Consider the following 50642-nt stretch of genomic DNA (forward strand, 5'->3'; position numbering starts at 1 on the left):
TGCAAGACGACCCAATCTTTGAAGTCGTCGTCGTAGCGTTTGCCTAGATTGGACATTGTTATGCACCTTCGCCCTCTTGAATGAATGAGTCAATCAACAAGGGTGACAGGTAGCCTGACACGGAGGGAACGCCCCAAAAGGAACCAAAAGGTCTTGCCCCACCATTCGGCCCCTCGCTGAGGCTCGGGGTGCCCTCACTCCGGCATTGCTCCGTGGGCCCGCCGCGATCGGCCATCCATGGCCGTGCGCGGCTATCCCGGCATCCATGCCGGGATGCCCACTGCGCAACGCCTGCGTTCGGCCTCTGGAAACGGGGCGGGTGGATCAAGATCAAAAGCCAAGCAAGATCAAAAGATCGCAGCCTTCGGCAGCTCCTACAGGGAAATGTGCACGAGCTGCCGACCAGGCCGGCCGGTCGGCCGCCTCGAGTGCTTTTGATTCTTTTGCCCCCTCGAGAGGCTGAGTGGAGGTTCTGCGCAGTGGGCAACCCGGCATGGATGCCGGGTTAGCCGCCCCCGGCCATGGATGGCCGATGGCGGCGGCCCACGGAGCAGGACCGGAGCGAGGGCATGCCGAGCATTAGCGAGGCACCGAACGAAAGGGGCAAGAGCCCTTGGTTACTTGGGGCTCTTCCAAGTGACCCGCTGTAAGAGCGGAACCATAGGTGGTCGTTACCGCAGCAATGGATATGTACACCATAAAAGACACAATGCCATCGCGAGCAGGTTTTTGATGGTGTTCAGGTCATGCGTTCACCCGCGGTTCGCGCGGCATGCCCAGGGCCCGCTCGGCAATCACATTGCGCTGAATCTCGTTACTGCCACCGTAAATGGTGTCGGAGCGGGTGAACAGGAACAGCGACTGCAAGCGGCTGAGCTGGTAGGGCGCGGCGTCGAGGATTTCCCCGGCGTCGCCCAGCACGTCCATGGCAAGTTTGCCCAGATCGCTGTGCCAGGTGGACCAGGCCAGTTTGTAGATCATCGATTCGCGTCCGAGGTTGCCGTCTTGCGCACCTGAAAGCATACGCAGTGAGTTGTAGCGCAGCACCTTGAGACCGGCCCAGGCCTGGGCGATGCGCTGGCGTAGCAGCGGGTCGCGGGCGGCACCGTTGGCGCGGGCGATGCGGATGATCTCGTCGAGTTCGTTGTGGAACTGCATCTGCTGGCCCAGCGTCGATACGCCACGCTCGAAGCCCAGCAATGCCATGGCGATCTTCCAGCCATCGCCCGGTTGGCCGATCAGGTTGTCGGCACTGGTGGCGGTGTGGTCGAAAAATACTTCATTGAACTCACTGGTGCCGGTCAGTTGCTGGATCGGTTGCACGCGGATGCTGTCCTGGGCCATCGGCACCAGCAGGAACGACAAACCGTGATGCCCCTGGCTACCAGGCTCGGTGCGCGCCAGCACGAAACACCAGTCGGCCTCGTGCGCCAGGGAGGTCCAGACCTTCTGCCCACTGATCAGCCAGTGCTCGCCCGTGGCATCGAGTTTCGCCCGGGTCTGCACGTTGGCCAGGTCCGAGCCGGCACCCGGTTCCGAATAGCCCTGGCACCAGAACTGGCTGCCGTCGAGGATGCCGGGCAACAGGCGCTGCTGCTGGGCCGGGGTACCGAAGGCGGCGAGTGTCGGGCCGACCAGGCCTTCGCCGATATGACCCATGCGCCCGGGGCCACCGGCACGGGCGTACTCCTCATGGAAGATCACCTGCTGGCTGATGCTCAGTCCGCGTCCGCCGTGATCTTTCGACCAGCCCACGCCGATCCAGCCACCGGCAGCCAGTTCGCGTTCCCAGGCTTTGCGTTCTTCGGGAAAGCTGTGCTCATCCCCCGGTCCACCGCGAAAGCGCAAGGGCGAAAACTCGCCGCTCAGGTGTTCGGCCAGCCACTGGGCGACTTCTTCGCGGAACACTTCGTCTGCACGACTGAAACCGATTTTCATGCTTGTTCTCCCAAGAGATGAGCCGCCAGGCGCTCGCGGTGCAACGCCGGACTGCCCAATAGGTGTTCGCCGGCGCGGGCACGTTTGAAGTACAGGTGCGGATCGTATTCCCAGGTAAAACCGACGCCGCCATGCAGTTGGATCGACTCGGCAGCGCAATGGAAAAACGCCTCGCTGGCGTGGATTTTCGCAGTGGCGGCGGCTTGCTCAAGCTCTTTGGCCACAGTGGCATCGCCTTTCGGGTCCAGGCGTTCCTGGGCCACGCAGGCAGCGTAATAGGCCGCCGACCGGGCGCATTCGACTTGCAGCATCATGTCGGCGCAGCGGTGCTTGATTGCCTGGAAACTGGCAATGGTGCGTTTGAATTGCTGGCGTTCGGCGATGTACGCCAGGGTCAGGTCCAGGGCCTGTTGCGCACCGCCGGTCTGCTCGGCGGCAAGCCCGATGGCGGCGATCAACAAGGTGTCGCGCAGCACTGTCCAGCCTTGTTCGGGGCCGCAAAGTAGCTGCGCCTCGCTGACCTTCACCTGATGCAATTCAATGCATGCCAGGCGGCGGGTCTGGTCCAGAGTGGCCAGGGGAGTGCGGACCACGCCCGGCGTATCGCCCGGCAAGACAAACAGGCTAATGCCCTGTTCGCCCTGAGTGTCGGGGGCACGAGCGGCGACAATCAGCAGGTCGGCCGAGGCGCCATCGATAACTTGTGCGTACTGGCCGTCAAGGGTCCAGCCGCCGAGGCGCGGTGCGGCCACGACTTGCACGCTGCGAGCCTCCAGCCCCGGAACACTGGCGAAGGCCAGGGTGGCGCGGGTTTCGCCGGCGGCAATCGCCCCCAGCCAGTACTCCTGAAGGGCTTCATTGTGCCCCAGCAACAGGGCGGGGGTGGCCAGGCATGCCGTCGCGAATAGCGGTGAGCCGAGCAGATAGCGACCGCTTTGTTCCAGCAGGATCGCGAGTTCGACAAAACCCAGGCCCATGCCGCCAAAGCGCTCGGGCACCATCAACGCTGGCCAGTAAAGCTCCTGACCAATCCGCCGCCAGACCTCGGGATCATGCGCATCCGGGCGGTTCATCGCGGCACGCACGGCATGCGAGTCGCTGGCCTGGGCGAGAAAACGCTCGGCGCTGTCGCGAATCATCAGGTGCTCTTCGGTAAAAGCGAACTCCATGGGGGCGGTCTCTGCAAGGCGGATGGATGCGCAAAGTCTGAGCGGGTGGGAGCGGTGTTCGAATCACTAAAACGGACTAGGGACACTGCGTCATCGTGCTTCGCCCTGTAGGAGCCCGGCTTGCCGGCGAAGGCGTCCGTGAAATCGCCTTCGCCGGTAAGCCGCTCTCCCACAGATGCTTAGTCTCAACGGACGATGAAGTGCAAGGCGGCGCTTCGCACAATGCCAGCCACGTAAGCCATTCAGCCAACGAGGACCCAGGCATGATCGACATTCGCGGTTTGAGCTATTTCGTCTCGCAGATCGAAAACCTCAGCCATTGGCAGCGTTACGCCGAAGACGTGCTGGGCATGCAGGTACAGCCAGCGCCGGGCGGTGGCTTGTACGTGAAAATGGACGAGCGTCCGTTTCGCATGCTGATCGTCGAAGGCAGCGAGGCGCGTTATCTGGCTTCCGGTTGGGAGCTGGCCAATGAGCCGGCATTCCAGGCCGCACTTGAGCACCTGAGCGCGGCCTGCATCGAATGGCAGCCGGGCTCTGCCGCCGAGATCGATCAGCGCGGTGTACAGGCGCTGGTCAAAGTCACCGACCCCTCCGGCAACTGCCATGAACTGAGCTGGGGCCATCGCTCCGATTGCCTGCCGTTCGTGTCGCCCCAAGGTGTGCCGCGCTTCATCACTGGCGACATGGGCCTGGGCCACACGGTGCTGCCGGCGCCGAACTTCGACGCCACCCTGGCGTTCGCCAAGGATGTGCTCGGTTTCGAGCTGTCGGACATTTTCAACTTTCGTCCTGGCCCGTCGGCACCGCCGATCCGTATTCACTTCCTGCATTGCCAGAACGCCCGTCACCACAGTCTGGCACTGGCCGAGTACCCGGTGCCGTCTGGCTGCGTGCACGTGATGGTCGAGGTCGATTCGATGACCGAAGTCGGCCGTGCCCATGACCGCCTGCATGCCCACGACGTGAGCCTCTCGGCCACCCTCGGCCAGCACCTGAACGACCGCATGACCAGTTTCTACATGAAGACGCCGTCCGGGTTCGATCTGGAGTACGGGTTTGGCGGGTTGCAGGTCGACTGGGCCGAGCATTCGGCATTCGAATTCACTCGCGTGAGCATTTGGGGGCACGACTTTTCGGTCGGCCAACAGTAAGGAATGATCAACATGAACAAACAACTGACAGCGGCCGATGCGGTCGCTCAATTGCGCGATGGCATGACCATCGGTTTCGGCGGCTGGGGCCCGCGGCGCAAGCCGATGGCCATCGTGCGCGAGATCCTGCGTTCGCCGGTCAAGGACCTGACCGTGGTCGCCTACGGTGGCCCCGAAGTGGGCATGCTGTGCGCTGCCGGCAAGGTCAAGAAGCTGGTGTTCGGCTTCGCCACCCTTGATGCCATTCCGCTGGAACCCTACTACCGCAAGGCCCGCGAAGCCGGCGAGCTGGAGCTGATGGAGCTGGACGAAGGCATGTTCCAGTGGGGCCTGCGCGCCGCCGGCATGCGCTTGCCGTTCCTGCCGACCCGTTGTGGCCTGGCAACCGATGTGACGCGCCTGAATCCGGAGCTCAAGACCATCCAGTCGCCTTATGCCGATGGCGAGGTGCTGCTGGCCATGCCGGCACTCAACCTCGACGTGGCGTTCTTGCATGCCAACGTCGCCGATCGCTTGGGCAACTGCCTGGTGACCGGTCCCGACCCATATTTTGACCACCTGTTCGCCCGCGCTGCCAAGCAATGCTTTGTCTCCTGCGAACGCCTGGAAGAACGCCTGGAGCTGAGCGCCGATCAGGCCCGCTTCAACACCTTCGAGCGTTACTTGGTGACCGGCGTGGTGCATGCGCCCCTCGGTGCGCACCCGACGCTCTGCGCCCCCGACTACGGCTGGGACCTCAAACACCTGAAAAACTATGTCGCCAGCAGCCAGGCGGACAACGGCTGGCAGGACTATGTGCAGACCTACATCGCCGGTGGCGAGCAGGCCTATCAGGCACAGAACGGTGGTGCCGACTCCATGGGCGCCTTGCCCCTTCCCGTGTTCTGAGGATTAGCGACTATGTCTGCAACCTGTGATTTCACCCTCGCTGAACTGATGATCGTCGCCGCCTCCGAGGCCTGGCGTGGCAATGGCGAGGTGATTGCCTCGGGCCTGGGCGTGATCCCGCGTCTGGGCGCTAGCCTGGCCAAGCTGACCCACAGCCCGGAACTGCTGATGACCGACAGCGAGGCGTTCCTGGTCGAAGAACCGATCCCGCTCGGCCCGCGTGGTGACTATGTGCCGCGTTACTCGGGGTACATGTCGTTCGAGCGGGTCTTCGAATGCGTCTGGGGTGGTCGCCGTCACGCGATGATCGGCCCGACCCAGATCGACCGTTGGGGCCAGACCAATCTGTCCTGCGTCGGCGACTATCAAAAGCCCAAGACCGCGATCCTGGGTGTGCGGGGCTTGCCCGGCAACAGCATCAACCACCTCAACTCGTTCTTCGTGCCCAGCCATAACACGCGGGTGTTTGTCAGCGGCGAAGTGGACATGGTCTCCGGTGTCGGCTTCAAGGCCGAGCGCTGGCCCGAAGGTGCGCGCCGCGACTTGATGGACATCCATTGCGTGGTCAGCGATCTGTGCGTCCTGGATTTCAATGGCCCGGAGCGTGCGGTGCAGGTGCGTTCGTTGCACCCCGGCGTGAGTTTCGAGCAGGTTCAGGAGAACACCGGTTTCCCGTTGCTCAAGTCCGCGCAGTTGCACGAAACCGTGCACCCCACCCCTGAGCAGTTGGCCCTGATCCGCCGCCTCGACCCCCACGATTACCGCGCCACCACGATCAAGGGCAACCCGCCCGGCATCCGTACGGCCTGAGACAAGGAGGCGAGCATGCACAGCAGCGACAGTGAATTTATCGTCCGCGAGGACAAAGCCATCTACGAGACGGACACCCCGGTGCTGTACAGCGTGGCCGAGGGTATCGCCACGCTGACGCTGAACCGGCCAACCTTCAACAACGCGCAAAACTCGCAGATGACCTACGCCCTGGATGCGTGCTTTCGCCAGGCGGTGAACGACGACAGCGTCAAGGTCATCGTCCTGCGGGGCAACGGCAAGCACTTCTCGGCGGGCCACGATATAGGCACTCCGGGGCGCGATATCGACAAGCCGTTTGAGCGCGCGCACCTGTGGTGGGATCACACCAACAAGCCTGGTGGCGAGCAGCTGTATGCCCGCGAGCAGGAGGTGTACCTGGGCATGTGCCGACGCTGGCGTGAACTGCCCAAGCCGACCATCGCGATGGTCCATGGCGCGTGTATCGCGGGTGGGCTGATGCTGGCCTGGGTCTGCGATCTGATCGTCGCCAGCGACGACGCGTTCTTCCAGGATCCGGTGGTGCGCATGGGCATTCCGGGGGTGGAGTACTTTGCCCATCCCTACGAAATGAACCCGCGTATTGCCAAGGAATTTCTCTTCACCGGTGACCGCATGAGCGCCAACCGCGCCTGGCAAGTGGGCATGGTCAACCGCCTGGTGTCACGTGAAGAACTGGAGTCGGCCACCTATGCCCTGGCCGCCGGCATCGCCCGCCAGCCGCGCATGGGCCTGGCGCTGACCAAGCAGGCGATCAACCACGTTGAAGACCTGCAAGGCAAGCGCACGGCAATGGATGCCGTGTTCGCCTGGCACCACTTTGCCCATGCCCATAACGAGCTGTTGTCCGGTGACAAACTCGGCGGTTTCGATGCCAAAGGCATGGCTCGGGCCAACAAGCAGGACGAGGACAAAAGCCAATGAACAGCTGGCTCGATACGCCGCTGACCGAGGCCCTCGGTTGCCGTTATCCGATTGTGCAAACCGCGATGGGCTGGGTCGCCGACGCCAATCTGGTGATCGCCACGACCCAAGCGGGAGGTTTTGGTTTTCTGGCAGGGGCGACCATCGCGGCGGATGAACTGGAAGGCGAAATTCTCAAGGTGATCGACGCCACTGGCGGCAGCAACTTCGGACTCAATTTCCATATGTTCCAGGACAACGCCACGCAGTGCGTCGACCTGGCGATCAAGTACCGCTTGCGCGCCGTGAGTTACGGACGCGGCCCGGACAAACAGACCATCGCGCGTTTCAAGGCAGCCAAGGTGTTGTGCATTCCCACTGTTGGCGCATTGAAGCATGCGCTGAAGGCGGTGGAACTGGGCGCCGACCTCATTACCATTCAGGGCGGTGAGGGCGGTGGCCACACCGGTGGCGTACCCAGTTCGATCCTGCTGCCCCAGGTGCTGGCGGCGGTCAAGGTGCCGGTGATCGCGGCCGGTGGGTTTTCCACCGGACGTGGCCTGGCCTCGGTGTTGGCCGCTGGCGGCGCAGGCATCGCCATGGGCACGCGTTTTCTCATGACCCGTGAATCGCCGACCCCGGCCGCAACGCTCGAACACTATCTGAAGGTCAACGATCCGCAGCAAGTGCGCGTGACCACGGCGGTCGATGGCATGCGCCACCGCATGATCGAAAACCGCTTCATCAATCACTTGGAACAGGCGGGTTCCTTCGGTCGCCTGCGCATTGCTCTGGGCAGCGCCTGGCAGTGGAAGCAGCAGACTGGCATGAGCCTGGGACACATGGCCGCAGTGTTTGTTCGCGCGCTGCGTGAAGACCCTTCCGCGTTGTCGCAAGTGGTGATGGCCGCCAACCAGCCGGTGCTGTTGCAGCGCTCGATGGTCGATGGCGCACCGGACGAAGGCATCCTGCCCAGTGGCCAGGTTGCCGCCGCCATCGGCGAGTTGCTCAGTTGTCGTGAAGTCATCGAAGGCATCGCCAGCGAGGCCCAGCAATGCCTGGATGCGCTCCTGGCACGTAGCCAGGCACGCCCCTCTCACCATCCTGCCAGCATTGGAGAACCCCTATGAACCCGGCATTTACCACACAACTCAATCAGGGGATCGCTGAGCTGGTGATCGCCAAACCACCGGTCAACGCCCTGGACAGCCAGGAGTGGCAAGCCTTGGCGCAACAGATCGAAACCCTTGGTGCCAACCCCGAGGTGCGGGTGATCGTTATCCGCGCCGAAGGCCGCGGATTTTGCGCGGGTGTCGACATCAAGGAACTGGACAAGTACCCGGAGCGCATCGTCGAGGTCAATGCCGGTAATTACGCGACCTTCAAGGCCGTGCACCGCAACCCGGTGCCGGTGATTGTCGCGGTGCATGGTTTTGTCCTCGGTGGCGGCATTGGTATCACCGGGGCGGCGGACATCGTTGTCGCTTCTGAATGCGCGACCTTCGCCTTGCCGGAAGTCGACCGTGGGGCCATGGGGGGCGGTGCACATCTGCAACGTCTGTTCCCGGTGCAGAAAGTTCGCTACCTGTTCTTTACCGGCGACAGCATCGGCGCACCCGAAGCCCTTCAGTACGGCTTTATCGAACGGATCGTCAGCAAGGACCAGTTGCGTGAAACCGCCTTGGGCATCGCCGCAAAAATTGCCGAAAAAAGCCCGGGGATGATTCGCATCGCCAAGGAAGCCTTGAACGGCATCGAAGACGGCAATCTGGAAGATAAATACCGCTGGGAACAGGGCTTCACCATGCAGGCCTACAGCAGCCCGGACTCCGCGGAAACGCGCCGGGCCTTCGTCGAAAAACGCGACGCCAAGTTCTGAGATAACGCCATGGACCTGACTTATACCCCCAAGCAAAACGCCTTCCGCGCCGAAGTCCGTGCCTGGCTGGCCGCCAACCTGCCACGCGAGCCCCTGGCGAGCTATGACACCCGCGAAGGCTTTGAACAGCACCGCGCCTGGGAGGCCAAGCTGTTCGAGAGCCGCTGGTCGATGGTGATGTGGCCGGCCGAACTCGGCGGTCGCGGTAGCGACTTGATCGAGTGGCTGATCTTCGAGGAGGAGTATTACGGTGCCGGCGCACCGATGCGCGTCAACCAGAACGGTCAGTTGCTGCTGGGACCAACGCTGATGGAATTTGGCACCCCAGAGCAGAAAAAGCGTTTCCTGCCACGCATGGCCGCCAGCCTGGACATGTGGGCGCAAGGTTGGTCGGAGCCCAACGCCGGTTCCGACATGGCGGCGATCACCAGCAAGGCGCTGCTCGACGGCGATCATTACGTGATCAATGGGCAGAAAACCTGGTCGACCCGGGCGATCTACGCCGACTGGCTGTTCGGCCTGTTCCGCAGCGAGCCAGGATCGGCTCGTCACCACGGTCTGTCGTTCATCATGGTGCCGCTGGACACGCCGGGGGTGAGCATTCGCTCGATCAAGGCGCTCAATGGCAAAGATGCTTTTGCCGAAGTGTTTTTCGACGATGTGCGAGTGCCGGTGGCCAACCGCATCGGTGAGCAAGGACAGGGCTGGCACGTGGCAATGGCCACCGCCGGTTTCGAGCGCGGGCTGCTGTTGCGTTCCCCGGCGCGTTTCCAGGCCACGGCCCGCAAGCTGGTCGAACTGTATAAGGCGAACCGCGCCAGTGCCGACCGCGACCCGGGTCTGCGCGAGGCGGTGTTGGAGACCTGGATGGGCGCCGAGGCCTACGCGCTGTCGGCCTATTACACCGTCGGGCGTTTGAGCCGAGGCGAGCAGGTCGGCGCCGAGTCGAGCATCAACAAAATCATCTGGTCAGAGCTGGACCTGAAGATGCACGAGACCGCCATGCGCATTCTCGGCACGCGTGGAGAATTGCTGGACAAGGGCGCGCAGGCAGGTGATGCGGCGGGTTGGCTGGAGGGCTTCCTGTTCGCCCAATCCGGCCCGATCTACGCCGGCACCAACGAAATCCAGCGCAACATCATTGCCGAGCGGATGCTCGGCTTGCCGAAATAAGGAGCCGCCCATGGACTTCACTTTTAACGATGACCAGTTGGCGTTCCGCGAAGCCATCAGTCGTTTCCTGATGACCGAAGCTGCACCGGAAATGCTCAGGGAAATCTGGGAGACCGATGCCGGGCGTTCTCGGGACTTGCGCAACAAGATCGCTGATCAGGGCCTGACCGCTTTGTCGGTGCCCGAGGCTGAAGGTGGCCTAGGTATGGACGATGTGACCTGGGCGCTGATGACCCAGGATCTGGGTTACTACGCCATTCCTGATTCATTGGCCGACACCGCCTATGTCGCCAGTGGCTTGCTCGCCGCTCTGCCCGCGGGGCATCCCGCCCGCGCCGATCTGTTGCCACGGATCGCCGATGGCAGTTTGCGCATGGCAATCAGTCATCCAGTCAATGCCCTGGTCAGCGACGCGCAACTGGCCGAAGTGCTGATACTCACCGACGGCGACGACATTCACGTGGTGTCGCGATCCGAAGTGAACGTGGAAAACCACCCTAGCATCGATGCTTCGCGACGTCTGGGCCGGGTGAGCTGGACTCCGTCCGCGGCGACCTGCGTGGCCAGCGGCGAGCAGGGTCGGGCTTTGCAGGAACGCCTGTTGGACCGTGGCGCGCTGTCGGTGGCCGGGCAACTGTTAGGGCTGGCGCAGCGCATGCTGGACCTGTCGGTGGACTACGTGGCCCAACGCAAACAGTTCGGCAAACCGATCGGCAGTTTCCAGGCGGTCAAACATCACCTGGCCGACGTTGCCCGTTACATCGAACAGGCCAAACCGGTGCTGTACCGCGCCGCCCATGCCTTGGCTCGAGGCGACGACAACGCTGGCGTCTGGGTTTCCCAAGCGCGTCTGGCGGCGAATGAGGCGAGCTGGATTGCCGCGCGCAAAGGCATCCAGGTGCACGGTGCGATGGGGTACACCTGGGAAGTGGATCTGCAAATGTTCATGAAGCGAGCCTGGGCCCTCGATGCGTCCTGGGGGGACCGCGGCTTTCACAAAACCCGTGTCAGCGACTACCTGTTCGCCGACGCCACCGGCCTGGGGCCGGGGCATACTTTCGAGGAATGAGTCATGGCACAGGCCTACATTGTTGATGCACTGCGCAGCCCTACCGGCAAACGCAAGGGAGGGCTGAGCGAGATCCACGCGATTGACCTGGGCGCCCATGTGCTCAAGGCGCTGGTGGAGCGCAATGCGATCCCTGCGGAAGATTATGACGACGTGATATTCGGTTGCGTCGACACCATCGGTTCCCAGGCCGGCGATATCGCGCGCACCAGTTGGCTAGCCGCCGGTTTACCCCTGACGGTGCCCGGCACCACAGTCGATCGCCAGTGCGGGTCGTCGCAACAGGCGCTGCACTTCGCCGCGCAGGCGGTGATGAGCGGCACCCAGGATGTGGTTGCGGTGGGCGGGGTACAGACCATGACCCAGATCCCGATTTCCTCGGCGATGCTCGCCGGCCAGCCGCTGGGTTTTGCTGATCCGTTCTCGGGCAGCGTCGGCTGGCGCGCGCGGTTTGGCCAGCAGCCAGTGAACCAGTTCTACGCGGCACAACGGATTGCCGATCACTGGCAGATCAGCCGCGAGCAAATGGAAGCGTTTGCTTTGCAAAGCCACGAACGCGCTTTGGCGGCCATCGCCAGTGGCCGCTTTGCCCGGGAAATCGTCAGCTGCCAGGGCCTGGCGGTGGATGAAACCCCGCGCCACAGCAGCCTGGCGAAGATGGCCGAATTGCAACCGGTGGACCCGCAATTTCCCTCGATCACCGCGGCCGTTTCCAGCCAGACCTGCGACGCCTCGGCGGCGTTGCTGGTGGTGTCCGAGGCGGCGCTCAAGCGCTACGACCTGACGCCACGGGCACGGATTCATCAGTTGACGGTGCTCGGTGACGATCCGATCTGGCACCTCACCGCCCCGATTGCGGCTACCCGCCGGGCCTTGGCCAAAAGCGGCCTGAGCATGGCCGACATCGACCGCGTGGAGATCAACGAAGCCTTTGCCTCGGTCGTCATGGCTTGGGCCAAGGAGCTGGATTACGACCCTGCGCGCACTAACGTCAATGGCGGTGCGATTGCCCTCGGCCATCCGCTGGGCGCAACCGGCGCACGACTGATGACCACGCTGCTCAACGAACTGGAGTGCAGCGGTGGTCGCTATGGCTTGCAAACCATGTGTGAAGGCGGCGGCCAGGCCAACGTGACCATTATCGAACGCTTGTGATTTTTTGCCGGCCGCCGCTTCGGGTGCGCGGCCACCCAACATTTGAGGAGTCAAACATGGCTATGTGTGCAGACCGCACCGTGATCATCACCGGGGCCGGCGGAGGACTCGGTCGCGCCTACGCCCTGGCGTTCGCTGCGCAAGGGGCCAACGTGGTGGTCAACGATATTCGCGCCGAGGCTGCAGAAGATGTGGCAGGTGAGATTCGCGCCAACGGTGGTCAGGCGATTGCCAACAGCGACGACATTACGACCCTGGCCACCGCGCAGCGCATCGTCGATGCAGCATTTGCGGCGTTCGGTGAAGTGCATGTGTTGATCAACAATGCCGGGGTGTTGCGCGACCGCATGTTCATCAGCCTCAGTGAAGAAGACTGGGACATGGTTATGCGCGTCCATCTCAAGGGTCATTACTGCCTGGCCAACATCCTGGGCCGCCGCTGGCGCGACCTGGCCAAGGCCGGCACACCGGTTGATGCGCGGATCATCAACACCAGCTCCGGCGCCGGCCTGCAAGGCTCGGTGGGACAGTCCAATTATTCGGCGGCCAAGGGCGGCATTGCTTCACTGACCCTGGTGCAAGCGGCGGAACTGGCTCGCTACGGCGTCACCGCCAACGCGCTGGCACCGGCCGCACGCACCTCGATGACCGAGGGCGCCATGCCCGACGTGGTGAAAAAACCCGAGGACGGTAGCTTTGATGCTTGGGCCGCGGAAAACGTTGCGCCGCTGGTGGTGTGGCTGGGAAGCCCTGCGTCGGCTCACGTCAGCGGTCAGATCTTCGAAAGTCAGGGCGGGCGAATTTCCCTCGGTGACGGCTGGCGCACCGGCGTCACTCGCGACAAAGGCGCGTTGTGGCAGGCAGAAGAAATCGGCGCGGCAGTGGATGCGATCCTCGCCGAAGCGCCGAAGGCGCAGAAAGTCTGGGGCACTTGAAGCCCCGCCTCACTCGCGGACTCACTCGATCAACTGTAGGAGCTGGCTTGCCAGCGATGGCGACCTCACAACCGACCCATCTCTGGCAGCTGTACCCGATCTACTGTAGGAGCTGGCTTGCCAGCGATAGCGGCCTGACAGCCGACCTGGATTTTGACCGAGTAAATATCCATTCCTGCGGTAACGGCCACTTACGGTTCCGCTCTTACAGCGGGTTACTTGGAAAAGCCCCAAGTAACCAAGGGCTCTTGCCCCTTTCGTTCGGTGCCTCGCTGTGGCTCGGCATACCCTCGCTCCGGTCCTGCTCCGTGGGCCCGCCGCGATCGGCCATCCATGGCCGTGCGCGGCTAACCCGGCATCCATGCCGGGTTACCCACTGCGCCGAACCTGCGCTCGGCCTCTCGATGGGGCAAGTAGATCAAAAGCAAAAGCGAGGCAGCCTACGGGCCGACCTGATCTCTGGTGAACGCATCCCCCTGTAGGAGCTGGCTTGCCAGCGATAGCGGCCTGACAGCCGACCTGGATTTTGACCGAGTAAATATCCATTCCTGCGGTAACGGCCACTTACGGTTCCGCTCTTACAGCGGGTTACTTGGAAAAGCCCCAAGTAACCAAGGGCTCTTGCCCCTTTCGTTCGGTGCCTCGCTGTGGCTCGGCATGCCCTCGCTCCGGTCCTGCTCCGTGGGCCCGCCGCGATCGGCCATCCATGGCCGTGCGCGGCTAACCCGGCATCCATGCCGGGTTGCCCACTGCGCAGAACCTGCGCTCGGCCTCTCGATGGGGCAAGAAGATCAAAAGCCAAAGCCAAAGCCAAAGCGAGGCGGCCTAAGGGCCGACCTGATCTCTGGTGAACGCGTCCCCCTGTAGGAGCTGGCTTGCCAGCGATGGCGGCCTGACAGCCGACCCATCTCTGGCAGCTGTACCCGATCTACTGTAGGAGCTGGCTTGCCAGCGATAGCGGCCTGACAGCCGACCTGGATTTTGACCGAGTAAATATCCATTCCTGCGGTAACGGCCACTTACGGTTCCGCTCTTACAGCGGGTTACTTGGAAAAGCCCCAAGTAACCAAGGGCTCTTGCCCCTTTCGTTCGGTGCCTCGCTGTGGCTCGGCATACCCTCGCTCCGGTCCTGCTCCGTGGGCCCGCCGCGATCGGCCATCCATGGCCGTGCGCGGCTAACCCGGCATCCATGCCGGGTTACCCACTGCGCAGAACCTGCGCTCGGCCTCTCGATGGGGCAAGAAGATCAAAAGCCAAAACCAAAGCGAGGCGGCCTACGGGCCGACCTGATCTCTGGTGAACGCGTCCCCCTGTAGGAGCTGCCGAAGGCTGCGATCTTTTGATCTTGCTAGCACCGCAGTGTATCCGTTGCACCACGTCATCCTTCTCCACCTTCATACCCCATTTTGACGATGCGCCCGCATCGCTCCCTCCGTACAACTGCAGCGTATTGATTTCTTCGGAGGTAGACGCTGTGAAACAAGCCCCCCCTTATGTGCCAGGTCATCAACTGCTGGCTGGAAAATCGGTGTTGATTACCGCTGCTGCCGGCGCTGGCATCGGTTATTCGGCGGCCCGCCGCAGTGCTGAGGAAGGCTGTCGAGCGCTGATGATTTCCGATGTGCATTCGCGGCGCCTGGAAGACGCAGTGGAGCGCCTCAAGGCCGAGACTGGTCTGCAGGCGATTTATGGCCAGCTGTGCAATGTCACTGTCGAAGACGAAGTCCAGGCCCTGGTGGCTGCCGCCGAAGAGGCGTTGGGCGGGGTCGATGTGCTGATCAACAACGCGGGCTTGGGTGGTCAAAAGCGCGTGGTCGAGATGAGTGACGAAGAATGGTTGCGGGTGCTGGATGTGACCTTGACCGGTACCTTCCGCATGACGCGGGCGATGTTGCCGCACATGCAGCGCCGTGGTTCGGGCGCCATCGTCAACAACGCCTCGGTGCTCGGTTGGCGGGCACAGAAGGAACAAGCCCATTACGCCGCCGCCAAGGCCGGGGTGATGGCGCTGACCCGCTGCAGTGCGCTTGAAGCCGCCGAGTTTGGTGTGCGCATCAATGCGGTATCGCCATCGATTGCCCTGCACGACTTCCTCAAGAAAGCCTCCAGTGAAGAGTTGCTAGCCAGTCTCGCCGGGCGTGAGGCGTTCGGTCGCGCCGCCGAAGTCTGGGAAGTGGCCAACGTGATGATGTTCCTGGCCAGCGACTATGCCTCCTACATGGTCGGCGAAGTGCTGTCCGTCAGTTCGCAACAGGCTTGAGGATTCAATCATGAGTCACGTTTTCAGCAGTGCCCAGGCGTTGCTTGCGGCCGAAGGCCTGGACCTGGGCCACACCGAATGGCTGACCATCGACCAGCAACGCATCGACCTGTTCGCCGAAGCGACCAGTGATCACCAGTGGATTCATGTCGACCCGGTGCGTGCCGCCAGCGGTCCTTTTGGTGCCTGCATTGCCCACGGCTACCTGACTCAGTCCCTGTCCAATCTGTTCATGCCGCAGCTGATGACCATCGAAAACATGGCCATGGGCGTCAACTACGGCAGCGACCGGGTGCGCTTCCCTGCACCGGTCAAGGTCGACTCGCGAGTGCGCGGCAGCGGCCAGATCATCCGCGCCGAAACCCTGGGCGACGCCGTGCAACTGGTGGTGCGCATGACCATGGAAGTCGAGGGCCAGACGCGCCCGGGCTGCGTGATCGACACCATAAGCCGCTACACCTTCAACCCAATTTCCGAGTGAGTTGCCCATGGACCTGAATGAAGTTGTCATCGTCGCCACCGCCCGTACCGCGCTGGCCAAGTCGTTTCGCGGATCCTTCAACGATACCGAGGCCCCGGTGCTGGGCGGCCATGTCGTGCGCGCGGTGGTCGAGCGCGCCGGCATCGAGCCGGCTGATGTCGAGGATGTGATCATGGGCGCGGCGGTCCAGCAGGGCACCCAGGCCTACAACATCGGTCGGCTCTGTGCCTACACCGGTGGATTGCCGGACAGCGTGCCGGGTATGGCTCTGGACCGGATGTGCGCTTCCGGCCTGATGAGTATCGGTGTGGCAGCGAAGGGCATCATGACCGGCGAGATGAACATCGCCATCGGCGGCGGCGTGGAATCCCTGTCGCTGACCCAGACCAAACACAAGAACAGCTTTCGCGCGCAGTCTGAAGCCGTGCTGCAGGTGATGCCCAGCGCCTACATTCCGATGATCGAAACCGCCGAGATTGTCTCGCGCCGCTATGGCATTAGCCGCGCCGCCCAGGATGAATACTCGCTGCAAAGCCAGCTACGCACCGCTGCCGCCCAGCGTGATGGCCTGTTCGACGAGGAAATTGTCGGCCTGAGCGTCGACAAGCTGCTGTTCGCCGCCGATGGCCAGCCCAATGGCCATGAACGCGTGGAGGTCCTGCGCGACGAGTGCAACCGGCCCAATACGCGCCTGGAAGATCTGGCCGGATTGAAGCCGGTGTGGAAGGACGGCAAATGGATCGAGCAGGGCGAGTTCGTCACCGCTGGCAACGCCTCGCAATTCTCCGACGGTGCCGCGGCCAGCCTGCTGATGAGTCGTGCCGAGGCCAAGCGTCGCGGATTGACGCCACTGGGCATCTACCGCGGTATTGCCGTGGGCGGCTGCGCGCCAGAAGAAATGGGCATCGGCCCGGTGATCGCCATTCCCAAGCTGCTCAAGCGCTTTGGCTTGGGGGTCGCGGATATCGGCCTGTGGGAAATCAACGAGGCCTTTGCCAGCCAAGTGTTGCATTGTCGCGATGCGCTGCAGATCCCGGCTGATCGCCTGAACGTGAATGGTGGGGCGATTGCCATCGGGCATCCTTTCGGTATGTCCGGCGCGCGGATGGTCGGCCACGCCTTGCTCGAAGGACGGCGGCGCGGTGTGCGCTATGTGGTCATTGCCATGTGCATCGGTGGCGGCATGGGCGCCGCAGGCCTGTTCGAACTGCCGTGAGGCGAGCGGAGCGCCGCGCCGTCGCGATTCAATCCATGGGGGCCCGCTGGTCGGGCCCGCTGCTGGGGAATGGTTATGCAAAGTCACATGCCCAATGCACAGGTCCTGGCGCAAATGGGCCTGGAGCTGGCCGAGTACGAACGGATTATCGGCAACATCTACGAAGCAGCGATGAATACTCGCTGCCTGAGCGACTCGTTGCGCGAGATCCGCGCATTGTTCAAGGCCAATTTCGTCACCCTGATCCTGCGGGTCCAGGATGAGCCGCTGTTGTCACCGATGGTGGTTGCCGGTGATGTCGAACTGGGGCAGGGCGGGATCAACCATTATGCCTACTACGCCAAATCCACCCTGTTCGAAGGCTTGCCCACCGACACCGTGTTCACCATCGATGAACTGATGAGCGATGCCGAGTGGGCCAGTTCGGCGTTTTACCTGCTGTACTGCCAACCCTACGATTGCTACCACATGCTCGGTGCCGATATCCGCATGCCGGATGGCGGCACGGTGCGCTTTCGGATCAATCGACCACAGGGTCAGCCAGCTTTCAGTGACACCGAGCGGGCCATGTGCGCCATGTTGTTGCCGCACCTGCGCCGGACCTTACACCTGTATTCGCAGCTCGACCGCAGTGAGTCCCTCGGCAGTCTGTATTCGCAGACGATCAGCCGCCTTGCGGTGGCGACCATCGTGCTCGATGAAAACGGCAGCGTGGTGCAACTCAATCCCGTGGCCCGGGACATTCTCGACAGTCAGGACGGCCTCAAGGTGGTGGGCGGTCGGCTGGAGGCCACGTATCCCAGTGACAATCGTGAATTGACTCGCCTGGTGCGAAATGCTTTTCAGCGAGCCAGGCAGGGTGTCGGCAAGGGTGTGCAGGTGGCTGAGGCGACGTCGATTTCCCGTCCTTCCGGACAGGTCAGCCTGGGGGTTGTGGTGGAGTTGATTCCCTCCCGGGATCTGCTCGAAGGCAACGGCAAGCCGACGGTGGTGGTGTATGTGCGCGATGCGGTGAGCAAGTCGCTGGTGAGTACGGTGTTGACGTCGCAACTGTACAACCTGACCCCGGCGGAAACTGCACTGGCCCTGGAACTGGCCAACGGTCTGTCGTTGGAGGAAGCCTCGGAACTGCTCAATATTCGCCGTAACACCGCGCGTGCGCACTTGCGTTCGATTTTCTCCAAGACCGGTGTGCGGCGCCAGACCGAGCTGGTGCGGATCATGCTCAACAGCGTGGTGGCCCTGGGCGCGCCACAGCCGACCGGGGCCCGGTTGTGAGGCGCGGCTGCGCAAAAATGCGTTAGTCCGTGCGGACGATGCTGCCAGGTTCCTGGGCTGTCGATACTGGGCAACCGTTGTCGAACCTAAGGAGAATAAAAATGACCGGCAGTAATCAGTCCCCTGGCTGGGCCTTGGTGTTGTTATTGGGGTGCAGTGCCATCGGCACGGTGCATGCCGCACCGGAAGACATCCCGCGATTGGGCAACGACTTGACGTGCCTGGGCGCGGAAAAGGCCGGCAATGCCGACGGTAGCATTCCAGCGTTCAGCGGCAAGTGGCTGGGTGCACCGCCCCACGTCGATTTCAAGGGCACGGGCAACCATCCGGTGGATCCGTACCCGGACGAAAAGCCGCTGTTCGTGATCACCGCGCAGAACATCGCGCAATACAGCGACTACCTGTCCGACGGCCAGAAAGCGCTGTTCAAGCTGTACCCGGGTACTTACAAAATGCCGGTCTATCCCTCGCATCGGGATTTTCGTTACAACGACGCGGTCTGCCAGGCCACGCGTGAAAACGCCAGTGTCGCGCGTTTGGTGGATGACGGCGAAGGCGTGGTCGGCAAGACCGGCGGCACACCGTTCCCAGTACCGCGCAGCGGCCTGGAACTATTGAAAAACGCCTCGACGTTTACCTTGCGCGCCTGGACCGAGGAATACGTCTCGGATAACGCCTACGTGCTTAAGGACGGCAACATCAACTGGGGTCGCGTGCATTCGCGCAACCTGGCACCGGCGCTGGAGCCAGGCAAGATTGGCGAAACCAGCGGCAACTCGTCGTTCTATCTCAACGAGACCTTGCTGCCGCAACGGGACAAGGGCGAGATCAATACCGGCACCGAGTTCTGGAACGATAAGACCGAACCGCGCCAGGCCTGGCGTTACGATCCCGGCACCCGTCGTGTGCGTCAGTCGCCGGGTTATGGTTTCGACATGTCGTTCCCTGGCAGTGGTGGCTCAATCACGGTGGACGAAGTGCGCCTGTTCAACGGTTCGGGCCAGCGCTACGACTGGAAGATCGTCGGCAAGCGCGAGATGTACATTCCCTACAACACCTATCGCCTGCACGCGGGCAATCTTAAGTACACCGATCTGCTGACCCCCGGCCACATCAATCCCGACGTCATGCGCTATGAGCGCCATCGAGTTTGGGAGCTGGAAGGCACTCTCAAACCCGGGTATCGCCACTTGTATGGCAAACGCAAGTTGTATGTCGACGAAGACACCTGGTTCCCGATGCTCGCCGACAATTACGACAACCGTGGCGAGCTGTGGCGTACCTCAATGGTCAACTACTTCTACGCCTACGAAAGCCAGCGCCAGCAAGCAGGCGTCGGCCTGTATTACGACCTCAATGCCGGCAGCTACCTGGCGTTCAACCTGATCAACGAGCAGCGCAACGGTTACCTGTTGAACAAACCCGGTTTCAGTCCCCGCGACTTTGGTCCGGAAGCCGCTCGGCGCTTCGGCCAATAACCCTCAAGCACGGCGCCCGTCGGGCCATGGGCGCCGATTGAGAGTGGCTCGCATTTGATCTAGTCCAACTGAAGGATGATCTGCTTGCGCGACTCCTCAATGATGTTCGCCATGGGATCACCCTGTATTTCTTGGGGGCATTGCCTGCCCCGAAGTCTGCACTCGAGGAACAATAACAATGACGAAACTCGCTGAAATCAACATCGAGAACGCCCAGCGTACCCACCGTTACGCGCGCGGCTGGCACTGTCTGGGCAATGCCAGCGATTACCGCGATGGCAAACCCCATACCCTGGAAGTCTTCGGCACCCGCCTGGTGGCCTTTGCCGACAGCCAGGGCACGATCAGTATTCTGGATGCCTATTGCCCGCACATGGGCGCGGACCTGTCCCAGGGCACCATCGAAAACGACAAGCTGGTCTGCCCGTTCCACCATTGGAAGTACGACACTGGCGGTAAGTGCGTAGAGATTCCTTACTGCAAACGCATTCCACCCAAGGCCAAGACCCGCAGCTGGTTGACCTGCGAGGAAAACAACCTGCTGTTCGTCTGGAACAACCCCGAAGGCCGCCCGCCAAAAGAGGGCGTGATCATTCCGCATATGCCTGAGATGGATGATCCGGATTGGGTTCATGACTGGAACATCGACACCATGCACATCGAAACCAACCCACGGGAGTTGGTTGATAACCTGGTAGATGCCCAGCACTTCGGGCCGGTGCACGGGACGCCGACGAAGTATTTCGCCAATGTGTTCGAAGGGCATATCGGCCATCAGATTTTCCATGGCGATTCCGAACGCCTGGGCGGTGACCTGATCGCGCCATCGGCTTACTACGGCCCGGCCACGCACTTCACGCACATCAGCTCGATGTTCGGCGACGTGCGCATCCACGCCATTTTGCTCAACAGCCACGTACCGGTGACGCCGAACAGCTTCGACCTGCGCTTTGGTTGCATGGTCAAGCGCGTACCAGGCTGGACTGAAGAACAAAACCAGGAAGTGGCCAAGGCCTATGTCCAGGGCAACCGCGACTCGTTCTATCAGGACGTGGTGATCTGGAAACACAAAATCCGTATCGACAAGCCGGTGCTGGCAGAAACCGATGGCCCGGTCTACCAGCTGCGCGAGTGGTACGAGCAGTTCTTCACCAATGAGGACGACGTGCCGGCATTCATGGCCGAGCGTCGCGAGTTCATTACGGTCGACGAGCGCTGACAGAGCAACAAGGCGCCTTCCAGCGATAAGCATTTGTCCTCGAAGGCGCCGCACGCAGCGGCCCTGCCACCTTGCAAGTCATGGCAGTGGAGCAGGTCGGATTCAAAGGTCATGAGAGCACTGACAATGAAAATAAAAAGTCTTCTTGCCTATGTCGTCCCCTTGTTTGTCTTGTTTTCCCTGGTGGTGACCGTGCAGGTTTCGGTACCGCCGGAATCCCCCAGCGTCCTGGCCTGCAAGCGTTATGCGAGCTGTGTCGCGATGAGTTCGAGTGTCCCGAACTGGCTTAATCTCCGTTAGGTAACGGTTATTGATCCTTGTCTACATCCACTTCCTTCCAACTGGCATCCGGATCGAAGCGCTTCATCGCTTGCCCGATTTTTTCTCCATCGGGCCCCAGGTCCTTCTCGAACACCTGACCTTCATGACTGATCATGAAGCTCATCACTCCGGTGTCGTTGTATTTCGCTGGCCAGGCGATCAGCGCAAAACCTCGGCTCATCTTGTCGCCGATGAGATAGTTATAGGCGCCACCGGGCGCCGAAGGGCCCTGGCCTTTAAGGATGCGAAAGCGGTAGCCGCGCCATTCTTCGTCGGCAATGGCTCGGCCGAACGAAGGCCCGAGCGGGCTGATCTGGCCGCTGCCGTCGTCAGCCCAGTAGAGTCCGTCGTGCTTGCCTTCGGTGCTGAAGATTTTCTGTGCGTATTCGAGGGCGCCGTCACCGTCACGGTCCACTGCCGCGTAGTCCATCTGGGCATCGTGATAGGCCAGCACCGATTGCACCGCGTTAAGCTCGTTGCGGCCGATTCTACGCGCACGGATTTCGGCACTGCCGGCCTTCGTGTCGAAGCGCCAGCCATTGGCGTCCTCGACCAACGGAATAGGCATTGTCCAGTGGTCTGCACCGACGTCCAGAACAGCCTTTCGATCACCGGTTTTTTCAATCCGGTGTTGCTCGCGGTAATGCTGCAAAAATGCATCCACGTCTTTGCGCTGTACGCCTTCGCGCGGGATGAAGCTGTGCCATTCGCTGCCCAGTAACTCTGTCAGGCGTGCCTGGTCGGCGTGCTCCGTGCCCAATGCTTCGACGAACGCTTCGACAGCCTTTTCTGGCGTTGGAAATACCTGCTGTGCCGATGCGATACACGACCACAGCAAGCCGGCCGTCATCGCAAGCACCTGAGGAAGCGAGCCCATGAGTCGTTTCACTTGAGGATGATTTTTCAACGGCGGCCCCCCCTTTGACGCGATGGTGGATTGGACGGCCGACTGACCTGCTGACCGGCCGATCGCGAGGCTTGGGGACGTTGGGCAGAGGCCTGGCTGGCCCGGCCACGGTTGGCCTGAGCTTGAGTCCTCGACGGTGAGCGGGCGCCGGCGAACGCATTGTTGCGGGCACTACCGGTACTGGCTTTGGGCCGCTTTTGGCTGGCTTGCCGCGTTTGCGCTTGACCGTCTCTACGCTGATTCAACTGAGAGGACTGATTTCTCTGTTGCTGATTATCCCGAGTATTTCTGGCCGTGCCCTGGCTTCTGTCAGCCGTTCTAGGCCGGTCTGCTCCTGCTTGTGCCCGATTTCTGTCCGAGGTTCCGGCTTGGGCTCTGCGTGCTTGGTCACGGGCTTCGAGGTTGCTGGTGGGCGGTCTTTCGATACCGGCCCGGTCCATGGAACTGCGGGCGTTTTCACGAGCCTGGGCACGTTGGGCGTTGTCGCCTCGGTAGGCTTCACGCTGATTCGCACCGTTGAGTTGTCGACCGTACTGTTCCCGGCTCTTGCCGTCGCGATAAGGCACGCCGTTGCGGTGAACCGGGTTGTGCTCCCAGTTACCGTTGTTGATTCGATTGTTGGCATTGATGTTGTTGTAACGGTCGACGTCGATGTCGACGTCGTTATCGTCCCAGTCACATTCGCCCCACAACGCCCCAACGATAGCCACGCCGGTCCCGAATGCCAGCCCGGCCATCAAAGCCTGACCTGGGTAATACGCAGGTGGCGGTGGATAGTACGCGGGAGGTGACGCCGGGTAAGCCCAGGTGCCATACGTGGTTGTCGGGTTATAGGTGGGCACGTACACCACCTGCGGATCGGCGGGCTGAATGATGATGGTGGAACTGCTGGCGGGGGCTGGAGCAGGGGCTTCCTGTGCGGGGGCCGGCGCCGGTGCGGGACTATTCTGGATGGTCACGTTCTGATATTGATTGCTCTGCAGGTTGCCTGCCGCCTGCGCCTGATGACGCAAGCGTTGCACGCCCTGCATGACATCGTCGGGCTGTGCCAGGAAGGCATCCCCCAGGCGTTGTACCCAGACGGGATCTTGCCCCAGCGTTGCCAGAACCTGAGGGAAGGCGACCAGGGCCTGCACGCTCGGATCCCAGGGCTGGCTCGCCACTTGTTTGACCGCATCGTCGCCCTTGGCGTCCGGATGAGCCTTCGACCAGGCTACCGCCTCCGTGATCTCGCCGGGGTAGGTGGTTGCCATCAGTACCTGGGCCAGCAGCGGGTCCGGGTAAAGCGCAATGGGTGCCAGCATCTGATCCAACTGTTCCTGGGTAAACACCGGGGTTTTGGCCAACGCCGCGGCGGGTGCCGGGCTGACGACGTTGGCGGGTGCGGTCGTTGACTGCGCCAGGCAGGTGGATCCGCTCAAAAACAGTACGGCTGACAACGTGTAAAGGACTGGAATGCGCATTGCACCCCCTATGTGGTCAGGCAGGCTTGAAGTGAGTGGATCAATGTCAGGCAGGCAAAAACCAACCCTGCGAGCCCTTGAGCTTAGCTTCAATGCAGTTTTTTGAAGGGCGCAAACAAACAATTTTTACCAATGATTCATTGCCGCACTGATTTGAGCGGTTGGCGCAAAGATTCACGGGTGTTTACGGGAGGCAACGGGAGGGCGAAATGTGCGCAGAAGAGGTCGATTCCTGCCAATACCCTCTGACAGGAATCGATCTCAAAGAAGTCAGCGCTTGATAAGGGAAATCTTCGTACCCTCGATACTGATCCCGGCCATCAACCCTTGTTGGTCGAAGATGAAGGCATAAGCGTCGTCTTTGATCGTCGAGCTGGACAGGTTTTTCGCAACCCCTTCATCCACCACGACAACGGTGGGGCCTACACCGATTTCCCAGCCTTTGGTTTCGGTGATGTATTTCAATGCCTTGTCGGTCATCAGAAACACCGCATAGCCATACGACTGGGCGCCGGCCTGCAGCCCCCACGACCCGCTGACCGAGTTGTAATAGTTCTCTACTTTAGTGCCCTTCATCAGCACGCCTTCGCCATAGCTGCCACCGAACACGAGTCCTGCTTTGATGATTTTCGGGAAGACCAGTATGGCTTTGGCCTGGCGCGAGAGGGTTTCGGCAGTTGGATTGCTCTTGTAGAGCAGTTGCAACGCTTGGCGAGCGTCGGCATTCAGGTCCTCGGCAGTGGCCGCTGCTGCAGTGTTCAGCAGACTTGCCGATGCCAGTGTTGCAACCGCGAGGAAGAACGACAGAAAGTACCGCATTGATTGAGTCATTTCCGTACTCCGAAGAGGGAGCATTGGATGCAAGGCAGCGATCAGCACCTGCCTCAGACAGGGACCGAGTTCGCTGAACGTTATCCGGCGCACCCTACAGTGTGTGAAATGCAGCTTCGCGCTTGAATGAGGCCCAGGGCCGCTGATCCATCGCGATGCCATCACCTGTTATGACCACCGGGCAATGTGCGGGTTCGTGTTCAAATGGTTTTTCATCAGGATTGGGTGCCTGGCGCCAGATTACATGGTGCTCAGCGCGTGCCGCGATCATCCGGCGTTGCTTGTTTTACGCGTTTGATCGCCGTTCAACGTTGAAGGATCGTTCCCACGGCGTGGGAACGATCTCTGAGGCGGGTTTAGTCCTCGCGCTTCACCACCAGCGTCAGGATGTCATAGCTGGCCACCAGCTCTCCCAACTGGTTGGTGACTTCCACGTCCCACGCCACCACCCCTTGCGGGATGCCTTGCGGGCTAGTCTTGCCCTGGTCGATCTTGCGCTTGCAGGTCAGGCGCGCCTGGATGGTGTCGCCGATGCCCACCGGGTTGATGAAGCGCAAAGTGTCCAGGCCGTAGTTGGCCAGTACCGGGCCGACGCCAGGGGAGACGAACAGACCGGCTGCCGCCGAGAGCACGAAGTAACCGTGGGCGATGCGCTTGCCGAATTGCGATTCCTTGGCCGCGATATCGTCGAAGTGCATATAGAAGTGGTCGCCCGACAGGCAGCCGAAGTTCACCAGGTCCGCTTCGGTGACGGTGCGACGGTGGGTCAGCAGCGACTCGCCGATCTGCAGGTCCTGGAAGTGGCGGCGGAACGGATGGACTTCAGTCTCGATGACTTTCGCGCCACGGACGAATTCGCCGGTGACTGCTGCCAGCATGGTTGGCGAGCCTTGCACCGCTGCACGTTGCAGGTAATGCTTCACTGCTCGCAGGCCGCCGAGTTCTTCACCACCGCCAGCACGTCCCGGGCCGCCATGCTTGAGTTGTGGCAGCGGCGAGCCGTGGCCGGTGGATTCGCCAGCGGACTCGCGATCCAGCACCAACAGACGACCATGCAATGCGGCCGCTACCGGGATGGCTTTGGCGGCGATTTTCGGGTCTTTGGTGATCAAACTCGCCACCAGGCTGCCTTTGCCGCGTGCGGCCAGGGCCAGAGCTTCGTCCAGATCGTCGTAGGCCATCAGGGTGCTGACCGGGCCGAACGCTTCGATATCGTGGGCGCCGCCTTCAGCGTGCGGGTCGCGGGCCTGCAACAGGGTTGGGGCGAAGAACGCGCCTTTGTCGACATTTTCACCGCGCGGTTCGAAACCGTCGCGGGCACCGAACAGCATGTCGCTGCTCTGCAACAGGGCTTCCAGGCGTTCGCTCACGTCTTTCTGCTGATCGTGGGAAGCCAGTGCGCCCATGCGCACGCCTTCCACCGACGGGTCGCCGACCACGACTTTGGCCAGGCGATCACGCAGGCGAGTAGCCACGGCGTCGATGTGCTTGGCCGGGACGATGGCGCGGCGGATGGCGGTGCATTTCTGCCCGGCCTTGGTGGTCATTTCCCGGGCGACTTCCTTGATGAACAGCTCGAACTCTTCGTCATCCGGGGTCACGTCCGGGGCGAGGATTGCGCAGTTCAGCGAGTCGGCTTCGGCGTTGAACGGTACCGAATTGCGGATCAGGTTCGGGTTGACCCGCAGCTTGGCCGCGGTGTCGGCGGAACCGGTGAAAGTCACCACGTCCTGGCCTTGCAGACGGTCGAGCAGGTCGCCGGTGCCGCCGATGATCAATTGCAGGCTGCCTGCCGGCAACAGGCCGGATTCGTCCATCAGGCGGACCACGGCTTCAGTCAGGTAACTGGTGGCGCTGGCCGGTTTGACGATGCACGGCATGCCGGCAAGGAAGCTCGGGGCGAATTTTTCCAGCATGCCCCAGATCGGGAAGTTGAACGCGTTGATGTGCACGGCCAGGCCGCCGCGTGGCACCAGAATGTGCGTGCCGGCGAAGGTGCCCAGTTTGCTCAGCTGCATCGCCGGGCCTTCGTGGACGACGTTGCCTGACGGCAGTTCACGGGAACCGAGGCTGGCGTAGGTGAACAACGTGCTGTTGCCGCCTTCGATGTCGATCCAGCTGTCGGCCCGGGTTGCGCCGCTGTGGTGGGAAATCGCGTAGAGCTGTTCCTTGCGCTCGCTCAGGTACAGGGCCAGGGCCTTGAGACGCTGGGCGCGCTGCTGGAAGTCCAGCGCCATCAAGCCGCTGATGCCTTGGCGGCGGCCATGCTCGATGGCTTCGGCGAAATCCGGGCGCTCTTCGTGGGTACGGGCGATTTCATGGCCGTCGATGGCACTGCGCAGCACTTGTGCGCCCTGTTGGCCGATCCAGCGACCGGCGATAAAACTCTGCAGGGTAGGGGCATGCAGGGTAGGGGCGTGAGACATCACGATTGCTCCTGATTGTGAAAAGTGTAAGTGCGGCCGCAGCCGCACTGTTTCGGAATTACCAAAGCGCCAGGGTGTAACCGACGATCAAGCGGTTCTCATCGATGTCGGTCGTCAAGCCATTACCGGAACGGAAGGTCACGTTGCGCCAGCGCAAGCTGACGTCCTTGAACGGGCCGCTCTGGATGACATAACTGATGTCGGTGTCGCGCTCCCATTCGCTGCCGTTGTCGACCCTGCCCGCCTTGACATGGCTGCCGTCGGTGTAGCGGGTCATGAAGGTCAGGCCGGGAATGCCTTGCGCCGCGAAGTCATAGTCGTAACGCAGTTGCCAGGAGTCCTCTTCGGCGCGGGTGTAGGTGTTGTAGGTCACCAGGTTGACCACGTACGGATCGCCACCGTTGAGAAACGGGAAGGCGCTGTCGCCGGACAATTGCTGGTAGGTCGCGCTGACCTTGTGGGCGCCGTGGGACACGGTGAACATGCTGTTGAAGTTGCGGTTGTCGATGCGTCCGGCCTTTTCGGCGCCATCGCCGCGACTGTCGAAGTAGCGTATGTCGCTGCGCAGGTTGAAGCCGCTGCCCAAAGGTTGCATATGCACCAGCCCGACGAATTGCTGGCGATAGATCTGTTCAAGCTTGCCGTAGTAGTAGCTCACGTTCAGTTGCGGGCTGAATGCGTAGCTGCCTCCGCCGAAATCGAAGTGATCACTGCTGGCGGCGCCGTAGCCGATGTCATCGTTGCTGGAAGAATCCCGCAGGTTGGCCTTGGTCAGACGTCCGGCGTTCAGGGTCAGGCCATTGATGTCCTGACTCGTCAACAAGCCGCCCTCGAAGGTCGAGCTCAAAAGGCGTGTGTCGTTATAGGTTGCGACCGGCAGCAAGGGTTGCAGGGTGCCGAGTTTCAATACGCTTTTGGATACGCGCAGTTTGCCGGTCAGCCCCAGTTCGCTGTACTCGTCGTCGGGCTCATGGCTCTGCGGGCCGAACGGCAGCAGCCCGGTGCCACGGCGATCAGGACTGGAGTCGAGCTTGAGCCCCAGTTCGCCCAGTGCGTCGAGACCGACACCGAAAGTACCGTCGGTGAACCCGGACTCGATGCGCGCAGTGAATCCCTGGGCCCATTCTTCGGCCTTGGATTGCGGCGCGTTGTCCTGACGGAAATCGCGATTGATGTAGTGATTGCGCATATCAATGCGGGCCTTGCTGTCGCCGATGAAGTCGGCCATGGCGCAGGGCGCGATCATGGGCAGGCTCAATGCGGCGGCCAGCGAAAACAGTGATTCAAAAGGTGCAGTACGTGCGGGTTTCATTATTTTTATTCCCTACCAACTCATCGGTCGTTATTCAGTGTTTGCTGGCGCCAGAGGCACCAATGCCAGTCATCGAACGGATGAACTGCGCCAGATAACGACCGCGCTCAAGGGCTGCACGGGGCGAGGTGTCGGTGACGGAAAACAGCCATGCACTGAAGAACGCCAGGCTCATGGAAAACAGCGCCGGGTTGGAGTAAGGGAACAGCGCCTTGTCGTGATGCAGCACGTTGACCCACACCGCCGGGCTCAGCACCAGCAAGACAATCGCCGACACCAGGCCCGCCAGGCTGCCGGTGACGGCACCCCGGGTAGTCAGGCCTTTCCAGTACATCGAAAGGAACAGCACCGGGAAATTCACCGACGCGGCGATGGCCAGCACCAGGCCCGAGAGGAAGGCAATGTTCTGCGATTCGAACAGCAGGCCAAGGATGATCGCCAGCACACCGATGCACAGGGTGGCGATGCGCGAAACGCGGATTTCCTGTTGCTCGGTGGCCTTTCCTTTACGCATCACGCAGGCATACAGGTCGTGGGACACCGCCGAGGCGCCGGACAGTGCCAGCCCGGCCACCACCGCCAGAATGGTGGCGAAAGCGACCGCCGAGATGAAACCGAGGAACAGATTGCCGCCTACCGCCTGGGCCAGGTGCACGGCGATCATGTTGCCGCCGCCGATGATCGCGCCGTTGGCGTCACGGAACGCCGGATCGGTGCCGACCATGACGATGGCGCCGAAGCCGACGATGATCAGCAGCAAGTAGAAGTAGCCGATAAAACCGGTGGCGTAGAACACGCTTTTACGCGCTTCCTTGGCATCGCTGACGGTGAAGAAACGCATCAGGATGTGCGGCAGGCCGGCGGTGCCGAACATCATGCCCAAGCCCAAAGAAATCGCATCGATCGGATTGGACAGCAAGCCGCCGGGGGCCATGATCGCGTTGCCCTTGGCATGCACGGCGGTGGCACCGGCAAACATCGCTTCAGTGCTGAAGCCGAAGTGCTTGAGCACCATGAATGCCATGAAGGTGGTGCCGAACAGTAGCATCACCGCCTTGATGATCTGCACCCAGGTGGTGGCGAGCATGCCGCCGAAGGTCACGTAGAACACCATCAATACGCCGACCAGCATCACTGCGTAGAGGTAGTCGATGCCGAACAGCAATTCGATCAGCTTGCCGGCGCCGACCATCTGCGCCACCAGGTACATCAGGGCCACGGTCAGGGTGCCGAAGGCAGAGGTCAGGCGCACCGGGGTCTGTTCCAGTCGATAGGAAACCACGTCGGCAAAGGTGTACTTGCCCAGGTTGCGCAGGCGCTCGGCAATCAGGAACAGGATGATCGGCCAGCCGGCCAAAACGCCCAGTGCGTAGAGCAAGCCGTCGTAGCCATTGAGGAACATCATCGCGGAGATGCCGAGGAACGACGCCGCCGAGATCATGTCGCCGGCAATCGCCAGACCGTTCTGGAAACCGGTCATGCCGCCGCCAGCGGTATAAAAATCGCTGGTGGAGCGGGTGCGAAGTGCCGCCCAGCGTGTCACGCCAAGGGTGAACAGCACGAACACCAGGAACATGCCGATGGCGTTCCAGTTCAGTGGGCGGGCGACGCCGTCGGCGGCCAGCGCAACATCCGTGACAGCCGCCAGCGGCAGCAGGAACAGCGCGAGAAGGCGGCTCATCGGGCGCACTCCTGCTTGAGTTTTTCATTCAGCGGATCGATCACGTTGTTGGCGCGATAGACATAGAACCCGGTCAGCGCAAAGGCCAGCCCGACGATGACGACACCCACCAGCATGCCCACGGTGGTCACGCCGCCGTTCAGGGATTGGCCGAGGGTAGAAGGGGAGAAAGCCACCAGCAGCACGAAGCCGTAGTAAATCACCAGCATGGCCAGGCTCAGCGACCAGTACAGCTTCTGTTTACGGCGAACCAGCTGGATGAAATCCGGGTGCTGGCGGATGAGTTCTACTTCTTGCGGGCTCATGGGTAGCGTCCTTTTTTTGTTTTTTTTGGGGTGACCACGGTTTTCCCCCTGTAGGAGCCGGCTTGCTGGCGATAAGGCCGGTGAAATCACCGGTGAAATCATTGGCCTTATCGCCAGCAAGCCGGCTCCTACAGGGAGGTGTTGCTTTTCAGAGCTGATCGAAATCCAGTACCACTTTGTCGCTGATCGGGAAGGCCTGGCACGACAGCACATAGCCGGCGGCCACTTCGTAGTCTTCCAGGGCGTGGTTGCTGTCCATTTCCACTTCGCCTTCGATGACCTTGCACTTGCAGGTCGAGCACACGCCGGCCTTGCACGAGTAGGGCAGTTCCGCACCTTGCTCGTTACCCGCGTCGAGGATGCTCATGCTGTTGCGCGGCAGGTCGAAGGCCAGGGCGCGGCCGTCGCTGATCACGGTGATCTGGCTGACCGCTGAATCCACTTGGCGCGCCGCCTCACGGGCTTCGCGTTTTTGCTCGCTGCCGGCGGCGGCGAACAGTTCGAAATGGATGCGCTCGGGTTGCATGCCCTTGGCCTTGAGGCTGTCGCGCACGGTCTCGGTTATTTCCTGCGGGCCGCAGATGAACGCGGCGTCGAGGGTCTTGACGTCGAGCCAGCGGCTGAACAGTTGCTCGCACTTGTCGGCGTTGATCCGGCCGTTGTACAGGTCGACGTCCTGCTGCTCGCGGCTGAACACGAAGATCAGGTTCAGGCGTTGCAGGTAACGGTTTTTCAGGTCTTCCAGCTGCTCGCGAAACAACGCGCCGGAGCTGGAACGGTTGCCGTATAGCAGCGTGACGCGGCTGTGGGGCTCGGTTTCCAGGGTGGTCTTGATGATCGACAGGATCGGCGTGATCCCGCTACCTGCAGCCACGGCCAGGTAATTGCCATGGCGCGCCGGGTCGAGTTCAACGCAGAAGTGCCCGGCCGGTGGCATCACTTCCAGGGTGTGTCCGGCTTTCAGTTGTTCGTTGGCAAACGCCGAGAAGCGCCCACCCGCCACACGCTTGATGGCGACACGCAACTCACCGTCGTTGACCCCGGTGCAGATCGAATAGGAACGACGAACTTCTTCGCCGTCCAGTTGGGTGCGCATCACCAGGTGCTGGCCTTGGGTGTAGTGAAAGCTGTCTTGCAATTCCTGCGGAATCTCGAAGGCGATGGACACCGCGTCACGGGTCTCGGCGCGCACGTCCTTGATGGTCAGGATGTGAAATTTGCTCATTGTTATTCTCCAGCTGGGACGGCCGATTCGCCGCTCAGATGCACTTGAAATAGTCGAACGGTTCCCGGCAATCGACGCAGCGATACAACGCCTTGCACGCGGTGGAGCCAAACTCGCTGAGCACCTCGGTGTGGGCGCTGCCGCACTGCGGGCACACAACCTGCGGGCTTTCACCGAGCAGGCTGCGCTTGCTGGTGCTGCCCTCGGGCGGTGCGATGCCGTAGGCGCGCAGACGTTCGCGACCGCTGTCGCTGATCCAGTCGGTGGTCCAGGCCGGGGTCAACTTGCGCTCCAGTTGCGGCGCCTTGAATCCGGCGAGTTCCAGCGCTTCGCGGATGTCGCTCTCGATCACTTCGGTGGCCGGGCAACCGGAGTAGGTCGGCGTGACCACCACGTGAAGGTGACCGGCCTGCCAGTCGAGGTAGCGGACGATGCCCAGGTCAACCACGCTGACCACCGGCACTTCCGGGTCCATGACCTCAGACAGAATCGCCCACGCAGCCGCCAGGTCGGTCGGTTGAGCCGGCCGGGCGCCGAGGTCGCTGGCGATCAACTCACCAGGTTGCATCGGGATACGCTCGTGGCAGGAACTGCATTTCAGCCAGCAGAATGCCCAGGTGTTCGGTGTGCAGGCCGGTACGAGCATTCAGGTAGAAATAGCTCGGCGCGGCAGGCACGGGCAGGGTGGCGCTGGTGAAAATCTGCTCGACCTTGGCTTGCCATTGGGCAGCCACGCTGGCGATGTCCGGGGTGATGCCGGCTGCGTTCAAGCGTTGTTCACTGTCATCGGCGGCGATGAGTTCGATGGTGAAGCGCCAGACTTCGGGGATTGCCGCGAGCATGCGCTGGTGGCTTTCCTCGGTGCCGTCACCCATGCGCTCGATCCATTCGCCGGAGCGGCGCAGGTGGTAGGTCACTTCCTTGACGGCTTTGGCGGCGATCCCGGCGATGCGTTCATCGCTGGACTGGCTCAGGCCCTGCAGTACCGGCAAATGCCAGGCGTCATAGAGGAACTGCTTGAGCATGGTCACCGCGAAGTCGCCGTTGGGTTGTTCCACCAGCAGCAGGTTGCGATAAGCGCGTTCGTCGCGGCGGAATGCGAGGTCATCAGCATTACGGCCGTCGTCCAGCAGTTCGGCGGCGTATTCCAGCCAGTTGCGCGCCTGGCCCACCAGGTCGAGGCCGACGTTCATCAGCGCCAGCTCTTCTTCCAGTGCCGGGGCCTTGCCGCACCATTGGCACAGGCGCTGGCCCTGGATCAGGGCGCTGTCGCCGAGGCGCAACAGGTATTCGATCAGATCAGTCTTGTTGTCCATGGTCGACCTCACATGTGCCCGACTTCGGCCGGCAGCTCGTAGAAGCTGGCGTGGCGGTAAACCTTGTCGTCCGACGGATCGAACAGCGGGTCTTTTTCATCCGGCGACGAGGCGGTGATCAGCGCCGAAGGCACCACCCACAGGCTCACGCCTTCGCTGCGACGGGTGTACAGCTCGCGCGCGTTCTCGATGGCCATGGTGGTGTCGGCGGCATGCACGCTACCGACGTGCTTGTGGTTGAGGCCGTGCTTGCTGCGCACGAAAACTTCGAAGAGGGTCCACTCGGACATTTCAGTTACTCCACATCGTTTGCTTCTGTAGGAGCTGCCGCAGGCTGCGATCTTTTGATCTTCAGCGGCTTCAAAAGCGCCAAAAGATCGCAGCCTTCGGCAGCTCCTACAGGGGGTCGGATTGCCTTATGCGGCGTTCTTGTTTTGTTTTTTGCGGGCGTGGGCGACGGCGGCTTCGCGAACCCAGGCACCGTCTTCAATCGCCTTGCGGCGGGTGGCGACGCGTTCCTGGTTGCACGGGCCGTTGCCCTTGAGCACTTCGTAGAACTCGCTCCACTGGATGTCGCCGAAGTCGTAGTGGCCGGTTTCGGCGTTCCACTTCAGGTCCGGGTCAGGGCAGGTGCAGCCCAGCAACTCCAGCTGCGGAATGGTCTGGTCGATGAAGCGCTGGCGCAGTTCGTCGTTGCTCTGGCGCTTGATCTTCCAGGCCATGGATTGCGCGCTGTTCGGCGAGTGTTCGTCGCTTGGGCCGAACATCATCAGAGACGGCCACCACAGGCGGTTGATCGCGTCCTGGACCATGTCTTTTTGCGCCTGGGTACCGTGGCGCATCATGGTCAGGAGGATTTCGTAGCCTTGGCGCTGGTGGAAGCTCTCTTCCTTGCAGATGCGCACCATGGCCCGGGAGTAGGGGCCGTAGGAAGTGCGCTGGAGCACTACCTGGTTGACGATCGCCGCGCCATCCACCAGCCAGCCCACCGCGCCCATGTCGGCCCAGTTCAGCGTCGGGTAATTGAAGATGCTCGAGTATTTGGCCTTGCCGCTGTGCAGCTTGGCGATTTCTTCATCGCGGTCGGCGCCCAGGGTTTCCATGGCGCTGTACAGGTACAGGCCGTGGCCGGCTTCGTCCTGGATCTTGGCCATCAGTTGCAGTTTGCGTTTGAGGCTTGGCGCGCGGGTGACCCAGTTGCCTTCGGGCAGCATGCCGACGATTTCGGAGTGGGCGTGCTGGGAAATCTGCCGGATCAAAGTCTGGCGGTAAGCATCTGGCATCCAGTTCTTGGCTTCGATCTTGATTTCTGAATCGATTTTTTCCTGGAAGGCGCGTTCCTCTTCGGACATCTCCGAGAGGTCCTTGATGCGCTTGACGCCTGTTTCTACGAGCTGTGCGTACATTTTTGTTCTCCCGCCTTGAATCTGTTCTGAGGCATGGAGAACTTTATAAGCGATACGGAAATTAATATCAAACACAAAATGACGTGTCGTATTTGTTTTTTGTATCGCTTTGGATGGGGGGTCGCTTTTTTTGGGGGGGGGGTGTACATATCCGTTGCTGCGGTAATGGCGACTTATGGTTCCGCTCTTACAGCGGGTCACTTTTGGCAACGAACGCCCCAAAAGTAACCAAAAGGTCTCGCCCCTTACGTACGGCCCCTCGCTGAGGCTCGGCGTTCCTTCGCTCCGGCATTCATCCGGGGGCATTGCCCTCCGGTCTGCTTCGCTACGACCTACATGCAATGAGTTCGACTGCGTCGAACGGCGCTGCGCGCCAATCCCCGGATGAACACCTCCACTCAGCCTCCCGAGGGGGCGGGTGGATCAAAAGCGAAAGGCGAGCTAACGCTCGGCCTGATGAGTGGTGAGAAGCGTGGTGTACGCCAATCAACTGTAGGAGCTGGCTTGCCAGCGATGGCGGCCCAACAGCCGACCTGAATTCGCGGATGTATCACTTTCCCGAGATCAAAAGCGGAAGGCGAGCTAACGCTCGGCCTGGTGAGTGGTGAAGAGCGTGGGTGTACGCCAATCAACTGTAGGAGCTGGCTTGCCAGCGATGGCGGCCGACAGCCGACCTGAATTCGCGGATGTATCACTCTCCCGAGGGGGCGGGTGGATCAAAAGCTGCAGGCGAGCTGACGCTCGGCCTGATGAGTGGTGAGAAGCGTGGAGGTACGCCGATCAACTGTAGGAGCTGGCTTGCCAGCGATGGCGGCCCAACAGCCGACCTGAATTCGCGGATGTATCACTCCGTAGGAGCTGCCGAAGGCTGCGATCTTTTGATCCTGCCTGTAAAAAAACAGAGTCAAAAGATCGCAGCCTCGTTGCACTCGACAGCTCCTACAGGGGAGCGCGTACGCATCAGAAACAGGCCGGCCGGTAGGTCGCCTCGGACGCTGTTGCGGTACACGCCCACTCGTGAGGCCGAGCCACAGCGAGGCACCGAATGTCAGGGGCAAGAGCCCTTGGTTACTTGGGGTTGGGCGGCACTCCGTTTTTCCAAGTGACCCGCTGTAAGAGCGGAACCATTGGCGGCCGTTACCGAAGAAACGGATATACACACGAAACTCAAAACCAAAACCCAAAAAAAAGCCCCGCAATAAGCGGGGCCATAAAGGGTGCAGCAGTCATGCTTTAGGACGTTTATCCAACACGTGGCAAGCCTTGCCCTCCGACCGTTTGATCGAATGAAACGGCTGCAAAACAATCCGCGAACTGATCCCGATGTACGTCTTGATGTGCTTGCTCAGCTCCCCGCAAACAGCCTTCTGCTGTTCCTCGGTCAGATGCTGGTGCTCAGCCTTGAGCTCGACATGCACATCCACGCTGTCCAGGTTGCCATTGCGATACAGATGAATCTCATAACACTCGGCAAGTTGTTTAACTTTGAGAACCTGTTCCTCGATCTGCGTCGGAAACACGTTAACGCCACGAATGATCAGCATGTCATCGCTGCGCCCGGTGATCTTGTCGATACGCCGCATCGGCCGTGCGGTGCCCGGCAGCAGGCGCGTCAGGTCGCGGGTGCGGTAGCGGATCATCGGCAGGGCTTCTTTGCTCAATGAGGTGAACACCAGTTCGCCCATCTGTCCGTCCGGCAGCACTTCGCCGGTGACCGGGTCAATGATTTCCGGGTAGAAGTGGTCTTCCCAGATGGTCGGGCCGTCCTTGGTTTCGGCGCATTCCATGGCGACACCCGGCCCCATGATTTCCGAGAGGCCGTAAATATCCAGCGCCGTAATGCCCAGGCGGTTCTCGATGGCGCTGCGCAGTTCGGCGGTCCACGGCTCGGCGCCGAAGATACCCAGGCGCAGGGCCAGTTTGTGCGGGTCGATGCCCTGGCGCTCGATTTCATCGGCGATGTTGAGCATGTAGGACGGCGTGACCATGATGATGTCCGGCTGGAAATCCTTGATCAGCTGTACTTGTTTTTCGGTCTGGCCGCCGGACATCGGTATCACCGTGCAACCCAGGCGTTCAGCGCCGTAGTGCGCGCCGAGGCCGCCGGTGAACAGGCCGTAGCCGTAGGAAATATGCACCTTGTCGCCACGGTGGCCACCGGCGGCGCGGATCGAACGCGCCACCACGTTGGCCCAGGTGTCGATGTCGTTCTGGGTGTAGCCGACCACGGTCGGTTTGCCGGTGGTGCCACTGGAGGCGTGCAGGCGCACGATGTCGTTCATTGGCACGGCAAACATGCCGTAGGGATAGTTGTCGCGCAGGTCGGCCTTGGTGGTGAAGGGGAACTTCGCCAGGTCGTCGAGGGACTTGATGTCATCAGGGTGCACGCCCAGCGCATCGAAACGCTGACGGTACAGCGGCACGTTGTTGTAGGCGTGGTTCAGGCTCCAGCGCAGGCGCTCCAGCTGATGCTGGCGCAGCTCGTCGATGCTGGCGGTTTCCAGCGGGTCCAGCACAGGATTCAGCACGGCTTGGGCTATTGGCATGTTCATGTGTTCACTCGAATTGTTTTTGTGTTCCAGCCCTTTTGCGCAAGGGCTTTGAGTGCATGCCCCAAGGATACCTCTCGGCTCCTTGGGAATCGCGATTCTTTAGTGGGATAAACGCTCAATGATCAGCGCGATCCCCTGGCCGACACCGATGCACATGGTGCACAGGGCGTAACGGCCATTGCGTTCTTCCAGTTCGTGCAGGGCGGTGGTGACCAAGCGTGCGCCGCTCATGCCCAGTGGATGACCCAGCGCGATGGCGCCGCCGTTGGGGTTGACCCGTGGATCGGTGTCGCTCAGGCCCAGTTCACGCAGCACCGCCAGACCTTGTGCGGCGAAGGCTTCGTTGAGCTCGATCACGTCCATGTCGGCCAGGCTCAGGTTGGCCACTTCCAGCACTTTGCGCGTGGCCGGGACAGGACCGATGCCCATGATCCGTGGTTCAACGCCGGCGGTGGCCATCGCGACAACGCGGCCCCGTGCGGTCAGGCCGTGGCGCTTGGCGACTTCCGGACTGGCCAGCAGCAATGCGCAAGCGCCGTCGTTAACCCCGGAGGAATTGCCAGCGGTAATGCTGCCGCCTTCGCGGAACGGCGTCCCCAGTTTGGCCAGTTGCTCAAGCGTGGTGTCGCCACGCGGGTGTTCGTCGTGCTCGACCACTTTCGCCGGGCCTTTACGCTGCGGAATTTCCACCGCGACGATTTCCTTGGCCAGACGCCCGTTGGCCTGTGCCGCAGCGGCGCGTTGCTGGCTGCGCAGGGCGAAGGCGTCCTGGTCGGCGCGGGAGATGTTGAACTGCTCGGCGACGTTCTCTGCCGTTTCCGGCATGGAGTCGATGCCGTAGGCCTTTTTCATCAGCGGATTGACGAAGCGCCAGCCGATGGTGGTGTCGAAGATCTCGGCTGACCGGGAAAACGCCTGCTCGGCCTTGCCCATCACCAGCGGTGCGCGGGACATGGATTCCACGCCGCCCACCAGCATCAAGCCGGTTTCGCCGCTGCGAATGGCGCGGGCGGCGGTGCCGATGGCATCCAGCCCGGAACCGCACAGGCGATTGAGGGTGGTGCCCGGCACGCTGACCGGCAACCCGGCCAGCAGCGCCGACATGCGTGCGACGTTGCGGTTGTCTTCGCCAGCCTGGTTGGCGCAGCCGTAGATCACGTCGTCGACCGAGGTCCAGTCGACTTGCGGGTGACGGCGCAGCAGTTCGCGCAAGGGTACGGCGCCGAGGTCGTCGGCGCGCACACCGCTGAGGACGCCGGCGTAACGGCCAATCGGGGTGCGGACTGCGTCGATGATCAGGGCGTCATTCATTGGGAGTCTCCTGCGCCAGCACCGGGCCGCGCACTTTGTAGGATTTGCCGTGGAACAGGGCGATCAACTGACCCTGCTGGTTTTCGATGCGCACGTCATAGTTGCCGGTGCGACCGGAACGGCTCTGCTCGATGCAGTCGGCGTTCAGCGTGTCGCCCAGGCGGGCCGGGGCGATGTAGTCGATGCTGCAACCGATGGCGACGGTGGCTTCGTTGTAGCTGTTGCAGGCAAAAGCGAACGCCGAGTCGGCGAGCGCGAACAGATAGCCGCCGTGGCACGTGCCGTGGCCCTGGACCATATCGGCCCGCACGGTCATGCCGACCCGGGAGCAACCGGGGCCGGCCGAGAGCAGGCGCATGCCCATTCCCAGGCTGGCGGCGTCACGCTGGAGCAAGGCCTGGGCGCATTCGCTGGCCAACGTCATGGCTTCATGATTAGTCATGGAGGTTTCTCCCTTCGGCGACGCGACGGCGCAGCAGCAGCGACGGCCGGTAGCGTTCTTCGCCATAACTGGCTTGCAGGTTTTCCAGCGTTTGAAGAATGTGCGACAGGCCAATGGCATCGGCCCAGGCCAGCGGCCCTTGCGGATAATTGACCCCGGCGCGCATGGCCAGATCGATGTCGGCGGCCGAGGCCACGCCTTGCAGCAGCGCGTCGGCCGCTTCGTTGGCGAGCATCGCTACGGTGCGCAAGACGGCGAGTGCCGGGCTGTCGCTGAGCAGGCTGACCTTGAGGCCGGCCCGTTGCAGCAGGGCAACGCCTTGTTCGAGCGCGGCCGGATCGATCCCGGCCGAGTAGCTGATAGCGATGCGTTTGGCTTGTCCATAATCTGACGCCAGATCCAGCAGAATCAGATTGCGCAATCCATCTTCCTGGGCGCGCTGACAGGCCATGCGCCCGTCGCTCAGGGCCAGTACGGCATCGCCGACGCGCAGCAATCCTTGGCCGTCGCGCTGGATGATTTCGATGCCGTGTTCCTGCATGCGTGGAATCAGGCCCCGGGCGATGCCCAGATCACCTTCGATCACGCAGGTCTGGATTGCCGCGTCACTGCTTATTTCGGCAGGCTGTGGGCGCACCGCACCCTCGGCATAACTGTAGAAACCCTGACCGCTCTTGCGTCCCAGGCGTCCGCCGTCCACCAGTTCTTTCTGGATCAGCGACGGCAGGAAGCGCGTGTCCTGGTAATAGGCGTCGAACACCGAACAGGTCACGGCGTAGTTGACGTCGTGGCCGATCAGATCGGTCAGCTCGAACGCGCCCATGGCAAAGCCGCCGGCTTCGCGCATCAGGGCATCCAGTGTCGGGCAATCGGCGGCGCCTTCCTGCAACAGGCGCAGGCTTTCGGCATAGAACGGCCGGGCCACGCGATTGACGATAAACCCCGGCGTCGAGCGGGTGTGCACCGGTTTTTTGCCCCAGGCCTTGGCGGTGTCGTACAGGCATTCGGCGAGTTTCGGATCGCTGGCCAGGCCGGAGACGATTTCCACCAGCGCCATGACCGGTGCCGGGTTGAAAAAGTGCAGGCCGAGCAGGCGATTTGGATGTTCGAGTTGCGCGGCGATGCTGGTGATCGACAGCGACGAAGTGTTGCTCGCGAGGATGCAGTGCTCGCCGCAAATACCTTCGAGTTGACGGAACAGGGCGCGTTTGACCTCAAGGTTCTCGACGATGGCTTCGATGATCAGATCGCAGTCAGCCAGGGTTTCGATGGTTTCTGCCGCTTGCAGGCGGGCAATCGTCGCGCTACGCGACTCGGCGGACAGCTTGCCGTTCTTGACTCGCTTGCCCAATTGCCGATCGATACCTTCAATCGCTTGCGCGGCAGCGCCGGGACGATTGTCCAGCAGTAATACCGGATGGCCGGCCTGGGCCGCGACCTGGGCGATACCGGCACCCATGGCCCCGGCGCCGATCACGGCGATGCGTGCGTTGGTGTTCAGTGCGGTCATGACTCAGCGTCCCTTGAAGCTTGGGGTGCGTTTTTCCATGAATGCGCCGACGCCTTCGCGGTAGTCCTCGCTGCGCCCGGCCAGGCGTTGCAGGTCTTTTTCCAGTTCCAGCTGTTCGTCGAAACTGTTGCTCATGCTGGCGTTGAGGCTGCGTTTGATCAGTGCCAGGCCGTAGGTCGGTTGGGTCGCCAGATGGCGGGCCAGTTTCAGCGCTTCGTCGCGTAAATCGGCGTCGTCCACGCACTGGTAGATCAAGCCCCATTGCTCGGCTTGTTCGGCGCTCAGGCGATTACCCAGCAGGGTCAAAGCCTTGGCGCGGGCCATGCCGACAAGGCGCGGCAGGGTCCAGGTGCCACCGGAGTCAGGGATCAGGCCGATCTTGCAAAATGCCTGAATGAAACTTGCCGAACGCGCCGCCAGCACCAGGTCACAAGCCAGCGGAATGTTGGCACCGGCGCCAGCGGCGACGCCGTTGACCGCGCAAATCACCGGCATAGGCAGGTCGCGCAACTGGCGGATCAGCGGGTTGTAGAACTTCTCGATGGACTCGCCCAGGTCCGGCGCAGTGCTGCCCGGCGCGACATTGCGGTCGCTCAGGTCCTGCCCGGCGCAGAAACCGCGGCCTTCGCCTGTCAGCAGCAGCACGCGCACGTCCGGGTTTTGCCGAACTTGCTTGAGTGCTTCCTTCACTTCGCCATGCATCTGGGTATTGAAGCTGTTGAGCTGGTCCGGCCGATTGAGGCTGAGCAGCGCGACGCCGGCGTCGATGGAAAACAGGATGTGTTCGAAGTTCATGGTCTTGGCGCTCTCTTGGCGGTCGTTCGAGTTCTGGGATTACTGGCCGGTGAAGGTCGGCGTGCGCTTTTCCTGAAAGGCAGCGATGCCTTCGTCGCGGTCACGGGTGCCCGCCAGCACGGTGAAGGCATGGCGTTCGAAACGCAGGCCGCTGGCCAGGTCGGTGTCCATGGCTTTGAGCAGCGCTTCCTTGGCCAGGCGCACCGCCAGCGGTGCCTTGGTCGCAATATTGCGGGCGATGTGCAGGGCGCGCTCGACGGTGAATTCCGGCTGGGTGACTTCGCTGACCAGGCCGGCGCGCTGGGCCTGGCGGGCGTCGATCGCCTCGCCGGTCAGCACCATTTGCATGGCCATGGATTTGCCGACGGCGCGCAACAGGCGTTGCGTGCCACCGGCGCCGGGCATGATCCCGAGGTTGATTTCCGGTTGGCCGAAGCGGGCGTCTTCACCGGCAATGATGATGTCGGCGTGCATCGCCAGTTCGCAGCCACCGCCGAGGGCGAAGCCGTTGACGGCGGCGATCAGCGGTTTGCTGAAGCGGGTAATGGTTTGCCACGAAACCTGGCGCGGGTCGTCGAGGATGCCGACCAGGTTGCGTTCGGCCATTTCCTTGATGTCGGCGCCAGCGGCGAAGGCCTTGCGACTGCCGGTGAGGACCACAGCGCGGGTGTCGGGGTCGGCTTGCGCGATATTCAGTTCAGCGGCCAGTTCGCCCAGCAACTCGGTGGTCAAGGCGTTCAGGGCTTGCGGGCGCTGCAGGGTAATCAGGCGGACGCCAGGCTCGATCAATTCGACGGCAAGGGTCAGAGGCATGGCGGATGCTCTCGCGGTGCACGCTCGGCGTGGTGCCGGCTTGTTATTGGATCGGCTGCGGGGGCCGGTTTTGCCCAAGTATAGCTATAACGTGATACGTAAATGCAATACGAAAATAGATTTAATGTGTCCCAATGGTGTGGATTTTGGTTTTTCATCTTCCTTGTAAAGGGATGCTGATAGCAGGGATATCCCAGAAAACATTGGGTTTTGTGGCGATTTTAGAGACGTCATGGCATTCGTCGGAAAGGTGTATTTCAAGTGATACGGTTTTTGGTCTTTGTGTTGTTAAAAGTGATGTGATACAAAATGAGTCATTAATCGCATCGCTTTGTGAAGGAAGTCTCCATGACCTGCTACAGCCTTGATGGCCTGACTCCAGTGGTTGATCCGAGCGCTTATGTGCACCCGTCCGCCGTATTGATCGGTGACGTGATCATCGGCCCGCATTGCTATGTCGGTCCGCTGGCCAGCCTGCGCGGGGACTTCGGGCGAATCGTGCTGGAGGAGGGCGCCAACTTGCAGGACACCTGCGTGATGCACGGTTTTCCCGACAGCGACACGGTGGTCGAACGCAACGGCCACATCGGCCACGGCGCGGTGTTGCACGGTTGTCGGATCGGTGCCGACGCGCTGGTGGGCATGAATGCGGTGGTGATGGACAACGCCCGCATCGGGCCGCGTTCATTCGTTTCGGCGGCAGCGTTCGTCAAGGCTGGATTCGAATGCCCGGAGCAGTCGCTGGTCATGGGCGCCCCGGCCAGCGTCAAACGCAGCCTTAGCGATCAGGAAGTGGCCTGGAAGATGGCCGGCACCCGGGAGTATCAGCAACTGGCCCAGCGTTGCCTGACGCAGATGCAGGTCTGCGAACCGCTGAGCGAACCGGAGCCGGATCGCCCGCGTATCAGTGACAGCGGGTTACGCCCCAAAGGCAGCAACGCATGAACACCGACCCCCTGTAGGAGCCGGCTTGCTGGCGAAGCTGTGTCAGCTACCTTGGTGTCGACTGACACACCATCGCCAGCAAGCCGGCTCCTACAAGGGATTGGGCTTAACCCCATAGCTTTCGGTATATTCCTTTTCTTTTTTTGCACGGAACGCCCATGTCGTCCCTGACGCCCTTGAACCATCTGATTACCCGCTTCCAGGAGCAGACGCCGATCCGCGCCAGCTCCTTGATCATCACGTTGTACGGGGATGCCATCGAACCCCATGGCGGCACTGTCTGGCTGGGCAGTCTGATTCAGTTGCTCGAACCGATCGGCATCAACGAACGGCTGATCCGCACTTCGATTTTCCGCCTGACCAAGGAAGGCTGGCTGACCGCCGAAAAAGTCGGTCGTCGTAGCTACTACAGCCTGACCGGTGCCGGACGCCGCCGTTTCGACAAGGCCTTCAAGCGGGTCTACAGCACCACGATGCCGGCATGGGATGGCTCGTGGTGTCTGGTGATGTTGTCGCAACTGACCCAGGACAAGCGCAAGCAAGTGCGCGAAGAATTGGAATGGCAAGGCTTCGGCGCGATTTCGCCGATGGTGCTGGCCTGTCCGCGTAGCGACCGTTCCGACGTCAACGCGACGCTGCTCGACCTCGGCGCCCAGGAAGACACCATCGTTTTCGAAACCACCGCCCAGGACGTGTTGGCCTCCAAGGCGCTACGCCTGCAAGTGCGCGAGAGCTGGAACATCGAAGAGCTGGCGACCCATTACAGCGAGTTCATCCAGCTGTTCCGCCCACTGTGGCAAGCACTTCGCGAGCAGGAAAACCTGCAACCGGCCGATTGCTTCCTGGCGCGGATCCTGCTGATTCACGAATACCGCAAGCTGCTGCTGCGCGACCCGCAACTGCCGGACGAGTTGTTGCCCGGCGACTGGGAAGGCCGCGCCGCCCGACAGTTGTGCCGCAACATTTATCGTTTGATTTACGCCAAGGCCGAAGAGTGGCTCAACAGCGCACTGGAAACGGCCGACGGCCCGTTGCCGGATGTCGGTGAAAGCTTCTATCGACGTTTCGGCGGACTGAAGTAACACGTCATTGTTCCGGGAGTGGTGCGGTTCAGGAGACTTGAAGCATCCCGATGTCGTGTGGATTGACGTAGACAATAAAAATAAGCCTGCGTGAGGCCTGACATGATTTCTACAACTGCACAGCGCCATGATGGGTTCGACCTGTGGATCCATCAGATCAACCAGATCTGTGGCGCCTTCAACGCACAACCCCTGGGCAACGAGTTTGCCGGGCGTATCCGTGAATACCAGAGCGATGCGCTCAAGCTCAGTTTTGTCGACGTGTGCCAGGCCCGACTGTTTCGAACGCCCCATGAGGTCGCGGCGGGTGAGGGCGGCAAGTACTTCGCGGTGTTCCAGCTCGAAGGTTCGGCGGGCATGGCCCAGGGCGACGACAAGGTGTTGCTGTCACCCGGCGACATCACCTTGATCGACGCTGCGCGGCCCAGCGATTTCACCTACGGCGAAAATTCCCGGCAGCTGTCGTTGATCCTGCCGCATCAAGTGGTCGAGCAAACCCTGCGCTTCAATCAGATCAAATGCGGTCACCGGATCGCCGCGTCATCCCCCATCGCGATGTTGTCACACCGGTTGATCCTGGATGCCAGCCGTCAACAACACCTGACCCGGGAGGAAAGTGAAGCGACGCTGGAGGCGATTGTCAGCCTGTTGCGCCCGGCCATCAGCCAGAGCGACGACTGCACCGATCCGCATGAGCGCATTTTCCGCAAGACCTTGAGCTTTATCGACGCGAACATTCGCTCCGAAGAACTGTGCCCGGAATGGCTGGCACGGGAAGTCGGCATGTCGACCCGTGGCTTGTACCGGATGTTTGCCAAGAAGGGGTTGGTGGTGGCGCGTTACATCAAGAACCGTCGCCTGGATTTGTGCGCCGAATCCCTGCGGCGTTCGGGCAAGGAGCAGAAGTTGTCGGTGCTGGGTTATTCGTGGGGTTTTTCTGATTCGAGCTATTTTTCGACGGCGTTCAAAACGCGCTTCGGCATTGCGCCGGGGGAGTATCGCAAGCAGCACGCGTGATTGTTGTGCATGAACACCACCTGATCCTGTAGGAGCCGGCTTGCCGGCGATGGCGGTCTTGAGTCGTACGTCGAACTTTCGGACGCCATCGCTGGCAAGCCAGCTCCTACAGGGGTTACTGCGTGTCTACTTCGGTGCGTTGAGGTTCAAGGTCGGCGTTTCATCGAAGAAGTTCCACGGCTTCAACAGCACATGCACCCACTCCGTCGGCATGATCGGCCATTCCTCGGCCCGGGCGATGTGGGTGGTGCCGGTGGTCAGCCAGACCACGTCGTCGGTGTTCTCGATGGACTGGTTATCCTGAGTGAACTGCCCCAGCCCCGAGTCTTTGTCCGAGCGGTTCGGGTACTTGCCTTCCGGGTACTTTTCCTCCGGGTTGTACTGCGTCACCCACAGCTGCTTGTCCATGAAATTCAGGCGATGGTAGAGCCATTCGTCCTTGCCGAAGTTGGCGCCCTTGGCCACCGGATGCGTACCGCCGGCATACGGAATCAGTTGATAGGAAACGGTGTTGCCGACCTTGTTTTCCTTGCCGGGGTTGCTCAGCAGGCGCACGGTCGACGGGTCGAATTTCTGCGCTGCTTGCTGTTCGGTGGTGACCACTTTGGTGTCGGTCTGCATGGTGCTGGTGCGCGGGCCGCCACGGTCGTTGGGCAGCACCACCGGGTTCACTTCCACCAGTGAGTTCTGCTCGCCGTCCACGTCCATATCGAGGCGGAAGTTATAGATGTGCTGGTGCGTGGTGCCGACGATGTTGTGGTCCAGCAAGGTGCCGTAGCGCGTGTCTTCCTTGGCGGTGTCTTCGTGCATGGTCTTGGACTTCACGCCCTTGACCGCTTCGATGCCGGTGGCGCCGGCATCGATGCCGATGGTGCCGTTCTGCTGGAAGACCCAGTCGAAGATGTAGTCGTAGTTGCCGACGGTGCTGATCCAGCGCACCACCAGTTCACGCCGTTCGGTACTGAGGTTGGGCTGGCCCATTTCCTGGTGCTTGTATTCCGGGCCGGCGTAGCGCTCGAACACCGCCATGGCGCGCGGGATCGAGGTTGGGGCGCCAGTGTAGTCGGCGATGGTGGCGTCCAGCAGCACGGCGTTTTCCGGGGCGTCTTTACCACGGGCAATCGGCGAGGTCAGCGTGCCCATGCCGTAGTCGCCGGAGTCGAGGTACGCCTTGAAGTACCAGCCGACATCCGGGTCGCCGTAAGGCACGATCATGCCGCCCAGCGAGCCTTCGTACATGATTTTGCGCTTCTTGCCCTTGTCGTCATAAGTGACGGTGGACAGGATCGGGCCGACCCGCGAATCGAGGCGGACGTGGAAATCCCAGTTCTGCCAGTGAATGCTGTTGCCGGTGATGGTGTAGTTCTTGCCTTCTGGCTCGGTGATTTCCAGCGGCTTGACCGTCACGCCCTTGCGTCCGCGGCCGTCATACGGCGTCGGTTTCATCGGCACCGGAATGAGCGCATCGTCTTCGATCTTGATCAGCTTCTTCTGTTCCAGATCAACAATCGCCACCAGGCCTTCGATCGGGTGCGCCCAGTAGTTGCCGTCATCGACATTGAGGTAGCTGACGATTTTCAGCAATCGCTTGTCCTGCGCCAGGCCGTCCTTGCCATCGAAATAGCCGACGGTCAGCGGCGTGGCCACGACTTTCTTCACGTCGTTGATGCCGCGCTTGGCCAGGGCCTGCGCGTATTCGGGGCTGTTTTCCACGGCCGTTTGCACCGCGACGAAATCGTCCAGCAGCACCATACCGTGGGCGCCTTCGATCGGCTTCCAGGACTTGAGCTGTTTGCTGTCCAGATCCACCAACGCTTCGATCACATGCTTGCCGTCCAGCACCACAATGTTGGCCTGGCGCGGCTGCGTGACGTTTTGCCCGGTGTAGACGAAATTCCACACCTGATCCTTTGGCGGCGTCTTGACTGAGATTTCGGTGAAGCGGAAACCGGGTTTGTAGTTTTCCGATTGCTTGACGATGTCCACCGCCGCCGTGATTTCGGCTGCGCTCAGAGGATTGAGCGGGTTGGGGCGGGTCTCGACGACAAAGGTCGTGTCCAGGCCGGACTGGAACACCTGATTGATGAAGTCCTTGGACATGAAGGCCGTCTTGTCCTTGAACACCACCGGTACCGTCAGCTCCATGCGCTTGCCGTTGAGCATGGCCACTTTGCTGTTCGGCTTGACCTTGAGGTAGACCCCGTCCTTGGCGATGGTGAACAGGTTGGCATAGTCGTCCCACTTCACCGTGGCGCCAAACTCCTCAAGCCCTGCTTGCAGTGGCACCATGTCGGCATGGCCGCCATGGGCCTGGGCATTGCTCGCCCAAAAAGGCAGGCCAAGGGCGCTCAGGGAGATGGCCAGGGCGAGCCGGGCAAGGGGGGATCTTTTTGGCAGCGCGGTGGGGTTGAACATAGGGGAGATCCTGAGGAAAAGCCGGGTACGGGTGTTTTTGTACTTTGCTACAACTCGCGCAGTTCTGCTTTGGAATTGCTGCCAGATTTCTTTGGCTCTGTGCCGTCAATTGAATCGCCCGAGTGATCCTGCATGAGGATTGACACCCGGAGGGTGAGCCTGAGGGTGTTGCTGCGCATTTCGATCATTAAGTTGTGAGTTTAGGTCATTGAGTGAGAGCGAAGCGGCTCTTAGTCTGTCGGACATGTCAGATGGGGGCCGTAGAGCTCCTGCATATTTCCGTGATCGCTCGAAGTGGAGTTACCGATGACCGCCGCTCATTACCCGCACCTGCTGGCTCCGCTGGACCTGGGTTTTACCACCTTGCGCAACCGCACCTTGATGGGTTCAATGCACACCGGCCTTGAAGAGAAACCGGGTGGCTTCGAGCGCATGGCCGCGTACTTCGCCGAGCGGGCCCTTGGCGGCGTCGGCCTGATGGTGACTGGCGGTATCGGCCCGAACGAAGAGGGGGGCGTGTACTCCGGTGCAGCCAAGCTGACTACCGAAGAGGAAGCGCTCAAGCACCGCATCGTCACCCGTGCCGTCCATGATGCGGGCGGCAAGATCTGCATGCAGATCCTCCATGCCGGTCGTTATGCCTACAGCCCGAAACAGGTGGCGCCCAGTGCGATCCAGGCACCGATCAACCCGTTCAAGCCCAAAGAGCTGGACGAGGAAGGCATCGAGAAGCAGATCAGCGATTTCGTCACCTGCTCGGTACTGGCGCAAACCGCCGAGTACGACGGCGTGGAAATCATGGGCTCCGAAGGTTATTTCATTAACCAGTTCCTCGCCGCCCACACCAACCACCGCACCGACCGCTGGGGCGGCAGCTACGAAAATCGTATGCGCCTGCCGGTGGAAATCGTCCGTCGTGTGCGTGAAGCGGTAGGCCCGAACTTCATCATCATTTTCCGCCTGTCGATGCTCGATCTGGTCGAGGGCGGCAGCTCCTGGGAAGAAATCGTGCTGTTGGCCAAGGCCATCGAACAGGCTGGCGCGACCATCATCAACACCGGTATCGGCTGGCACGAAGCGCGGATTCCAACCATCGCCACCAAAGTGCCGCGCGCGGCCTTCAGCAAGGTCACGGCCAAGCTGCGTGGTTCGGTCAATATTCCGCTGATCACCACCAACCGTATCAACACCCCGGAAGTGGCCGAGCAGATCCTGGCGGAAGGCGATGCCGACATGGTGTCCATGGCGCGGCCGTTCCTGGCCGATCCGGACTTCGTCAACAAGGCCGCCGAAGGGCGCGCCGATGAAATCAACACCTGCATCGGTTGCAATCAGGCCTGCCTCGATCACACCTTTGGCGGCAAGCTGACCAGTTGCCTGGTCAACCCGCGTGCCTGCCATGAAACCGAACTCAACTATCTGCCGGTGCAGCAGTTGAAGAAAATTGCCGTGGTCGGTGCCGGTCCTGCCGGTTTGTCCGCCGCGACCGTGGCCGCAGAACGTGGTCACCAGGTGACGCTGTTCGACTCGGCCAGCGAAATCGGTGGTCAGTTCAACATCGCCAAGCGCGTGCCAGGCAAGGAAGAGTTTTACGAAACCATTCGCTACTTCAACCGCAAGTTGCAGACCACCAACGTCGAGGTGTGCCTGAACACCCGTGTCGACGTCGCTGCACTGGTCGAAGGCGGTTACGACGAGATCATCCTGGCCACCGGCATCGCGCCGCGCTTGCCGGCGATTCCGGGCGTGGAAAACGCCAAGGTGCTGAGCTACCTGGACGTGATCCTTGCGCGCAAACCGGTCGGCAAACGTGTCGCGGTGATTGGCGCCGGTGGTATCGGTTTTGACGTCTCGGAATTCCTCGTCCATGAAGGCGTAGCGACCAGTCAGGATCGTGCTGCGTTCTGGAAAGAATGGGGCATCGATACGCACCTGGAAGCTCGCGGCGGCGTTGCCGGTATCAAGGCTGCGCCTCACGCGCCGGCCCGCGAAGTGTTCCTGCTGCAACGCAAGAAATCCAAGGTCGGCGACGGTCTGGGCAAGACCACTGGCTGGATTCACCGCACCGGTCTGAAGAACAAGCAGGTACAAATGCTCAACAGCGTTGAATACTTGAAGATCGACGACGAAGGCCTGCACATCCGCATTGGTGAAACCGGCGAGCCGCAAGTGCTGCCAGTGGACAACATCGTGATCTGTGCCGGACAGGATCCATTGCGCGAGCTGCATGACGGGCTGGTGGCGGCGGGGCAGAACGTGCACCTGATCGGCGGCGCGGATGTCGCGGCGGAGCTGGATGCGAAGCGGGCGATCAATCAGGGTTCGCGGTTGGCGGCCGAGCTGTAACACACATTCAGACCACCCACCAAGGTGCTGCTAAGATGCCGGATCTTTCCAAAGATCCGGCATCATGCTTTCTTCTCCAGACAACTGGCTTCCTCACGCTCCCCTCGAACCCCTTCACCTCGACTGGCTGGCCCGCGCCGGCATCGAAGTCGCGATCCTGCGCCTGGATCAAATCGATCCGCTGATCAGCGGCAACAAGTGGTTCAAGCTGATCGAACACCTCAGGGCCGCGGAGCGAGCAGGTGCCGAGGGCATCATCAGCCTCGGTGGCGCCCATTCCAATCACCTTCATGCGCTGGCGGCGGCGGGCAAACGATTCGGTTTTTCCACCGTCGGGCTGTTGCGCGGCCATCCACAGCAAACCCCTACGGTGGGGGATTTGCAGGCATTTGGCATGCAGTTGCACTGGTTGGGTTATGGCGGATATCGCGCCCGGAATGAACCGGGTTTCTGGCAGCCGTGGCAATCCCGATATCCGACGTTGCATGCGGTGCCTGAAGGGGGTGGTGGTTTGCCCGGCGCTCGGGGTTGCATGCAGTTGAAGGAAACGGTTTGCGCGCAACTGGAGGGTTTGGGCTGGAGCGACTACGACGGCTGGTGGCTGGCCTGCGGCACTGGCACCACACTGGCCGGTCTGGTGCTGGCTGAGGCGGGGGAACATCCGGTTTACGGCGCGTTGGCGGTGCCTGATGACCATGGCGTGGCGCAACAGGTCGAATTGATCATGGAGCAAGCGGGGGCGGTGGATCCGGTGTATGAACTGTTCGATGCCAGTCGCGGCGGCTTTGCGAAGGTCGATCCAATGCTGCTCGACTTCATCGAACAGACCGAGCAGGTCAGCGGCATTCCACTGGAGCCTTTGTATACCGGCAAGGCTTTGCTGGCGCTGGAGCAGCAAGTCGAAGCAGGACAGTTTGCCAGGGGCACACGACTTGTCTTTATCCACACGGGCGGCTTGCAGGGGCGTCGCGGGTTTGATTCACCGATCTGAAGGGCATCGCCAATCAGTGTGGGAGCGAGCCTGCTCGCGATGAGGTCAGGTCATTCAATACATCTGTTGAATGATAGGGCGCCATCGCGAGCAGGCTCGCTCCTATGTATGGACTCGCCCCCACTGTCTACCTGCTTTTTAAACACTGCTACCCGGTTGCATCTATGTATAAGGCCTATTCGAGGAAGCCATCTTTGGCTTCTGGCCAACATTGGTTGAGCTCAC

42 protein-coding genes are annotated in these 50642 nt (G+C 61.4%); 21 read left to right on the forward strand and 21 right to left on the reverse strand.

Features of this window, described 5'->3' with window-relative positions:
• Window positions 1-744 precede the first annotated feature (744 nt).
• A complete protein-coding gene (locus CKW15_RS24635) occupies window positions 745-1938 on the reverse strand; it encodes an acyl-CoA dehydrogenase family protein (protein ID WP_095061070.1) in 1194 nt (397 codons plus the stop codon).
• A complete protein-coding gene (locus tag CKW15_RS24640; RefSeq protein WP_095061068.1) occupies window positions 1935-3107 on the reverse strand; it encodes an acyl-CoA dehydrogenase family protein in 1173 nt (390 codons plus the stop codon). The genes CKW15_RS24635 and CKW15_RS24640 overlap by 4 nt, the downstream gene beginning before the upstream one ends.
• A gap of 263 nt (window positions 3108-3370) precedes the next feature.
• Between CKW15_RS24640 and CKW15_RS24645 the strand changes: the two genes are divergently transcribed.
• From CKW15_RS24645 to CKW15_RS24720, 16 genes are all read left to right on the forward strand, one after another.
• Window positions 3371-4261 carry a VOC family protein gene (locus CKW15_RS24645; protein WP_095061066.1) on the forward strand — a complete coding sequence of 297 codons (891 nt, stop codon included), beginning with the start codon at window positions 3371-3373 and terminating at the stop codon, window positions 4259-4261.
• A 12-nt stretch (window positions 4262-4273) separates the two neighbouring features.
• Window positions 4274-5149: a CoA transferase subunit A gene (locus CKW15_RS24650; protein WP_095152838.1), complete on the forward strand. Its 876-nt coding sequence runs from the start codon at window positions 4274-4276 to the stop codon at window positions 5147-5149.
• A gap of 12 nt (window positions 5150-5161) precedes the next feature.
• Window positions 5162-5959: a CoA-transferase subunit beta gene (locus tag CKW15_RS24655; RefSeq protein WP_095061062.1), complete on the forward strand. Its 798-nt coding sequence runs from the start codon at window positions 5162-5164 to the stop codon at window positions 5957-5959.
• A 15-nt stretch (window positions 5960-5974) separates the two neighbouring features.
• Complete coding sequence (locus tag CKW15_RS24660) at window positions 5975-6883, forward strand: enoyl-CoA hydratase (protein WP_095061060.1); 909 nt, start codon at window positions 5975-5977, stop codon at window positions 6881-6883.
• On the forward strand, window positions 6880-7992 hold the full coding sequence (locus tag CKW15_RS24665) for a nitronate monooxygenase family protein (protein WP_095061058.1): 1113 nt from the start codon (window positions 6880-6882) through the stop codon (window positions 7990-7992). Before CKW15_RS24660 ends, CKW15_RS24665 begins: the two co-directional genes overlap by 4 nt.
• Window positions 7989-8741, forward strand: a complete 753-nt coding sequence (locus tag CKW15_RS24670) for an enoyl-CoA hydratase family protein (protein ID WP_095152839.1) — start codon at window positions 7989-7991, stop codon at window positions 8739-8741. Before CKW15_RS24665 ends, CKW15_RS24670 begins: the two co-directional genes overlap by 4 nt.
• 9 nt (window positions 8742-8750) lie before the next feature.
• A complete protein-coding gene (locus CKW15_RS24675; RefSeq protein ID WP_095152840.1) occupies window positions 8751-9914 on the forward strand; it encodes an acyl-CoA dehydrogenase family protein in 1164 nt (387 codons plus the stop codon).
• 10 nt (window positions 9915-9924) lie between these two features.
• Window positions 9925-10983, forward strand: a complete 1059-nt coding sequence (locus CKW15_RS24680) for an acyl-CoA dehydrogenase family protein (protein WP_095152841.1) — start codon at window positions 9925-9927, stop codon at window positions 10981-10983.
• A gap of 3 nt (window positions 10984-10986) precedes the next feature.
• Window positions 10987-12138, forward strand: coding sequence for an acetyl-CoA C-acetyltransferase (locus CKW15_RS24685; protein WP_060543482.1), 1152 nt, complete (start codon window positions 10987-10989; stop codon window positions 12136-12138).
• A gap of 56 nt (window positions 12139-12194) precedes the next feature.
• The gene (locus CKW15_RS24690; RefSeq protein ID WP_095152842.1) at window positions 12195-13073 is read left to right on the forward strand and encodes an SDR family oxidoreductase; all 879 of its coding nucleotides are present in this window, start codon (window positions 12195-12197) and stop codon (window positions 13071-13073) included.
• A 1474-nt stretch (window positions 13074-14547) separates the two neighbouring features.
• Window positions 14548-15333: an SDR family oxidoreductase gene (locus tag CKW15_RS24695; protein ID WP_095152843.1), complete on the forward strand. Its 786-nt coding sequence runs from the start codon at window positions 14548-14550 to the stop codon at window positions 15331-15333.
• Window positions 15334-15343: 10 nt separating this feature from the next.
• Window positions 15344-15814: a MaoC family dehydratase gene (locus CKW15_RS24700; RefSeq protein WP_095152844.1), complete on the forward strand. Its 471-nt coding sequence runs from the start codon at window positions 15344-15346 to the stop codon at window positions 15812-15814.
• A 7-nt stretch (window positions 15815-15821) separates the two neighbouring features.
• Complete coding sequence (locus CKW15_RS24705; protein WP_095152845.1) at window positions 15822-17030, forward strand: acetyl-CoA C-acyltransferase; 1209 nt, start codon at window positions 15822-15824, stop codon at window positions 17028-17030.
• 75 nt (window positions 17031-17105) lie between these two features.
• Window positions 17106-18308: a helix-turn-helix transcriptional regulator gene (locus tag CKW15_RS24710; RefSeq protein ID WP_095152846.1), complete on the forward strand. Its 1203-nt coding sequence runs from the start codon at window positions 17106-17108 to the stop codon at window positions 18306-18308.
• 101 nt (window positions 18309-18409) lie between these two features.
• A complete protein-coding gene (locus CKW15_RS24715; RefSeq protein WP_095152847.1) occupies window positions 18410-19786 on the forward strand; it encodes a DUF1329 domain-containing protein in 1377 nt (458 codons plus the stop codon).
• 178 nt (window positions 19787-19964) lie between these two features.
• Complete coding sequence (locus tag CKW15_RS24720) at window positions 19965-21005, forward strand: Rieske 2Fe-2S domain-containing protein (protein WP_095061040.1); 1041 nt, start codon at window positions 19965-19967, stop codon at window positions 21003-21005.
• Between the two features lie 307 nt (window positions 21006-21312).
• Here the strand turns inward: CKW15_RS24720 and CKW15_RS24725 are convergent, their stop codons facing one another.
• The 18 genes from CKW15_RS24725 to paaF form a co-directional block, all read right to left on the reverse strand.
• Entirely contained in the window at window positions 21313-22203 is an 891-nt protein-coding gene (locus CKW15_RS24725) for a DUF2950 domain-containing protein (protein WP_095152848.1), read from the reverse strand.
• Window positions 22204-22229: 26 nt separating this feature from the next.
• A complete protein-coding gene (locus CKW15_RS24730) occupies window positions 22230-23696 on the reverse strand; it encodes a DUF3300 domain-containing protein (protein WP_095061036.1) in 1467 nt (488 codons plus the stop codon).
• A 270-nt stretch (window positions 23697-23966) separates the two neighbouring features.
• Window positions 23967-24527 carry a YSC84-related protein gene (locus CKW15_RS24735; RefSeq protein WP_095152849.1) on the reverse strand — a complete coding sequence of 187 codons (561 nt, stop codon included), beginning with the start codon at window positions 24525-24527 and terminating at the stop codon, window positions 23967-23969.
• A gap of 356 nt (window positions 24528-24883) precedes the next feature.
• Window positions 24884-26953 (reverse strand): phenylacetic acid degradation bifunctional protein PaaZ, encoded by a 2070-nt coding sequence (paaZ, locus tag CKW15_RS24740; protein WP_095152850.1) that lies wholly within the window; start codon window positions 26951-26953, stop codon window positions 24884-24886.
• A 58-nt stretch (window positions 26954-27011) separates the two neighbouring features.
• Window positions 27012-28265, reverse strand: a complete 1254-nt coding sequence (locus CKW15_RS24745) for an OprD family porin (protein WP_095061030.1) — start codon at window positions 28263-28265, stop codon at window positions 27012-27014.
• A gap of 34 nt (window positions 28266-28299) precedes the next feature.
• On the reverse strand, window positions 28300-29946 hold the full coding sequence (locus tag CKW15_RS24750; protein ID WP_095152851.1) for a cation acetate symporter: 1647 nt from the start codon (window positions 29944-29946) through the stop codon (window positions 28300-28302).
• A complete protein-coding gene (locus CKW15_RS24755) occupies window positions 29943-30251 on the reverse strand; it encodes a DUF485 domain-containing protein (protein WP_095061026.1) in 309 nt (102 codons plus the stop codon). The genes CKW15_RS24750 and CKW15_RS24755 overlap by 4 nt, the downstream gene beginning before the upstream one ends.
• Before the next feature lie 148 nt (window positions 30252-30399).
• Window positions 30400-31476, reverse strand: a complete 1077-nt coding sequence (paaE, locus tag CKW15_RS24760) for a 1,2-phenylacetyl-CoA epoxidase subunit PaaE (protein ID WP_095152852.1) — start codon at window positions 31474-31476, stop codon at window positions 30400-30402.
• Between the two features lie 34 nt (window positions 31477-31510).
• On the reverse strand, window positions 31511-32044 hold the full coding sequence (gene paaD / locus CKW15_RS24765) for a 1,2-phenylacetyl-CoA epoxidase subunit PaaD (protein WP_095152853.1): 534 nt from the start codon (window positions 32042-32044) through the stop codon (window positions 31511-31513).
• A complete protein-coding gene (paaC, locus tag CKW15_RS24770; protein ID WP_095152854.1) occupies window positions 32031-32792 on the reverse strand; it encodes a 1,2-phenylacetyl-CoA epoxidase subunit PaaC in 762 nt (253 codons plus the stop codon). Before paaC ends, paaD begins: the two co-directional genes overlap by 14 nt.
• An 8-nt stretch (window positions 32793-32800) precedes the next feature.
• Window positions 32801-33082: a 1,2-phenylacetyl-CoA epoxidase subunit PaaB gene (paaB, locus tag CKW15_RS24775; RefSeq protein WP_007943393.1), complete on the reverse strand. Its 282-nt coding sequence runs from the start codon at window positions 33080-33082 to the stop codon at window positions 32801-32803.
• A gap of 126 nt (window positions 33083-33208) precedes the next feature.
• Window positions 33209-34198 carry a 1,2-phenylacetyl-CoA epoxidase subunit PaaA gene (gene paaA, locus CKW15_RS24780; protein WP_095152855.1) on the reverse strand — a complete coding sequence of 330 codons (990 nt, stop codon included), beginning with the start codon at window positions 34196-34198 and terminating at the stop codon, window positions 33209-33211.
• Between the two features lie 1226 nt (window positions 34199-35424).
• Window positions 35425-36750, reverse strand: coding sequence for a phenylacetate--CoA ligase PaaK (paaK, locus tag CKW15_RS24795; RefSeq protein ID WP_095061016.1), 1326 nt, complete (start codon window positions 36748-36750; stop codon window positions 35425-35427).
• Window positions 36751-36849: 99 nt separating this feature from the next.
• Window positions 36850-38061, reverse strand: coding sequence for a 3-oxoadipyl-CoA thiolase (pcaF, locus tag CKW15_RS24800; RefSeq protein ID WP_095152857.1), 1212 nt, complete (start codon window positions 38059-38061; stop codon window positions 36850-36852).
• Window positions 38054-38503, reverse strand: coding sequence for a hydroxyphenylacetyl-CoA thioesterase PaaI (paaI, locus tag CKW15_RS24805; RefSeq protein WP_095061013.1), 450 nt, complete (start codon window positions 38501-38503; stop codon window positions 38054-38056). Before paaI ends, pcaF begins: the two co-directional genes overlap by 8 nt.
• Window positions 38496-40013 (reverse strand): 3-hydroxyacyl-CoA dehydrogenase PaaH, encoded by a 1518-nt coding sequence (gene paaH, locus CKW15_RS24810; RefSeq protein WP_095152858.1) that lies wholly within the window; start codon window positions 40011-40013, stop codon window positions 38496-38498. Before paaH ends, paaI begins: the two co-directional genes overlap by 8 nt.
• 3 nt (window positions 40014-40016) lie before the next feature.
• Entirely contained in the window at window positions 40017-40808 is a 792-nt protein-coding gene (gene paaG / locus CKW15_RS24815; RefSeq protein ID WP_095152859.1) for a 2-(1,2-epoxy-1,2-dihydrophenyl)acetyl-CoA isomerase PaaG, read from the reverse strand.
• Window positions 40809-40847: 39 nt separating this feature from the next.
• Window positions 40848-41621, reverse strand: a complete 774-nt coding sequence (gene paaF, locus CKW15_RS24820) for a 2,3-dehydroadipyl-CoA hydratase PaaF (RefSeq protein WP_095152860.1) — start codon at window positions 41619-41621, stop codon at window positions 40848-40850.
• 348 nt (window positions 41622-41969) lie between these two features.
• On the opposite strand from paaF, the gene paaY reads away from it, so the two are divergent.
• The 3 genes from paaY to feaR all read left to right on the forward strand — a co-directional run bounded on the left by paaY (window position 41970) and on the right by feaR (window position 44665).
• Window positions 41970-42566 (forward strand): phenylacetic acid degradation protein PaaY, encoded by a 597-nt coding sequence (paaY, locus tag CKW15_RS24825; RefSeq protein WP_095152861.1) that lies wholly within the window; start codon window positions 41970-41972, stop codon window positions 42564-42566.
• 158 nt (window positions 42567-42724) lie between these two features.
• Complete coding sequence (paaX, locus tag CKW15_RS24830; protein WP_095061004.1) at window positions 42725-43648, forward strand: phenylacetic acid degradation operon negative regulatory protein PaaX; 924 nt, start codon at window positions 42725-42727, stop codon at window positions 43646-43648.
• A 102-nt stretch (window positions 43649-43750) separates the two neighbouring features.
• Window positions 43751-44665 (forward strand): transcriptional regulator FeaR, encoded by a 915-nt coding sequence (feaR, locus tag CKW15_RS24835; RefSeq protein ID WP_095152862.1) that lies wholly within the window; start codon window positions 43751-43753, stop codon window positions 44663-44665.
• Between the two features lie 126 nt (window positions 44666-44791).
• On the opposite strand, the gene tynA is transcribed toward feaR, so the two are convergent.
• Window positions 44792-47080: a primary-amine oxidase gene (gene tynA, locus CKW15_RS24840; RefSeq protein ID WP_095152863.1), complete on the reverse strand. Its 2289-nt coding sequence runs from the start codon at window positions 47078-47080 to the stop codon at window positions 44792-44794.
• Between the two features lie 306 nt (window positions 47081-47386).
• Between tynA and CKW15_RS24845 the strand changes: the two genes are divergently transcribed.
• Both CKW15_RS24845 and CKW15_RS24850 read left to right on the forward strand, forming a co-directional pair.
• A complete protein-coding gene (locus CKW15_RS24845; protein ID WP_095152864.1) occupies window positions 47387-49426 on the forward strand; it encodes an FAD-dependent oxidoreductase in 2040 nt (679 codons plus the stop codon).
• Window positions 49427-49490: 64 nt separating this feature from the next.
• Window positions 49491-50417 carry a 1-aminocyclopropane-1-carboxylate deaminase/D-cysteine desulfhydrase gene (locus CKW15_RS24850; RefSeq protein WP_095152865.1) on the forward strand — a complete coding sequence of 309 codons (927 nt, stop codon included), beginning with the start codon at window positions 49491-49493 and terminating at the stop codon, window positions 50415-50417.
• Window positions 50418-50642 lie beyond the last annotated feature (225 nt).

The organism is Pseudomonas sp. Irchel s3b5 (assembly GCF_900187435.1).
Classification (GTDB): Bacteria; Pseudomonadota; Gammaproteobacteria; order Pseudomonadales; family Pseudomonadaceae; genus Aquipseudomonas.

Coding starts and splice junctions, on each gene's coding strand:
- CKW15_RS24635 (WP_095061070.1), bottom strand. CDS start 1,938: ATGAAAATCGGTTTCAGTCGTGCAGACGAAGTGTTCCGCGAAGAAGTC.
- CKW15_RS24640 (WP_095061068.1), bottom strand. CDS start 3,107: ATGGAGTTCGCTTTTACCGAAGAGCACCTGATGATTCGCGACAGCGCC.
- CKW15_RS24645 (WP_095061066.1), top strand. CDS start 3,371: ATGATCGACATTCGCGGTTTGAGCTATTTCGTCTCGCAGATCGAAAAC.
- CKW15_RS24650 (WP_095152838.1), top strand. CDS start 4,274: ATGAACAAACAACTGACAGCGGCCGATGCGGTCGCTCAATTGCGCGAT.
- CKW15_RS24655 (WP_095061062.1), top strand. CDS start 5,162: ATGTCTGCAACCTGTGATTTCACCCTCGCTGAACTGATGATCGTCGCC.
- CKW15_RS24660 (WP_095061060.1), top strand. CDS start 5,975: ATGCACAGCAGCGACAGTGAATTTATCGTCCGCGAGGACAAAGCCATC.
- CKW15_RS24665 (WP_095061058.1), top strand. CDS start 6,880: ATGAACAGCTGGCTCGATACGCCGCTGACCGAGGCCCTCGGTTGCCGT.
- CKW15_RS24670 (WP_095152839.1), top strand. CDS start 7,989: ATGAACCCGGCATTTACCACACAACTCAATCAGGGGATCGCTGAGCTG.
- CKW15_RS24675 (WP_095152840.1), top strand. CDS start 8,751: ATGGACCTGACTTATACCCCCAAGCAAAACGCCTTCCGCGCCGAAGTC.
- CKW15_RS24680 (WP_095152841.1), top strand. CDS start 9,925: ATGGACTTCACTTTTAACGATGACCAGTTGGCGTTCCGCGAAGCCATC.
- CKW15_RS24685 (WP_060543482.1), top strand. CDS start 10,987: ATGGCACAGGCCTACATTGTTGATGCACTGCGCAGCCCTACCGGCAAA.
- CKW15_RS24690 (WP_095152842.1), top strand. CDS start 12,195: ATGGCTATGTGTGCAGACCGCACCGTGATCATCACCGGGGCCGGCGGA.
- CKW15_RS24700 (WP_095152844.1), top strand. CDS start 15,344: ATGAGTCACGTTTTCAGCAGTGCCCAGGCGTTGCTTGCGGCCGAAGGC.
- CKW15_RS24705 (WP_095152845.1), top strand. CDS start 15,822: ATGGACCTGAATGAAGTTGTCATCGTCGCCACCGCCCGTACCGCGCTG.
- CKW15_RS24710 (WP_095152846.1), top strand. CDS start 17,106: ATGCAAAGTCACATGCCCAATGCACAGGTCCTGGCGCAAATGGGCCTG.
- CKW15_RS24715 (WP_095152847.1), top strand. CDS start 18,410: ATGACCGGCAGTAATCAGTCCCCTGGCTGGGCCTTGGTGTTGTTATTG.
- CKW15_RS24720 (WP_095061040.1), top strand. CDS start 19,965: ATGACGAAACTCGCTGAAATCAACATCGAGAACGCCCAGCGTACCCAC.
- CKW15_RS24725 (WP_095152848.1), bottom strand. CDS start 22,203: ATGGGCTCGCTTCCTCAGGTGCTTGCGATGACGGCCGGCTTGCTGTGG.
- CKW15_RS24730 (WP_095061036.1), bottom strand. CDS start 23,696: ATGCGCATTCCAGTCCTTTACACGTTGTCAGCCGTACTGTTTTTGAGC.
- CKW15_RS24735 (WP_095152849.1), bottom strand. CDS start 24,527: ATGACTCAATCAATGCGGTACTTTCTGTCGTTCTTCCTCGCGGTTGCA.
- paaZ (WP_095152850.1), bottom strand. CDS start 26,953: ATGTCTCACGCCCCTACCCTGCATGCCCCTACCCTGCAGAGTTTTATC.
- CKW15_RS24745 (WP_095061030.1), bottom strand. CDS start 28,265: ATGAAACCCGCACGTACTGCACCTTTTGAATCACTGTTTTCGCTGGCC.
- CKW15_RS24750 (WP_095152851.1), bottom strand. CDS start 29,946: ATGAGCCGCCTTCTCGCGCTGTTCCTGCTGCCGCTGGCGGCTGTCACG.
- CKW15_RS24755 (WP_095061026.1), bottom strand. CDS start 30,251: ATGAGCCCGCAAGAAGTAGAACTCATCCGCCAGCACCCGGATTTCATC.
- paaE (WP_095152852.1), bottom strand. CDS start 31,476: ATGAGCAAATTTCACATCCTGACCATCAAGGACGTGCGCGCCGAGACC.
- paaD (WP_095152853.1), bottom strand. CDS start 32,044: ATGCAACCTGGTGAGTTGATCGCCAGCGACCTCGGCGCCCGGCCGGCT.
- paaC (WP_095152854.1), bottom strand. CDS start 32,792: ATGGACAACAAGACTGATCTGATCGAATACCTGTTGCGCCTCGGCGAC.
- paaB (WP_007943393.1), bottom strand. CDS start 33,082: ATGTCCGAGTGGACCCTCTTCGAAGTTTTCGTGCGCAGCAAGCACGGC.
- paaA (WP_095152855.1), bottom strand. CDS start 34,198: ATGTACGCACAGCTCGTAGAAACAGGCGTCAAGCGCATCAAGGACCTC.
- paaK (WP_095061016.1), bottom strand. CDS start 36,750: ATGAACATGCCAATAGCCCAAGCCGTGCTGAATCCTGTGCTGGACCCG.
- pcaF (WP_095152857.1), bottom strand. CDS start 38,061: ATGAATGACGCCCTGATCATCGACGCAGTCCGCACCCCGATTGGCCGT.
- paaI (WP_095061013.1), bottom strand. CDS start 38,503: ATGACTAATCATGAAGCCATGACGTTGGCCAGCGAATGCGCCCAGGCC.
- paaH (WP_095152858.1), bottom strand. CDS start 40,013: ATGACCGCACTGAACACCAACGCACGCATCGCCGTGATCGGCGCCGGG.
- paaG (WP_095152859.1), bottom strand. CDS start 40,808: ATGAACTTCGAACACATCCTGTTTTCCATCGACGCCGGCGTCGCGCTG.
- paaF (WP_095152860.1), bottom strand. CDS start 41,621: ATGCCTCTGACCCTTGCCGTCGAATTGATCGAGCCTGGCGTCCGCCTG.
- paaY (WP_095152861.1), top strand. CDS start 41,970: ATGACCTGCTACAGCCTTGATGGCCTGACTCCAGTGGTTGATCCGAGC.
- paaX (WP_095061004.1), top strand. CDS start 42,725: ATGTCGTCCCTGACGCCCTTGAACCATCTGATTACCCGCTTCCAGGAG.
- feaR (WP_095152862.1), top strand. CDS start 43,751: ATGATTTCTACAACTGCACAGCGCCATGATGGGTTCGACCTGTGGATC.
- tynA (WP_095152863.1), bottom strand. CDS start 47,080: ATGTTCAACCCCACCGCGCTGCCAAAAAGATCCCCCCTTGCCCGGCTC.
- CKW15_RS24845 (WP_095152864.1), top strand. CDS start 47,387: ATGACCGCCGCTCATTACCCGCACCTGCTGGCTCCGCTGGACCTGGGT.
- CKW15_RS24850 (WP_095152865.1), top strand. CDS start 49,491: ATGCTTTCTTCTCCAGACAACTGGCTTCCTCACGCTCCCCTCGAACCC.